Source organism: uncultured Altibacter sp. (assembly GCF_963972995.1).
Taxonomy (GTDB): Bacteria; Bacteroidota; Bacteroidia; order Flavobacteriales; family Flavobacteriaceae; genus Altibacter.
Map to the genome: position 1 here is coordinate 57,672 of NZ_CAXAXI010000007.1, position 56,907 is coordinate 114,578.

Annotated in this window: 49 protein-coding genes (1 of these 49 cut by a window edge); 32 read left to right on the plus strand and 17 right to left on the minus strand. The window is 43.1% G+C overall.

Annotated features, from left to right (window positions below; genetic code table 11):
* The 3 genes in view from AACZ11_RS04520 to AACZ11_RS04530 are tightly spaced (at most 7 nt apart) and all read left to right on the plus strand, a layout consistent with a single transcriptional unit that may run on beyond the window.
* Positions 1-557 carry the 3' portion of a carboxy terminal-processing peptidase gene (locus AACZ11_RS04520; RefSeq protein WP_290626347.1) on the plus strand. The gene continues 1,612 nt to the left of window position 1, outside the view, so only the last 557 of its 2,169 coding nucleotides appear in the window; its start codon lies beyond the left edge, outside the window; the stop codon is at positions 555-557.
* Between the two features lie 7 nt (positions 558-564).
* Positions 565-1,668: an ABC transporter permease gene (locus tag AACZ11_RS04525; protein WP_290626349.1), complete on the plus strand. Its 1,104-nt coding sequence runs from the start codon at positions 565-567 to the stop codon at positions 1,666-1,668.
* Between the two features lie 7 nt (positions 1,669-1,675).
* On the plus strand, positions 1,676-2,494 hold the full coding sequence (locus AACZ11_RS04530) for a DNA/RNA non-specific endonuclease (protein ID WP_290626350.1): 819 nt from the start codon (positions 1,676-1,678) through the stop codon (positions 2,492-2,494).
* A gap of 267 nt (positions 2,495-2,761) precedes the next feature.
* Here the strand turns inward: AACZ11_RS04530 and rodA are convergent, their stop codons facing one another.
* The 6 genes from rodA to purH all read right to left on the minus strand — a co-directional run bounded on the left by rodA (position 2,762) and on the right by purH (position 9,938).
* Positions 2,762-4,018 (minus strand): rod shape-determining protein RodA, encoded by a 1,257-nt coding sequence (rodA, locus tag AACZ11_RS04535; RefSeq protein ID WP_290626352.1) that lies wholly within the window; start codon positions 4,016-4,018, stop codon positions 2,762-2,764.
* Positions 4,018-5,886, minus strand: a complete 1,869-nt coding sequence (mrdA, locus tag AACZ11_RS04540; protein WP_339831603.1) for a penicillin-binding protein 2 — start codon at positions 5,884-5,886, stop codon at positions 4,018-4,020. Before mrdA ends, rodA begins: the two co-directional genes overlap by 1 nt.
* Complete coding sequence (locus AACZ11_RS04545) at positions 5,883-6,392, minus strand: rod shape-determining protein MreD (protein ID WP_290626359.1); 510 nt, start codon at positions 6,390-6,392, stop codon at positions 5,883-5,885. Before AACZ11_RS04545 ends, mrdA begins: the two co-directional genes overlap by 4 nt.
* On the minus strand, positions 6,379-7,209 hold the full coding sequence (mreC, locus tag AACZ11_RS04550) for a rod shape-determining protein MreC (protein ID WP_339831607.1): 831 nt from the start codon (positions 7,207-7,209) through the stop codon (positions 6,379-6,381). The genes AACZ11_RS04545 and mreC overlap by 14 nt, the downstream gene beginning before the upstream one ends.
* 102 nt (positions 7,210-7,311) lie before the next feature.
* The gene (locus tag AACZ11_RS04555; RefSeq protein WP_034260871.1) at positions 7,312-8,340 is read right to left on the minus strand and encodes a rod shape-determining protein; all 1,029 of its coding nucleotides are present in this window, start codon (positions 8,338-8,340) and stop codon (positions 7,312-7,314) included.
* Positions 8,341-8,405: 65 nt separating this feature from the next.
* Entirely contained in the window at positions 8,406-9,938 is a 1,533-nt protein-coding gene (gene purH, locus AACZ11_RS04560; RefSeq protein WP_290625015.1) for a bifunctional phosphoribosylaminoimidazolecarboxamide formyltransferase/IMP cyclohydrolase, read from the minus strand.
* A 128-nt stretch (positions 9,939-10,066) separates the two neighbouring features.
* Between purH and AACZ11_RS04565 the strand changes: the two genes are divergently transcribed.
* Positions 10,067-11,323 (plus strand): ABC transporter permease, encoded by a 1,257-nt coding sequence (locus AACZ11_RS04565; RefSeq protein ID WP_290625014.1) that lies wholly within the window; start codon positions 10,067-10,069, stop codon positions 11,321-11,323.
* 28 nt (positions 11,324-11,351) lie between these two features.
* Here AACZ11_RS04565 and AACZ11_RS04570 read toward each other — a convergent pair whose 3' ends face one another.
* Positions 11,352-11,807 carry a GAF domain-containing protein gene (locus AACZ11_RS04570; protein WP_290625013.1) on the minus strand — a complete coding sequence of 152 codons (456 nt, stop codon included), beginning with the start codon at positions 11,805-11,807 and terminating at the stop codon, positions 11,352-11,354.
* Positions 11,808-11,893: 86 nt separating this feature from the next.
* On the opposite strand from AACZ11_RS04570, the gene xrtF reads away from it, so the two are divergent.
* From xrtF to AACZ11_RS04640, 14 genes are all read left to right on the plus strand, one after another.
* Positions 11,894-12,442 (plus strand): exosortase family protein XrtF, encoded by a 549-nt coding sequence (gene xrtF / locus AACZ11_RS04575; protein WP_290625012.1) that lies wholly within the window; start codon positions 11,894-11,896, stop codon positions 12,440-12,442.
* Entirely contained in the window at positions 12,435-12,860 is a 426-nt protein-coding gene (locus tag AACZ11_RS04580; RefSeq protein WP_290625011.1) for an exosortase F system-associated protein, read from the plus strand. Before xrtF ends, AACZ11_RS04580 begins: the two co-directional genes overlap by 8 nt.
* Positions 12,861-12,901: 41 nt before the next feature.
* A complete protein-coding gene (locus AACZ11_RS04585) occupies positions 12,902-13,447 on the plus strand; it encodes a DUF3347 domain-containing protein (RefSeq protein ID WP_290625010.1) in 546 nt (181 codons plus the stop codon).
* A gap of 76 nt (positions 13,448-13,523) precedes the next feature.
* Complete coding sequence (locus tag AACZ11_RS04590; RefSeq protein WP_290625009.1) at positions 13,524-14,255, plus strand: acetolactate decarboxylase; 732 nt, start codon at positions 13,524-13,526, stop codon at positions 14,253-14,255.
* Positions 14,256-14,354: 99 nt separating this feature from the next.
* A complete protein-coding gene (locus AACZ11_RS04595; protein ID WP_290625008.1) occupies positions 14,355-14,768 on the plus strand; it encodes a hypothetical protein in 414 nt (137 codons plus the stop codon).
* A 96-nt stretch (positions 14,769-14,864) separates the two neighbouring features.
* Positions 14,865-17,360, plus strand: coding sequence for a heavy metal translocating P-type ATPase (locus tag AACZ11_RS04600; protein ID WP_290625007.1), 2,496 nt, complete (start codon positions 14,865-14,867; stop codon positions 17,358-17,360).
* Positions 17,361-17,401: 41 nt separating this feature from the next.
* On the plus strand, positions 17,402-17,881 hold the full coding sequence (locus AACZ11_RS04605) for a DUF305 domain-containing protein (protein ID WP_290625006.1): 480 nt from the start codon (positions 17,402-17,404) through the stop codon (positions 17,879-17,881).
* A 59-nt stretch (positions 17,882-17,940) separates the two neighbouring features.
* A complete protein-coding gene (locus AACZ11_RS04610; protein WP_290625005.1) occupies positions 17,941-19,659 on the plus strand; it encodes an efflux RND transporter periplasmic adaptor subunit in 1,719 nt (572 codons plus the stop codon).
* Positions 19,659-23,396 (plus strand): efflux RND transporter permease subunit, encoded by a 3,738-nt coding sequence (locus tag AACZ11_RS04615; protein WP_290625004.1) that lies wholly within the window; start codon positions 19,659-19,661, stop codon positions 23,394-23,396. The genes AACZ11_RS04610 and AACZ11_RS04615 overlap by 1 nt, the downstream gene beginning before the upstream one ends.
* On the plus strand, positions 23,393-24,619 hold the full coding sequence (locus AACZ11_RS04620; RefSeq protein WP_290625003.1) for a TolC family protein: 1,227 nt from the start codon (positions 23,393-23,395) through the stop codon (positions 24,617-24,619). The genes AACZ11_RS04615 and AACZ11_RS04620 overlap by 4 nt, the downstream gene beginning before the upstream one ends.
* Positions 24,620-24,747: 128 nt before the next feature.
* Positions 24,748-27,018 (plus strand): carboxypeptidase-like regulatory domain-containing protein, encoded by a 2,271-nt coding sequence (locus AACZ11_RS04625; protein ID WP_290625002.1) that lies wholly within the window; start codon positions 24,748-24,750, stop codon positions 27,016-27,018.
* 88 nt (positions 27,019-27,106) lie between these two features.
* A complete protein-coding gene (locus tag AACZ11_RS04630) occupies positions 27,107-27,475 on the plus strand; it encodes a heavy-metal-associated domain-containing protein (RefSeq protein WP_339831616.1) in 369 nt (122 codons plus the stop codon).
* A 146-nt stretch (positions 27,476-27,621) separates the two neighbouring features.
* Positions 27,622-27,942, plus strand: coding sequence for a four-helix bundle copper-binding protein (locus AACZ11_RS04635; RefSeq protein ID WP_290625016.1), 321 nt, complete (start codon positions 27,622-27,624; stop codon positions 27,940-27,942).
* 382 nt (positions 27,943-28,324) lie between these two features.
* Positions 28,325-28,534, plus strand: coding sequence for a hypothetical protein (locus AACZ11_RS04640; RefSeq protein WP_290625000.1), 210 nt, complete (start codon positions 28,325-28,327; stop codon positions 28,532-28,534).
* A 138-nt stretch (positions 28,535-28,672) separates the two neighbouring features.
* On the opposite strand, the gene groL is transcribed toward AACZ11_RS04640, so the two are convergent.
* The 8 genes from groL to miaB form a co-directional block, all read right to left on the minus strand.
* Positions 28,673-30,301 carry a chaperonin GroEL gene (groL, locus tag AACZ11_RS04645; RefSeq protein ID WP_290624999.1) on the minus strand — a complete coding sequence of 543 codons (1,629 nt, stop codon included), beginning with the start codon at positions 30,299-30,301 and terminating at the stop codon, positions 28,673-28,675.
* 132 nt (positions 30,302-30,433) lie between these two features.
* On the minus strand, positions 30,434-30,709 hold the full coding sequence (locus AACZ11_RS04650; RefSeq protein WP_290624998.1) for a co-chaperone GroES: 276 nt from the start codon (positions 30,707-30,709) through the stop codon (positions 30,434-30,436).
* 133 nt (positions 30,710-30,842) lie between these two features.
* The gene (locus tag AACZ11_RS04655) at positions 30,843-31,202 is read right to left on the minus strand and encodes a hypothetical protein (RefSeq protein WP_290624997.1); all 360 of its coding nucleotides are present in this window, start codon (positions 31,200-31,202) and stop codon (positions 30,843-30,845) included.
* 128 nt (positions 31,203-31,330) lie between these two features.
* Complete coding sequence (gene secG, locus AACZ11_RS04660) at positions 31,331-31,666, minus strand: preprotein translocase subunit SecG (protein WP_290624996.1); 336 nt, start codon at positions 31,664-31,666, stop codon at positions 31,331-31,333.
* Positions 31,663-32,538 (minus strand): hypothetical protein, encoded by an 876-nt coding sequence (locus AACZ11_RS04665; protein WP_290624995.1) that lies wholly within the window; start codon positions 32,536-32,538, stop codon positions 31,663-31,665. Before AACZ11_RS04665 ends, secG begins: the two co-directional genes overlap by 4 nt.
* A gap of 4 nt (positions 32,539-32,542) precedes the next feature.
* Positions 32,543-33,055, minus strand: coding sequence for an LptE family protein (locus tag AACZ11_RS04670; protein WP_290624994.1), 513 nt, complete (start codon positions 33,053-33,055; stop codon positions 32,543-32,545).
* Entirely contained in the window at positions 33,055-34,353 is a 1,299-nt protein-coding gene (locus tag AACZ11_RS04675) for a sigma-54 dependent transcriptional regulator (protein WP_290624993.1), read from the minus strand. Before AACZ11_RS04675 ends, AACZ11_RS04670 begins: the two co-directional genes overlap by 1 nt.
* Before the next feature lie 2 nt (positions 34,354-34,355).
* Entirely contained in the window at positions 34,356-35,804 is a 1,449-nt protein-coding gene (miaB, locus tag AACZ11_RS04680) for a tRNA (N6-isopentenyl adenosine(37)-C2)-methylthiotransferase MiaB (RefSeq protein ID WP_290624992.1), read from the minus strand.
* A gap of 153 nt (positions 35,805-35,957) precedes the next feature.
* Here miaB and AACZ11_RS04685 point away from each other — a divergent pair, with 153 nt between their 5' ends.
* The 8 genes from AACZ11_RS04685 to AACZ11_RS04720 all read left to right on the plus strand — a co-directional run bounded on the left by AACZ11_RS04685 (position 35,958) and on the right by AACZ11_RS04720 (position 46,367).
* Positions 35,958-36,749 (plus strand): hypothetical protein, encoded by a 792-nt coding sequence (locus tag AACZ11_RS04685; RefSeq protein ID WP_290624991.1) that lies wholly within the window; start codon positions 35,958-35,960, stop codon positions 36,747-36,749.
* Between the two features lie 98 nt (positions 36,750-36,847).
* On the plus strand, positions 36,848-39,346 hold the full coding sequence (gene topA / locus AACZ11_RS04690) for a type I DNA topoisomerase (RefSeq protein WP_290624990.1): 2,499 nt from the start codon (positions 36,848-36,850) through the stop codon (positions 39,344-39,346).
* A complete protein-coding gene (locus tag AACZ11_RS04695; protein ID WP_290624989.1) occupies positions 39,346-40,509 on the plus strand; it encodes a formimidoylglutamase in 1,164 nt (387 codons plus the stop codon). The genes topA and AACZ11_RS04695 overlap by 1 nt, the downstream gene beginning before the upstream one ends.
* Positions 40,510-40,624: 115 nt before the next feature.
* Positions 40,625-41,998, plus strand: a complete 1,374-nt coding sequence (gene gldK, locus AACZ11_RS04700) for a gliding motility lipoprotein GldK (RefSeq protein WP_339831621.1) — start codon at positions 40,625-40,627, stop codon at positions 41,996-41,998.
* Between the two features lie 70 nt (positions 41,999-42,068).
* Complete coding sequence (gene gldL / locus AACZ11_RS04705; protein WP_034260923.1) at positions 42,069-42,716, plus strand: gliding motility protein GldL; 648 nt, start codon at positions 42,069-42,071, stop codon at positions 42,714-42,716.
* Between the two features lie 42 nt (positions 42,717-42,758).
* A complete protein-coding gene (gene gldM / locus AACZ11_RS04710; protein ID WP_290625628.1) occupies positions 42,759-44,321 on the plus strand; it encodes a gliding motility protein GldM in 1,563 nt (520 codons plus the stop codon).
* An 18-nt stretch (positions 44,322-44,339) separates the two neighbouring features.
* Entirely contained in the window at positions 44,340-45,239 is a 900-nt protein-coding gene (gene gldN / locus AACZ11_RS04715) for a gliding motility protein GldN (protein ID WP_290625630.1), read from the plus strand.
* 84 nt (positions 45,240-45,323) lie between these two features.
* Positions 45,324-46,367 carry an FAD-dependent oxidoreductase gene (locus tag AACZ11_RS04720; RefSeq protein WP_290625632.1) on the plus strand — a complete coding sequence of 348 codons (1,044 nt, stop codon included), beginning with the start codon at positions 45,324-45,326 and terminating at the stop codon, positions 46,365-46,367.
* A gap of 29 nt (positions 46,368-46,396) precedes the next feature.
* Here AACZ11_RS04720 and AACZ11_RS04725 read toward each other — a convergent pair whose 3' ends face one another.
* Entirely contained in the window at positions 46,397-46,768 is a 372-nt protein-coding gene (locus AACZ11_RS04725) for a DUF983 domain-containing protein (RefSeq protein WP_290625634.1), read from the minus strand.
* Between the two features lie 89 nt (positions 46,769-46,857).
* Here AACZ11_RS04725 and AACZ11_RS04730 point away from each other — a divergent pair, with 89 nt between their 5' ends.
* From AACZ11_RS04730 to AACZ11_RS04755, 6 genes are all read left to right on the plus strand, one after another.
* Positions 46,858-48,795 carry an ABC-F family ATP-binding cassette domain-containing protein gene (locus AACZ11_RS04730; protein WP_290625636.1) on the plus strand — a complete coding sequence of 646 codons (1,938 nt, stop codon included), beginning with the start codon at positions 46,858-46,860 and terminating at the stop codon, positions 48,793-48,795.
* Between the two features lie 83 nt (positions 48,796-48,878).
* On the plus strand, positions 48,879-50,030 hold the full coding sequence (locus AACZ11_RS04735; protein ID WP_339831625.1) for an HlyD family efflux transporter periplasmic adaptor subunit: 1,152 nt from the start codon (positions 48,879-48,881) through the stop codon (positions 50,028-50,030).
* Entirely contained in the window at positions 50,031-53,219 is a 3,189-nt protein-coding gene (locus AACZ11_RS04740) for an efflux RND transporter permease subunit (RefSeq protein WP_290625638.1), read from the plus strand.
* Positions 53,206-54,522: a TolC family protein gene (locus tag AACZ11_RS04745; RefSeq protein WP_290625639.1), complete on the plus strand. Its 1,317-nt coding sequence runs from the start codon at positions 53,206-53,208 to the stop codon at positions 54,520-54,522. Before AACZ11_RS04740 ends, AACZ11_RS04745 begins: the two co-directional genes overlap by 14 nt.
* The gene (locus AACZ11_RS04750) at positions 54,522-54,704 is read left to right on the plus strand and encodes a CPXCG motif-containing cysteine-rich protein (RefSeq protein WP_290625640.1); all 183 of its coding nucleotides are present in this window, start codon (positions 54,522-54,524) and stop codon (positions 54,702-54,704) included. Before AACZ11_RS04745 ends, AACZ11_RS04750 begins: the two co-directional genes overlap by 1 nt.
* A gap of 16 nt (positions 54,705-54,720) precedes the next feature.
* Entirely contained in the window at positions 54,721-55,104 is a 384-nt protein-coding gene (locus AACZ11_RS04755; protein ID WP_290625642.1) for an STAS/SEC14 domain-containing protein, read from the plus strand.
* A 5-nt stretch (positions 55,105-55,109) separates the two neighbouring features.
* Here AACZ11_RS04755 and AACZ11_RS04760 read toward each other — a convergent pair whose 3' ends face one another.
* A complete protein-coding gene (locus AACZ11_RS04760) occupies positions 55,110-56,666 on the minus strand; it encodes a hypothetical protein (protein WP_290625644.1) in 1,557 nt (518 codons plus the stop codon).
* Positions 56,667-56,907: the final 241 nt, after the last annotated feature.

Here is a 56,907-nt window from a genome sequence, read left to right on the forward strand (position 1 = left end):
AATTCTATCGTGTCAATGGAGGCTCCACCCAATTGGAAGGAGTAAAGAGTGATGTGGTCATGCCGGATCGCTATAGCTATATAGATGTTGGAGAGCGTGATTATGACAATCCGTTACCTTACGATAAAATCGATCCCGCTAAATTCGATGCATGGGATGGATATATAGATTTTGAGGAAACCATCGAGAAAAGTAAGGCGCGAATGGCCAAAAGCGAACAGCTAGCGCTTATTGAACAGAATGCACGTTGGATCAAGACCAAGAGAGATGAGATGGAAGTAAGCTTAAATTACGACGCATACGCCGCCGAGATCGAAAAGCGTAAAGAAGAGAGTAAAAAGTTCGATACAATCGATAATTACGACAATAAGCTAAGCTATCGTTCACTACCGTATGAGATAGAACTTATGCGCCAGGACACCACCCTCCGTGAGAAAAGAAAGCGTTGGCATAAGAACTTGGCAAAGGATATCTACGTGGAAGAAGCGGTACACGTACTGGAAGACCTTAAATTGAACAACATTAAAAAAGGAAAAATGGCGAACATTAAAAATTAATTTTTTAATGAGCAGATCGACCTCTTTAACACAAATTGCGCTCCAAAAGTTTAAACGAAACTTTTGGGGCGTTTTTAGTTTCAGTTTTCTGGTGATCTGTGTTCTAACAGCTATTTTTGCGTATGCGCTGGCACCGGATGATACCGAGAATGCGAATCAGATGCATCTCTCCATACACTCCAAGCCACCCGGTTTTGAAGTACTCATGCTTACAATCCCTTCCGAAGTGGAACCACAAAGCACTTTTACTCGATTTTTCTTCGGAAGAAAAAGTGCTGCCACAGAAATTCCTATTTCAAACTACAAAATAGAGGCACAACACATTGCAATTACCGAATACGCCTTCGATGGAACACAAGGACTTCAGAAGGAATATGAACTCGCACAATTCCCTGAAGCCAATACGCCGGAGGACATTCCGAAGCAATACATAAAGACTCAAAAATTCCTTTTAGGAACCGATAAATACGGACGTGACTTATTAAGCCGGATGCTTATAGGTATACGGATCTCTTTGGCTATTGGTTTTGTGGCGGTATTTATCTCACTGGTCATAGGAATCACCTTAGGAGCCATAGCCGGATATTTTGGTGGGAAGGTAGATGCTGCCATTATGTGGATTATCAATGTAACTTGGTCAATTCCTACATTATTACTTGTTATTGCGATCACTTTGGCCCTAGGCAAAGGATTTTGGCAAGTCTTTATAGCGGTAGGTCTAACCATGTGGGTGGAAGTTGCCAGAGTCGTGCGCGGCCAAGTGATGGGTGTGAAGGAAATGCAGTATGTAACGGCAGCCAGGGCACTGGGGTACGATCATTTTAGGATTATCACAAAGCACATCCTGCCCAATGCCATGGCACCGGTGATCATCATTTCGGCGGCTAACTTTGCAGGTGCGATCCTTATAGAGAGCGGCCTTAGCTTTTTGGGAATAGGGGCGCAGCCGCCTATGCCCAGTTGGGGAGGCATTATAAAGGATCACTATGCTTATATAATTTTAGGGAAACCCTATCTTGCGATTATTCCGGGGGTTGCCATCATGAGTTTAGTAACCGCATTTATGTTGATAGGAAACGCCTTACGCGATGCGTTGGATGTAAAGAACTAGTGACTCCATGAAACGAAAATACCTTTATCCTTTACTTACAGTTCTTATCATTATTGGGTTGTATTATGCCGAAATCTATGTAAATCGTGAGAATGAAATGTATCCTGAAACAACCCTTCCGGACCGGGATATTTCAAATGCTGAATTTGACGAAAGCTTTCTTCCTGCATCCACGACCGGCGTGGTGATAGCTCATAATCATTTTACGTTGTCCTATGCCGAAACACATGAACAGGCAGAGTGGGTCGCCTATGAATTGGCAAAGTCTCATCTTTCTAAGAATGAGTATGAACGACCCGATTTTGTCGAAGACCGAAAGATAGCATCTAAATCGGCACATTGGAGCAGCTATAAAGGCTCAGGATACGATCGCGGTCATTTGTGTCCGGCAGGAGACAGGCGTTTTTCTTTTAACGCTTATTTGGAGACTTTTCTCACCAGTAATATTAGTCCGCAAGACAACGATTTCAATGGGGGTGTATGGAATAAACTGGAACAGCAAGTTCGGTATTGGGCAAAAAAATACGATGGTGTGTACGTGGTTACCGGAGGGGTGCTTAAGGAAGGGCTTCCGGCCATAGGGATTGAGAAAGTTACGGTGCCGGATGCTTTCTATAAGATCGTTGTGGATGCTTCAGGCAAGGAACTTAAAGCCATCGCCTTTCTTATTCCGAATGCACCCACAAATAACTCTTTTTACGATTTTGTCGTTAGCATTGACGAGATTGAACAGCATACCGGTATTGATTTCTTCCCAAATCTCTCCGATTCCGAAGAAGTAAAACTCGAGAAGATGATCGATACCAAAGTGTGGGGGAAACGCTAATGTTTTGGCTTACAACGCTATTATTCGCTTAAGGGAATTCAATAGCTTATATAAAGGGAATGCTTAGCATCCCGTTTTTCAATTGATCAGAATCTCTAAGATTTTAATACTACGAATAGTAATAATTGGAAGCATCCGGACTTACGAGAATAATAAGGGTTTATATGGAAACGGCTGCGCATTATTTTTTTGTATTCAATAATTTACAAAAAAAGAAATGCTTGCCACCCCGTTTGGATATGAGACACAATCTCGAAGATTATAGTGCTACGAATAATAGTAATTTGAAGCATCCAGCCTTACAAAAATAAAAAGTAGAATCGTGAACCCCCAAAGGCTGGAACCTCCATAGCTAAAAAAAGGTAGTGGTATCCCTACTGTTGGAAAAAGGCCGGTGACCATCCCAACATTTACAAAAAAGTGAAGAAATAAGATTGACGCAACGCTATAGCCGTAGACACGACTAAACTGATTTTTTTGTTTTTCAGCCAAGTAAAGAATCCTGAGAATTAGGGATACAAAAAGAAGAACGACCAAGATACTGCCTAAGAAGCCCCATTCTTCGCCTACAGTGCTAAAAATATAATCGGTTTGTTGTTCGGGTACAAAATTTCCTTTGGTTTGGGTACCTTGTGTCCATCCTTTTCCGGTCCAACCACCGCTTCCAATAGCAATCTCACTCTGATTGGTATTATAGCCAATTCCTTTTGCATCTACTTCCTTCCCCAACACAATATTGAATCGGTCCCGGTGCCGCTGTTCAAAGACATTGTTAAAAATATAGTTTACGGAAAAAGAAAAGCCGATACAAGCTCCGATAATAATGAGGTATTTAAAAAGCTTAGGTCGCTTTTTCCTATTTCGAAGAAATAAGATGCCGGCAATCAACACTACGCCCAAGATCACCCAAGTCACCCCAAACAAAAGCGTGCCGACAAAAAGTCCCGCGCCAAAAAACACTAAAAGTAAATACACGAAATGAAGTCCTTCTCGATATAAAGGAAAAACAAAAGCAGCATAGATCAAGGCGCTTCCGGGATCGGGTTGCGGTATAATAAGGATGGCGGGTAGTGCGATGATAATGAAGGTGCGCAGCTGATGTTTAAATTCTTTAATATTGGTTTGAATGTCACTTACATACTTTGCCAAAGCCAACGCAGTAGCAGCCTTAGCAAATTCGCTGGGCTGTAGGCCGAAACTCCCAAACCCATACCAAGAGGTAGCGCCATTTACATTCTTGCCAAAAATAAAGAGTCCGATGAGTGATAGCAGCGAGACAATATAAATCACACTGGAAAATCGCTCGTAGAATTTAGCTTCAATGGCTAGAATAAAAATGATGAGCAGGATACTCATCACGATAAAGAACAATTGCTTGGTGTAGATCTGACTAAAATCAAAGAATGAGCTGGCAGTATCACTTAAGGAAGCCGAATAGATATTCATCCAGCCAATCCCCACTAACACACCATAGAGTAGAATAATACTCCAATCATATTTCAGGATTCCTCTGCCGCTCGCCATTATTGATTAATTTTAAACGGCTCCCCGCTATAGGGTTTGGCGTATTCGGCTTCGAGACTGCCGTTTAATACAAAATCTTCCATATCGGTACGGGTGATTTCTCCTTTTAAGAATTTTTCAATCATAAGCCCGGCGATACGTCCTGCCCATCTCGAGCCCCAGTAACCGTTCTCTACAAATACTGCAATGGCGATCTTAGGATCATCCTTCGGTGCGAACGCGACAAAGATAGAGTGGTCGGTGAGTTGCATGCGTTTTCCGTTGACACGAATGAAATTTTCCGCAGTACCCGTTTTTCCGCAGATCTCAATGCCCGGTATTTGAATGTGGGAAGCGGTTCCTTTATTATACACATCAAACATCCCTTCAACCACTGGTTCAAAGAAACGCGGTTCAATGGTTGTATGGTGTTTTTCGGTATATACGGTAGGTATGGTATCTGTGCCACCAATATTCTTGATCACATGTGGCTTGTAATACCAACCTCTGTTCGCGATGGTCGCGGCAAAATTAGCCATTTGCATCGGGGTAAGGGATACTTCACCCTGCCCGATGGCATTTGAAATGGTCGCCGTGGCAAACCACTTATAAGTGGGATAATTGTAACTTCGGTTGTAATATTTGGCATCAGGAATATACCCGGGCCGACCGCTGGGAAGATCGTATCCCATAAATTGATCCAAACCAAAACTTGCCAAATGATCATGCCAATTATCGATCCCTTCCTGCGGCGAAGGATATTTTTCAATGGCACGTCGGTATACGGTACAGAAATAGGCATTACAAGAGTTTGCAATACCGGCAACCATCGCTAACGGACTGTAATGATGGTGACACCCCAATTTTCTCCCACGACCATAGATATAGCCCCCGTGACACGAGACAGTTTCTTTGGTGTCGATAACGCCCTCCTGTAAACCAATGAGTGCCGTAAGCGTCTTAAACGGCGAACCGGGAGGGTATTCTCCCTGAAGCCCGCGATCGAACAGTGGTTTTGCGATGGTGTCATAATACAGTTTCGTAAAATTACGGGAGCGTTCCCTGCCCACCAATAGACTAGGATCGTAATTGGGAGCCGTGACCAAAGTGAGGATCTCACCTGTAGCGGGCTCTATAGCTACGATCCCACCTCGTTTGTTTACCATGAGCGCTTCACCATACTCTTGAAGCACAGCGTCTATTGTTAAAGTAATGTCTTTACCGCGCTCGGGTAAGGTGTCGAAAACACCATCCTTGTAGGGCCCAATATCTCTATTGAAGCGATCCTTCTGAATATATTTAACCCCTTTTACACCACGCAATACTTCTTCGTACTGACGCTCCACGCCCTGCATACCTATAAGGTCTCCCATTTGGTAATAAGGATTCTTCTCAATAATACGATTGTTCACTTCGGCAATATACCCCAACACATTCGCAGAATGATCCACTTGATAATCGCGTAAGGAACGTTTCTGAATGTAAAATCCTTCATACTTGTGCATTTTTTCAGATAGATATGCATACTCTTCCTTGGTGAGTTGAGGGATCACTACCGAAGGCAATCGTGGGGAATAGATAGTAGCTTTTTCTAAGATCGATTTAAAATCTTCCTTCGTAATACGCAGGATCTCACAGAACTCCAAAGTGTCCAAAGGCTTTACATTTCTAGGAATCACCATGACATCGTATGACGGCTGATTGGAAACCAGAAGTGTGCCATTACGATCAAATATATATCCTCTTGGAGGGTAATCGTAAATAATGTTTATGGCATTGTTCTCGGATAATTTCTGAAAGGACGTATCGTAAATCTGTAAATAGAAAAGTCGACCGGCAAACACCACTCCGGTGATAAGTACAATGGAAAAAAGAAGTAGTTTTCTCATGACGACTTTCGGCTAAATAGTAACAGCAGACATAAAATGACTACGGTACTAAAAATCCCTGAAAATAAAGTAGATTTTAGGATCAATAATATATGCGAAAGGCTAAAAATTTCCAAAGAAAAGAGCAAAAAATGATGTACCAAAACCAACACCGCTATATAGGTCATTCGTTCTGTGAAGGGCACCTTATTTAATTTCACCATATTGTACTCATAGCTCACACCAAAGGCGAATTTCAAGATATACGGACGAATAAAAGCAATAAATACTGAAGCCGCCGCATGCACACCGCCCGAATCACTAAAAATATCAATGGTGAAGCCTAAAAGGAAACTAAGAAATATCAGCAACGATTTGTTGCCGTTAAGCGGAAATATTAAAATGAACAACACATACACATACGGATTCACAAACCCCAAGAAATTGATGTGGTTTAGGATCAATACCTGAAGCAGGACCAACGTAATAAACCGAAGGATGGTTATAAGGATATCACTGTTCTGCATCTTCGATCTGCTTTTCCAAAGTAATTATTTCGTCTGCACTGTTGTTCTTGATCATGTACACATGCTTCAAGTTGGTCATATCATTGAACAATTGAATGTTCAGGTCGTAATAATTGGCATCGGCTTCTATCGAGAAATCCTTAATGATACCAATAAGAATACCCTTGGGGAAAATGGTAGATTTTCCGCCAGTCACAATGGTATCGCCCACGACAACAGGAGCCAATCTGGGAACGTCGATCAATTGCACTATATTGGGGTCTTTCGTATCCCACACCAAACTCCCAAAATGTTCAGAGTTTTTAAGTTTTGCATTAATTTGGCTTTTTGTATTGAGGATCGATTGCACCGTAGCGTAATTTTGCGACACACTGTTTATGATCCCTACCAGACCTTTTGAAGAGATCACACCCATATCGATCTCAATACTGTCGCCCGCTCCTTTGTTGATTGTAATGTTATTCTTGGTTTTTGAATAGGTATTGTTGATCACCCGGGCCGAATAAAAAAGATAGGAAGAAGGGATGGTCGCACTGTCCAAAGTAGGGATGGGGGTAAGCTCCTTATAGCTTTCTACCAGTTTTCGGAGTCGGATGTTTTCATTGATCAGTTTTTCGTTCTCTTTCTGAAGTCCGAAATAATCGGTGATCTCACTTTTAACCGCATAGATGTTTCCGCTTATAACATTTGCAGAACTAACAAACTTGCTTTTATGAAAGGAATGTGTTCTAACAGTAAGTCCAACGGAGAAAATAAACAACAATCCGAACAACAGAAAATTTTTATTCCGTATAAAGAAAAAGAGGATCTGTTGCACTGTGTTATTGTTTAACTATTAGTTTACTGAAAGACCAAGGATAAGCAGCTTTTTTACGCCTAGCAAGGACACTTTTCGAGAATAACGAAAAGCCTTCCGAACTTATTTTATCAATACACTTTTGTATTTATTGATGTTCTTTAAGCAGATTCCCGTCCCTCGAACCACGGCACGTAGTGGATCTTCGGCGATGTATACCGGTAGATCGGTCTTTTGTGACAAACGTTTATCCAAACCGCGCAACATAGAACCTCCTCCGGCCAAGTAGATACCGGTATTGTAGATATCTGCCGCCAGCTCCGGTGGGGTTTGTGATAAGGTTTCCATAACGGCATCTTCTATACGAAGAATCGATTTATCAAGAGCTTTGGCAATTTCGCGATAAGAAGCCTGCACTTGTTTTGGTTTTCCGGTAAGAAGGTCACGACCCTGCACGGCCATATCTTCCGGAGGGAGTTCAAGATCTTCAGTGGCAGCACCAATTTGGATCTTTATTTTTTCAGCAGTGCGCTCTCCAACATACAGGTTGTGTTGTGTGCGCATATAGTACACTATATCGTTGGTAAAGACATCTCCTGCGATCTTTACAGATTTATCGCAGACAATACCACCTAAAGCGATTACGGCAATCTCTGTGGTTCCTCCTCCAATGTCCACAACCATATTTCCTTTGGGTTGCATGATGTCAACGCCAATACCAATAGCGGCGGCCATAGGTTCGTGGATTAGATAAACTTCTTTACCATTCACCCGTTCGGCGCTTTCTTTTACCGCACGCATCTCTACCTCTGTGATACCACTGGGAATACAAATAACCATTCGCAAGGAAGGTGTAAGCCATTTTTTCTTTAAAGCAGGAATATCCTTGATGAACATATTGATCATTTTCTCACTGGCGTCGAAATCGGCTATAACCCCATCCTTCAAGGGACGGATGGTCTTAATGTTTTCGTGCGTCTTCCCCTGCATCATGGCGGCTTCACGTCCCACGGCAATAATTTTACCGGTGGTACGGTCTCTTGCTACTATGGAAGGAGCATCCACCACCACCTTATCGTTGTGAATGATAAGCGTATTGGCAGTTCCTAAATCGATGGCTATTTCTTCTGTCAGGAAGTCAAAAAATCCCATAAGCTGTTTTGGCGGTATTGAAATTAAACGTGTTGAGTCTCAACTCCTCACAAATGTACTAAAATTTAGTGCTTAAAATGACGTGTACCTGTAAATACCATAGCCATTTTATGCGCGTTGCAATAATCAATGCTCAATGCGTCCTTGATCGAGCCTCCGGGTTGTATCACTGCTGTAATTCCGGCGTTATCAGCGATCTCGACACAATCGGGAAACGGAAAGAAGGCATCGCTGGCCATTACCGCACCTCGCAGCTCAAAATTAAATGCTTGGGCTTTATCAATGGCTTGACGCAACGCATCTACTCGTGAGGTTTGTCCCGTTCCGCTGGCACACAATTGCTTTCCTTTTACTAAAACAATGGTGTTCGATTTGGTGTGTTTGCAGATCTTGGAAGCAAACAACAAATCATCTAACTCGGTGTTGGAAGGTTTAGTATTTGTGGCATGTGTTAAATTTTCGGCAGTGTCGGTCAGATTGTCTTTATCCTGAACAAGTACGCCGTTCAAACAGGTGCGAAGCGTTGTTTCGGGAAGTTTATTTTCTTTTTGCACCAGAAGAATTCGATTCTTCTTACCCTTTAATATTCTTTCTGCTTCGGAAGTGAACGAAGGAGCAATCACTACCTCGCAAAATAAACTATGTATTTCCTCTGCTGTTGGTTCGTCAATCTCAGTATTGGAAATCAAAATACCTCCAAACGCCGAAACAGGATCGCCCGCCAACGCATCGGTATACGCTTTCAATACGGTGTCGCGTTGTGCAATTCCGCAGGCATTATTATGTTTTAAAATGGCGAATGTAGGCGCTTCACCTTTAAACTCCGACATGAGATTTACGGCCGCATCTACATCCAGTAGGTTGTTATAACTCAACTCCTTTCCGTGGAGTTTCGTAAACATGGCTTCAAAATCCCCAAAGAAGAAACCACGTTGATGCGGATTCTCTCCGTAACGTAATACTTGCGCTTTGGTCTCACTTAGTTTTAATGCCGGAATGCTATGGTCACTGTTGAAATAATTGAAGATAGCAGTATCGTAATGTGAGGAAATATTAAATGCCTTTGCGGCAAATCGCTTTCGGTCGTGCAATGAGATGCTGCCGTTGCCCTCTGATAGCAGTTGTAATAATTCGTCATAATCTTCCATGGAGGAGACACAAAGGGTATCCTTGAAGTTCTTGGCAGCTGCACGTATCAGGGAGATACCTCCAATGTCAATTTTTTCTATGATATCTTGCTCTGTAGCACCCGAAGCAACCGTCTTTTCAAAAGGGTAGAGATCCACAATTACGAGGTCCAATTGTGGGATGTTGTACTGCCCCATCTCACGTACATCGCTGTCGTTATCTTGTCTGTTTAATATACCTCCAAAGACCTTGGGATGTAGGGTTTTTACGCGTCCGCCCAAGATGGAGGGGTAATCGGTCACGTCCTCTACTGCAATCACATCAATACCTAGATCGTTTATAAATTTTTGCGTTCCTCCTGTGGAATAGATCATAACCCCTTGTTCGTTGAGTTTTTGTACAATGGGTGCAAGGCCGTCCTTGTGAAATACCGAAATTAATGCGGAAGTGATCTTCTTTGTATCAGTCATGATAGAATTTTAATGTATTGCTTGTAAAGGAAGGTGCAAAAGTACATAATTACCCAGTAATTTTGTAACATTACCTTGGAGAAAACGTCTTATCTTTATTCTATATTTCAACCGAGAAAAATCAAGCTATGTTAATCTACCTTCGCGTACTCAAAGAGAGCTTTAACTTTGCGATCAACGCACTTAAGAACAATAAATTACGTACGTTTTTATCGTTGGTGGGAGTAACTATAGGGATCTTCTCCATTATTGCGGTTCTCGCCGCAGTCGATAGCTTAAAAAAGGAAATTGAAGGGAGTATTTCATCTTTGGACAACAGTACTATTTACTTGGGTCGTTTTTCTTTCGGTCCCACCGATGTACCCAACTGGAAACGCGAACAATTTCCCGATGTGACCTATGAAGAATACCAATATTTGAAACGCACGGTACCGGATCTTTACGCAGCGTCCTATACACTCAATGTGCAGAGCGAAACTGTTAAGTATGAAGATAAGTCGGTGACTAATGTGGAGATTGGTGCCGTAACTGATGAATACTACGATATTGAAGCCCTACAGCTTTCTGAAGGGCGTTTCTTCAATGAAGCCGAGTCTGCCAGTGGATCTCCGGTACTGGTCGCCGGAGATGAGATCGCTGTTTCTTTGTTTGGTTCGGCCGAAGCAGCCATTGGCAAAAAAGTGCGACTGTACGGTCAAAAATTTACTGTAATTGGAGTCTTGAAAAAGGAAGGTAGTGGATTGTTCGGAGGGTCGAAGGATACTTCAGTCTTTCTTCCCGTGAATATGGTGCGTCGTATCTTTGGCGATAATAACAAGAATTTATTTCCTTTTATCATTATCAAGCCCGAAAAAGGGATCGATCAGGCAGAATTTGTTGCTTTGCTCACACAAAAACTTCGGATGGCGCGAGGCTTAAAACCCGATGAGATCGATAATTTCTTCGTCAATGAATTGCAGGGGTTTGCCGATTTCATCGATAACATCACAGGACAGATGAACGTTATAGGTCTAATTATTAGCGGGTTTTCACTACTTGTAGGAGGATTCGGGATAGCGAATATCATGTTTGTGAGCGTTAAGGAGCGCACCAATCTTATTGGGATACAGAAATCATTAGGAGCCAAGAACCGGTTTATTTTGTTGCAATTCTTATTTGAAGCGGTGATATTGGCGGTAATTGGCGGATTGATAGGACTGGTATTAGTCTTTTTCGTATCGCTGATCGCTTCGCAATTTACGGGAGACTTTGAGTTTATACTTTCGCCGTGGAATATGTTCCTAGGGACTGCTATTTCAGCAGGGATTGGGTTGATATCCGGCATATTGCCTGCAATTTCAGCATCGCGGTTGGATCCGGTAGAAGCGATCCGCACCGGCATGTAAAACTTTTTGTATATAAGGTTGCCAAAGTTTAGAGGATCTCTGCAACTTGTTCATTTACCCACTCAAGGAAACGCTCGTCCTCCGGCGAGAAGGGGTCGGCTATATGTGAATCGATATCGATCTGCCCCACATTCTTACCGTCTTTGAACAATGGAATAACAATTTCGGCTTTCACATACATACTACAAGCTATGTAGTTGTTCTGTGCTTTGACATCTGCTACTACAAAATTTTGATTCGATTCGGCTACTTGCCCGCAAATACCTTTGCCAAAAGGAATGACCGTATGGTCTGTGGGTTCTCCGGCAAAAGCTCTCAAATGCAAGGTGCGTTCGGCTTCATTGGCAAAATAGAATCCTACCCAATCATAATATCCAATGCTGGATTGAAGGAGCTCGCATACTTCGGTTAATCGCTGCGTAACGCTTTCAGCGTCATTGGCCAGTATGGTGGTTATTTTGGGTCGAAGGGCATCAAAAGGCATATCTTTATTTTTCAGTAAAAGTATTTCAAAACAGGCATATACACCAAGTACAAATGCTGTATTTTTGTTAAAAATAGAGAACGTCTTTGCGAACACTTTTCAGAAAATATAAAAAAGTTCTTCAATTTATAGTGCTTTTTTTAGGGTCTTACGTGGTTTTGAGTATGCTCTATTGGGGCTACCTCCACATTTTCGCAGAAACTGAGTATACTACAGACCCCGCTACTCGGTTGGTGGCCAAACAAAGCAGCGCAGTGATCCGCGGATTTGGATATGACGCCGAAGTGATCCCGAATACTACCGAACCTACCATGCGGCTTATCGTAGAAGGTGCCTACGTCGCCCGTATTGTTGAAGGCTGTAATGCGATTAGTATTGTTATTTTATTTATGGCCTTTGTGGTCGCTTTTTCTGAAACATGGAAAAAGACCCTCTTGTTCCTTTTTGCCGGAGCGGCACTGATTTATGGGATGAACGTGGTTCGGATCGTCATCTTGGCTATTGCACTTTACAAATATCCGGAGCAGAAAGAACTCTTGCACGGGGTGGTCTTTCCCGGGCTGATCTACGGTATGGTCTTTCTTCTTTGGATGGTGTGGGTACGAATGCTTTCAGTTAAAAAACGCCATGAATAAGCCCATAAAAATAATACTGATTGTGTTTTTGGTAGGGCTGCTTGTCCTCATACGCATGTTTGAGGATCAATTGTTCTACGGAGTACTGCTGGAATTTTTTAAGACCACTCACAGCACAGACCCTTTACCGTCCTACGACCTGTGGAAGCTGCTGGGAAGTATCTCGCTTCGGTATGGCATGAATACCTTATTATCCTTGGGGATACTTTGGGTTTTATTCGAGAAACGCAGCATTGTGAGACTTTCCGCTATCTTGTATGGTGTCCTTTATATCGTTGCCATGATCCTTTTTCTGTTGTTGATTTCTTTGGAAACATCCGGTGGCCACCTTATGTTATTCTATGTAAGAAGGTTTTTGATACAGCCTATCTTTCTCCTTATTTTAGTGCCTGCATTCTACTTTCAGAACCGTACATAACTCAAATTTGATATCTTTGCACCATGAAAAAAATAAATATTATGAAAAAATATATTGCCTTGCCTATCTTACTCGTAGCAATTGTTGCTGTTAGTTGTAAGAATGAAACCAAGAATGACGAGCCTGAAGTGGTTACTGTAGAAACGACCAAAGAATCCGCAACCTATGAAGCCGGAACGACACAGGCTGAATTCAACGATCCTAAAATCGCCGAAGTGTTTAATCAATACATTAACGTAAAGACTGCATTGGTCAACACCGATGCTAAAGCAGCGTCTGTTGCTGCTTCCAACCTCATGACAGCCTTCGCCAATGTTGGTGTGGAAGAAGTTGCCTTGAAGGCTGCACAGAATATTGTGGAGAGCGATGATGTGGAAGCACAGCGCACTGCTTTTGTTGCCGTAACTACCAGTGTGGAGCAATTGCTTACAAATAACCTAAAATCGGGAACGATCTATAAACAATACTGCCCTATGGCTTTTGATAACACAGGTGCTTCTTGGTTAAGCAATAGCAAGGATATATACAATCCTTATTTTGGAGACAAGATGCTTAAATGTGGTCGAATAGAGGCAGAGATCAAGTAAGCAAGCATAACATTGTTTGAGCTTGATTTTTCGCACAAACACTTATTCAGCCAATGCATCGTTATATTTTTAGATCGTGAACCGAATCGTATCCTTCGTACTTTTTTTATGTGTACTCCAAAGCTGTAACAACAAGACAGCGTCTGATAATGAGGAAGGTGTCGACACTTCGGTACAGCATTCCGGGGCTTTACATCAGCTAATGGAAGGGGATATGGAAGGTACTATCTCTTTACAGGAACTCGAAGGAAAACCCCATGTCTATGCCTTGGGAGCCATGGAGAACTTGCAGGGTGAAATACAGGTCATTGACGGCAAACCCTTGCTGAGCAGACGCACAAACGAGATGGTCACCTTAAGTGAATCCTTCGAAGCGTCAGCGGCGTTACTGGTATATGCCCAAGTACCCGAATGGCAAACGGTGGCGGTAGCCTCCATGGTGCGAAGTCAGGGACAGTTTGAGATGTTTTTGTTACAGGAGGCCAAAAAAGTTGGAATTGACGTTACGAAACCTTTTCCCTTCTTACTTACAGGAACCGTGGCCCGTCTGGACTGGCATATCGTAAATTGGGATCTCAACAACACGCAGCACACCGAGGAAAACCATCTGCAATATGGGCTCAACGGCGTACTAAGTAATGGCGATGTAGAGATCATAGGATTCTATTCTAAAGACCATCAAGGCATCTTTACGCATATGAAGGAGAAAACGCATATGCATTTTAAAACCGATAACGTGAGCTTGGCCGGGCATGTGGATCGTATTTTTTTAGGCAACGATATGATCCTAAAATTGCCAAAACAATAGCTTGATTTATATGCTAAAAGTCTGTGTAGCCGACATTAATGTATCATTTTAATATTTTTTTAAAATACCATTACATTTTTTTAAAGTATCTTTGAAGCCGTGAAAAAATTCATTTCCATAGTGTTGTCGTGTTTGCTGTTGTTAAGCAGTAGCGGGATCGCCTATTCGCAGCATTTTTGCGGTGGTTATGAAGTGATGGCAAAGTTCACCTTGGGTGAAATGTTCCTTTCCTGCGGCATGGAAATGGATTCGGGTTCTTGTGAAACTACTATGGACACGCAATCCGAAAAGCATTGCTGTGACAATGAGTATACTTCGGTTGAAACCGACGACACTTTTGCCAAGGCCTCTTTCGAAGTGACTTTTTCTTCTTATGAATTTACGGCTCCTGTTTCTGAGTTCCCACTTCAGCAAGCAGTGCTATACACAAATAATATAGACTTCTTCGCGGATTATAGTCCGCCACCCCTCGGTAAGGACATACCCGTACTTTACCAGATTTTCTTGATTTAAACCTTGTCAGTTTCTTAGATCCGGCCCTTGCTTGGATCACGATCCTATATTCTGAATATTCAGAAATGCATTTTGTGACACTGTTTAAATCAAACTATGACTCATACATATACCATCCACGGAATGACCTGCAACGGCTGTCGAAGCCATGTAGAACAAACGCTTTCTAAGGTAAAAGGCGTAACAAACGCCAGTGTTGATCTCGAAGAGGGGCAAGCTACCATCGAGATGGAAAGCCACATTCCAATAGAAAAATTTCAGGAGGCATTACAAAGAGATGGCGGAGCTTACAGCATTCACCCTCCTGGAGAAACCCCATCGTTTGTTGAAAAGCCTAAGCAACAATTTAAAGGTAAGGGCACAGGCACTTTTTATTGCCCCATGCAATGTGAAGGTGAGAAAACTTATGATCATCCGGGAGATTGTCCTGTTTGCGGGATGGACCTGGTGGAAGAGATCAACCTTACTGCTGCATCCTCTGCCGGGTATACTTGTCCCATGCATCCTGAGGTATTTCGTGATGAACCCGGAGATTGTCCCATCTGTGGTATGGATTTGGTGCCCATGCAGGCCAATGTTTCTGCGGAAGAGAAAAAATACAGGGGAATGCTTCAAAAGTTGTGGTTAGCAGCGGGTTTCACATTGCCTATTTTCCTTATTGCCATGTCTGAAATGCTCGCACAGAATCCCCTCTATGATCTGTTGGAGGTACGGTACTGGAATTGGATTCAGTTTGGTCTTTCACTTCCGGTCGTCTTTTACTCCACTTGGATGTTCTTCGAACGGGCCTATCGATCCATTAAAACTTGGAACCTGAACATGTTCACCCTTATCGGGATTGGTGCTGGAGTGGCTTGGTTGTTCAGTGTTGTTGGAATGCTGTTTCCCGATCTCTTCCCGGTTCAATTTAAGACTGAAGCGGGCACTGTTCACGTATATTTTGAAGCTGCCACGGTGATCCTTACCCTCGTTTTGCTAGGACAGGTACTGGAAGCACGTGCTCACAGTAAGACCAACAGCGCGGTTAAAAAATTATTGGAGCTCGCACCCAATAAGGCGATCCGTATCGTGCAAGGGAAGGAGGAAGTGATTGCTATCGATCAAATTCAAATGGGAGATCTGCTACGGGTAAAACCCGGGGATAAGATTCCTGTAGATGGTGTGATCACCGAAGGAGAAAGTTCCGTGGACGAATCCATGATCACAGGGGAGCCTATTCCGGTCTCGAAAGGGGAAGGCGACAAGGTTAGCTCGGGTACCATAAACGGGAAACAATCTTTTATAGTAAAAGCCGAGAAAGTGGGGAATGATACCCTGCTTTCCCAGATAATTGACATGGTGAACAAAGCGAGCAGGAGTCAGGCACCTATTCAAAAACTTGCCGACAAGATCTCCGGATATTTTGTTCCTATCGTGGTGTTGGTTTCCGTGATTACTTTTACTATATGGGCGATCTACGGTCCGGAACCAGCCTATGTATATGCCTTAGTCAATGCCATCGCTGTGCTTATCATCGCTTGTCCGTGTGCTTTGGGACTGGCCACCCCTATGTCGGTTATGGTAGGTGTAGGGAAAGGTGCCCAGAACGGAGTTCTGATCAAGAATGCAGCGGCGCTGGAGAAAATGGATACCATCGACACCCTTATCATCGATAAGACCGGAACCATCACCGAAGGAAAACCTTCGGTAGAGCGGATTGGAACTTCAGAAAATGCTTCGGAAGAAGAGGTATTAAAATACATCATCGCCGTCAACCAATTGAGTGAACATCCATTGGCCGAGGCCACGGTTCGCTTCGGAAAGGAGAAGAATGTAAAAGTTTTGAAGGTTACCGATTTTCATTCGGTTACAGGAAAAGGAGTCACCGGTGTCGTGAATGAAAGAAAGATCGCATTAGGAAACGAATCTTTGATGCAAGCAGAAAGTGTTTCTATTTCTAAAGCACTTCAGCAAGAAGTAGCCGCAGCTCAGAAAGAAGGAAAAACAGTTCCTTATTTGGCGGTAGACGGTCAAGCTACCGGCTATGTCGTAATAGGGGATAAAATAAAGGAGAGCAGCAAAAAGGCAATTCAAACCTTACAGGAGACAGGAATTGAGGTAATTATGCTTACCGGCGATAATCAGGATACCGCCAAGGCGGTCGCTTCTTACTTGAACCTTAAGGAATTCAAAGCCGAGATGTTACCACAAGATAAACTGGAAGAAGTAGAACGGTTGCAAAAGAAGGGGCACAAAGTAGCGATGGCAGGCGATGGTATCAATGATGCACCCGCTCTTGCTATGAGCAATGTAGGGATCGCGATGGGCACCGGTACCGACGTAGCCATTGAAAGTGCTGCGATCACGCTTGTAAAAGGCGATCTGCAGGGCATAGTGAAGGCGCGAAACCTTAGTGTCAAAGTCATGAGAAACATCAAGCAGAACCTCTTCTTTGCACTTATTTACAATACTATTGGCGTACCCATAGCGGCGGGAGTGCTTTTTCCGTTCTTCGGAATATTACTTTCTCCCATGATCGCAGCTTTGGCCATGAGCTTTAGCTCGGTGTCGGTAATCGCAAATGCGCTACGATTGCGTACCGAAAAGATCTAATACAACAGATTTAAATGATTAGTAACCAAAAATTCAAAACAATGGAAAATTCAAAAACACACAAGGGAAATGGCAATTATACCAAATTCATGATGATGTTAGCAGCATCTTTCATTGCTATGTACATCACAATGTACTTGAACACCTATCAATTTGATCATGTATATTTTAGTTTAACGCGCTTCTATATGACCTGTCTGGGCATTGCCGCCATGGCGGTCATTATGTTCTTCTTTATGCGAAAAATGTATACGAACAAAGCGAAGAACCGAGCCATCTTGTTAGGAAGTCTCGCCCTGTTTGTGGGAGCATTACTGCTAGTACGTGCACAAAAACCTATTGGCGACCTGCTTTGGATGAAAGCAATGATACCGCACCATTCCATAGCCATACTCACAAGTGAAAGAGCCGATATTAAGGATGCCGAGGTTCAAAAACTGGCAGACGAAATTATAAAAGCACAAGAAAAGGAGATCGCAGAAATGAAAAAGATGATCGATCGTCTTGAAAACGCCGATTAATACGGTGTGAAAATCTCGTAACCCCCGGTGGAGACCGCGTAATAAGACTCATTGTAAAAATGAAAAAATACGGTATATACATTACACTTTTAATAGTTGGAATTGTGTTGGGAGCTATTTTCTTCGGAAGTATTTTCAACAGAAATGAAGATATCAAAGGAGACGCTATTAACCATGAACATGCAACTGACGGCACTCAAATGTGGACGTGTTCTATGCATCCTCAAATTATGCAACCGGAACCGGGGGATTGTCCCATTTGTGGTATGGACCTTATTCCGGCCGAAAGTGGTGAAGATGGTTTATCGGTAGATCAATTTCGATTGACCGAGAACGCTTTAGCTTTGGCCAATATCCAGACCTTGGTGGTTGGGAATTCTAGTGAAGCAAATTCCGGCTTAAAATTGTCCGGGAAGATTATGGAGAATGAGGAAGCCAATGCAGTGCAATCCTCATATTTCAAAGGAAGGGTAGAAAAGTTATATGTCAATTTTACCGGTGAAGAGGTGAACAGGGGAGAATTATTGGCAAGGATCTACGCCCCTCAATTAGTGGCTGCACAACAAGAATTGATCACCACAGCCGCTTTAAAAGAATCTCAACCACAATTATATAAGGCAGTTCGAAATAAGTTAAAATTGTGGAAGATATCTGAAGCACAGATCAATAAGATAGAAGCTTCAGGAAAAGTACAGGAATATTTTCCGGTATATGCTACAGTATCAGGAACTGTCTCAGAAAAGATGGTATCAGAAGGAGATTACGTAGAACAAGGACAGCCTTTGTTCAAGATTGCAAACCTGAATACCGTGTGGGCAGTGTTCGATGTTTATGAAAATCAGCTGCCATTGCTAAAAGTGGGGCAAGGGATAGCGATCACGACCAATGCTTTTCCCAATGAACAGATTCAAGCGAGCATCGATTTCATCGACCCAACCCTCAACACGGGTACGCGTACGGTCCAGGCCCGTGCGGTATTATCCAACAGAAATGGTCTTTTAAAACCCGGGATGTTTGTGCGCGGTACTATAGAAAGCTTAGAGCGTTCAACGAATGAGCATTTAACTATACCCGAGAGTGCCGTGCTTTGGACAGGAGAACGATCTGTTGTGTATGTGAAACCAAATTCTTCACAACCTGTGTTTGAAATGCGAGAGGTAACCCTAGGCTTGAAGCACGGCGATAGTTATCAAGTATTGGGCGGTCTCAGCTCGGGTGAGGAGATTGTCACCAATGGTACTTTTACCGTCGATGCGGCAGCACAATTACGTGGCAAACGCTCTATGATGAATACCCTCACTAGCGAAGTTTCTGCAAGTAATATGCAAATGGAATTTACATCTTCTTTTCAAAAGGAATTTATGACAGTACTCACGGCATATTTGCATCTGAAGGACGCTTTTGTGGTATCAAATTCAACCAAAGTGAGAGAACAGGCCAGAGCAATGCATACGTTAGTGGAAGAATTGCCCATGTCAACGTTAGGGACAATGGAAGCAGCACATATTAAAACCGTTAAACGCATGTTGACAGCGATCGTAGAGAATGAAACACTTGAGAATCAACGGGACCATTTTATTGTTTTATCGGAAAACATCATAGCTATTAGCATGAGCTTCACACAGCTCCCCGATACGCTATACATCCAGAAATGTCCTATGGCAAATAGCAATAAAGGTGCTTCTTGGATAAGTGAGAGTGCGGAAATAAGAAATCCTTATTACGGGGAAGCCATGTTGACCTGTGGAAGTGTAATTGACACATTAAAAAATAATTAATGTTGAACAGAGGTATAAAGTTTTTAATTGAAAATAAGCTGGTTGCTGGCCTATTATTACTATTTATAATAGGATGGGGGATTATTACTGCCCCGTTCAATTGGGATACGGGCTTTCTGCCCAATGATCCGGTTGCTGTAGACGCCATTCCAGATATAGGTGAGAATCAACAGATTGTTTTTACAAAGTGGGAAGGGCGGTCTCCACAGGACATTGAGGACCAAATTACCTATCCATTGACCAGTGCTTTACTGGGTATACCTGGTGTGAAGACCATTCGAAGCTCTTCTATGTTCGGTTTCTCTAGTATTTATATAATTTTTGAAGAGGACATTGAATTTTACTGGAGTCGCAGTCGTATTTTAGAAAAGCTCAATTCATTACCCTCAGGTCTCCTGCCTGAAGGCATAAATCCTTCTTTGGGTCCGGATGCTACAGGGCTTGGTCAAATCTTCTGGTATACTCTCGAAGGACGTGATACAGATGGGAATGTTACCGGAGGCTGGGATCTTCAGGAATTGCGAAGCATTCAGGATTATTACGTGAAATATGCTTTGGCTTCGGCTAGTGGTGTTTCAGAAGTAGCTTCGATTGGGGGGTATGTTCAGGAGTATCAAATTGATGTCAACCCTGAACTTATGCGACAATACGGCATTTCTTTAGAAAGTGTTGTAAAGGCCGTAAAACAAAGTAATCAAGATATTGGTGCCCAAACACTAGAAATCAATAAGGCAGAATATCTGGTTCGCGGTCTAGGATATGTGCAATCGCTTGAAGATATTGAAAAGACGGTGGTGGCCTCACAAAATTTTACATCGATCACCTTGAAAGATATAGCCAGTGTTAGCTTAGGTCCTCAAACCCGAAGAGGTATTCTAGATAAAGAAGGTGCCGAGGTGGTGGGTGGGGTCGTCGTGGCTCGCTATGGTGCAAATCCGCTGGAAGTTATCACGAATGTAAAGGAGAAAATCGCTGAAATTGCCGGTGGTCTTCCTTCAAAGGAACTTAGCGATGGCCGCATTTCCCAACTCACCGTCGTTCCGTTTTACGATAGGACAGAACTAATACAGGAAACACTGGGAACGTTGAATGAAGCCCTTTCCATGGAAATACTTATTACCATTCTAGTAATTCTTGTAATGGTATTTAATCTTCGGGCTTCCGTTTTGATTTCAGGGTTACTGCCTGTGGCGGTCTTAATGGTCTTTATTAGTATGAAAATTTTCGGTGTGGACGCTAACATCGTTGCACTATCCGGGATTGCCATTGCCATAGGAACCATGGTGGATGTGGGTGTAATCCTTTCTGAAAATATCCTTCGGCATCTGGACGAGAATGAGAATGATCTTCCTGTCAATGCGGTAGTGTACAATGCCACGGCTGAGGTATCCGGCGCTATTCTAACCGCTGTTTTAACAACTATAATAAGTTTTATACCTGTTTTTACAATGATTGGTGCCGAAGGGAAACTATTCAGACCCTTAGCCTTTACAAAAACAATGGCTCTTACTGCTTCTATAGTAATCGCCTTGTTTATTATTCCCCCATTTGCGGCATATATGTTTAAAAAACGAAATGTCTCATTGAATTATCGAATTATCATAAATGGTGTATTGATAATAGTTGGTATTACAGCAGTGTTCTTCGGGTATTGGCTTGGTCTTTTGCTAATGGCGTTTGGTGTTGCAGGCATATTTTTGCAAAGAGGTATTTTATCTGAAAAAGGAGCCAATCTAACCAACATGCTTATTTCGGTAGCAGCAATTGTTATTTTGCTGGCAAGCTATTGGCGACCCTTAGGTTTAGACAAATCAATTTTTTGGAACCTTATTTTTGTGAGTATTGTCTGTTTTGGCTTGTTGGCAGTCTTTTGGGTATTCCGAAGAAATTATACGAAAATTTTACGCTGGTCACTTCAAAACAAACTACTATTTCTAAGTATCCCAACAATCATTGTAATTTTTGGAATTGTTATAATGCAAAATACGGGTAAGGAATTTATGCCGTCCCTTAATGAAGGATCTTTTTTATTGATGCCTACATCCCTTCCTCATGCTGGAATTGAAGAAAATAAGCGTGTCCTGCAACAATTGGATATGGCCGTAGCTTCAATTCCTGAAATTGAGACTGTTGTTGGAAAGGCAGGGAGGACGGAATCTGCATTAGACCCGGCGCCCTTATCCATGTATGAGAATATTATACAATACAAACCGGAGTACATGCTCAATGCTTCCGGTATACGACAACGGTATCGTGTAAATGAAGATGGACTGTATGTGCTAAAAGACGGGAGAATATTTCGGAACCCAAATACAGATGTTAAAGATATCGAACGAGCAGATACTACCCTGTCGAATACTTGGTTTGCAGTAGATCGGGACCAACTTATCCCAGATGAAATGGGAGCGTATTACCGAAATTGGCGTCCCGAGATTCAATCGCCTGACGATATATGGAATGAGATCGTACGTGTTACAAAACTTCCTGGTGTTACATCGGCGCCTAAATTACAGCCTATTGAAACGAGGTTGGTCATGTTGCAAACCGGAATGCGAGCTCCCATGGGAATTAAGGTGAAGGGTCAGGATCTAAGAGAGATTGAAGCTTTTGGTATTCAATTAGAGAAGATTTTAAAGGAGGTAGAAGGGGTGAAAGATGAAGCCGTATTTGCCGATAGAATTGTTGGAAAACCTTATTTACTTATAGATATTGATAGAGAGCGACTAGTACGCTATGGAGTGGGTGTAGAGGATGTGCAACGTGTAATACAGGTCGCAGTGGGAGGAATGCCTCTTACGCAAACCGTTGAAGGGAGAGAGCGCTATGGCATTCGTGTTCGCTATCCTAGAGAATTAAGAGATACCCCCGACGATCTTAAGAATATTTATGTGCCGGTTGCCAAAGGGGCACCTGTACCCTTGGGAGAATTAGTTACAATTAGGTATGAACAGGGGCCACAAGTAATTAAAAGCGAAGATACATTTTTGGTGGGCTATGTACTTTTTGATAAAAGGGATGCTTTTGCTGAAGTAACTGTGGTTGAGAATGCACAAGTGCTTATTCAACAAAAGATCGATGAAGGCTCGCTTGTTGTTCCCAAAGGGATTACGTATCGTTTTACGGGAACTTACGAAAATCAGCTGCGAGCAGAAAAAACACTTTCGCTGGTAGTGCCTTTATCGCTATTTATCATCTTTTTAATATTGTATTTTCAATTTCGATCGGTTTCAACCTCATTCATGGTATTTACCGGAATCGCCGTTGCTTTTGCAGGCGGATTTATCATGATTTGGTTGTACGGACAGTCTTGGTTCTTCAATTTTAATTTTCTGGGGGCAAACGTTCGCGACTTGTTTCAAATGCATCCCATCAATTTGAGTGTTGCCGTTTGGGTAGGTTTCATCGCTTTGTTTGGCATTGCAACCGATGACGGCGTAGTGATGGCGACCTATTTAACACAAACCTTTCAGAAAAATGAACCTAAAAGTACAGCAGAGATAAGAGCGTCGGTCGTTGAAGCAGGAGAAAAACGTATTCGTCCCTGTCTCATGACAACTGCTACAACACTTTTAGCCTTGCTGCCCATCCTAACCTCGACTGGCCGTGGAAGTGATATCATGATTCCTATGGCCATACCCAGTTTTGGGGGGATGTTGATTGCCCTTATCACATTGTTTGTAGTGCCCGTACTGTTTAGTTGGCGCAAGGAAGTACAGCTTAAAAAAATTAACTCATGAAAAAATTAAAACTTCTATTATTTTCTATCCTACTATTCCCTTCGGAAGGTCATACGCAAGAGCTAACTAGTTATATCCAAACAGCACTTGCAAACAACCCCGAGATTCAAGTGGTTGATATGCGATATGCACTTGCTGAAGAAAAAGTGAATGAAACGAACAGTCTCCCCAATACCGAATTGACCGCCGGATATTTTATTAGCGAACCCGAAACTCGAACAGGAGCGCAACGCGCACGGTTTTCGTTACGTCAAATGATTCCTTGGTTTGGAACCCTCACGGCAAGAGAAACTTATGCAGCTTCAATGGCCGAAGCGCAATATGTCGATATTGCAATTGCCAAACGTAAATTGGCTTTGGAAGTAGCCCAGGGGTACTATACCTTGTTTGCACTTAAAGAAAAACAACTTGTTCTTTTGGAGAACATCCGGCTTTTGCAAACTTATGAACAATTGGCACTAACATCGGTTGAAGTAGGTACTGCCTCAGCCGTAGACGTACTACGTCTTCAAATAAGACAAAATGAATTACAGCAAGAACTTGCTGTATTGCAGGAGCAAACAAAAGCTCAAGAAGCTATGTTCAATAATATGCTTCACAGAACGGAAGATAGTACGGTGGAAATCACCGATACACTATCCATACCTTCAGAAGTGATCTCAGTAGAACCAACTCAACTTGAACTGCATCCCGAGCTTTTACGGTACGATGCATTGTACGAATCTGTAGTGCAAGCTGAACAACTTAATCGAAAGGAGGCGGCTCCTAGCCTTGGTTTCGGACTCGATTATATTCCTGTTAGCAACAGATCCGATATGAACGTTTCAGAGAATGGCAAGGATATCTTAATGCCTATGCTAACGGTGTCAGTTCCAATTTTTAGTAAGAAATATACCTCTGTTTCAAAGCAAAACCAATTGCGCCAACAAGAGTTGATCGCACAAAAAGAGACGCGACAAAATGTATTGGATAATTTAGTGAGAACCGCTATTTCAAACCGAAACTCGGCCGTAATACGCTATCGTACGCAAATGCAAAACCTTGCACAGGCTAAGGATGCTGAAGAAATTCTTCTAAAGAACTATGAGACCGGTACAATCGATTTTACCGATGTTCTAGATATTCAAGAATTACAACTTATGTTTCAGAAACAAATCATAGAGAGCATAACAGACTTTCATCGGCAAACAGCCCTCATGGCCTATGTCTCACCCTCTAATTGATCTATATGTCGAATGAAAACTTTTTCTATACTTCGTATTGCCTTTCACATTTGCTTATCGAAGAATTTTATAATACCATTGCTCTTAATTTTTTGGCAAACATCATATTTTAAACCTACAACCCTAGAATGAACTATTTAAAACTCCTTATATTTATTCTTCCATCCATAATATTTTCTCAGGAATCGTTGGAAGGAACCATCCTAACCCAAACTGAGAATAATGAGACCATAGGGCTCCCCGGCGCCAACGTATACTGGTTGGATACTTCCATAGGAAGCATTACCGACTTAGACGGAACTTTCAGTATTCCTTATAGGATCGAGTATACCCAATTGGTGGTAAGTTATGTGGGATACGATACAGATACCCTAACAATCAATAATTCAGAAAATATTAGACATGTGCTACGTGCGTCCAATAATCTGAAAGAGGTGACTGTCAATACACGTAAAAAGTCAAGTTCGGTGTCTTACATTTCAGCAGAAAATATTACCAATGTAAGTAGTGATGAGCTTTTAAAAGCAGCATGTTGTAACCTCTCTGAAAGCTTTGAGACCAACCCCTCCATCGATGTCAATTTTGCCGATGCCGTTTCGGGAGCGCGCCAAATTAGAATGCTGGGCCTTACGAGTCCGTATATCTTGATCACTACAGAGAACATTCCTGCAATTCGCGGAGCCTCCCAAACGTATGGCTTGAGCTTCATTCCCGGGACGTGGGTTGAGAGCATACAGATCACGAAAGGTGCGGGAAGTGTGACAAACGGATTTGAAAGTATTGCCGGACAGATCAACACCGAGTTGCGAAAACCTTCAACCGATGATAAATTGTTTGTCAATCTCTATGGAGCCACTAACGACCGTTTTGAACTGAACACACACCTCAATACACAAGTGAGCGACAAATGGAGTACCGGGCTCTATTTGCATGGCAATGTTCGAAATAAGGAACACGACGAGAACAACGATACTTTCTTGGATATGCCAACAGGAGAGCAAATCAATGTGATGAACCGATGGCAGTATACCAATGCCGAAAAAGGCTTTGTGAGCTTTTTAAATTTTCGATATTTGGACGATGCAAAGCAGGCCGGACAGTTGGATTCTGATCACGACAGCCCCGGTGACGGTGGCGGAGGACATGGCACAACCCGCCAAGCCGTACCTGATCTTTGGCGCAGTGAGATCGATACCCGGCGGTACGATGTTTCAGCAAAGTTGGGTTATGTTAACCCGAATATTCCCTATCAAACGGCAGGGCTTCAGTTTGCTTTCAGTGAACACGAACAAGCTTCTTATTTTGGATTGAATACGTACGATATCTCGCATCGCAGTATCTATTCTAACTTTGTGTATAATTCTATTATTAGTGATTCACGTCATAAGGTTAAAACGGGAGTAAGTTATACCCACGACGATTATGAGGAGTTCGTGAACAGTGAGGTTTACAGCCGGACCGAAAATTCGGTTGGAGGATTTTTTGAATATGCTTATGACAATCTTGGCAGTCTCAATCTTACGGCAGGAATTCGTTTAGATCATCATAATTTATTAGGAACCTTTGTAACACCGCGCTTGCATGTGCGGTACACGCCTTGGGGGAAATCGGCTTTTCGGGCATCGGTGGGTCGTGGAAAACGAAGTGCGAACATCTTTGCCGAAAATCAGTCGCTTTTCGCTACGGCACGTACCATCAATATTTTGGACAGCGGCGGGGAGATTTACGGATTGGATCCTGAGATCGCATGGAACTATGGGGTTTCGTATTTGCAAGGTTTTGATCTCTTCGGAAGAAAAGCCGATATTACATTAGACTTCTACCGTACCGATTTTCAGGATCAGGTGGTGGTAGACTGGGAGAACCGAAAAGAGATTCGTTTTTATAATCTGAAGGGGGAGAGCTACGCCAACAGCTTTCAGGTAGAATTTCATATCAATGTATTAGAACGATTGGATGTGCGAAGCGCCTACAAGTATTACGATATTCAAACCGATTATATCTCGGGCAGGCTTGAAAAGCCGCTTACAGCCCGGCATCGTGTATTTGGAAATGTGGCCTACGAAACCGAAGTGCAGCCAAACGGCTCTCAATGGAAGTTCGATGCCACCTATAATTGGCTGGGAGAACAACGATTCCCTAAAACAAGTGATAATCCCTTACCGTATCAATTACCGGAGTATTCTCCTACGGTTGGTACGCTCAACGCACAAATTACAAATGTCTTAACTCCTAATTTTGAAATCTATTTTGGAGGAGAGAATATCTTGGATGTCACTCAGGAAAATCCAATTATTGCAAGTCAGGATCCCTTTGGACCAAATTTTGATACTACTTTTGTGTATGGCCCTATTTTTGGGAGTATGTATTATGCTGGCTTGCGTTATAAATTGAATTAAAAATTTTTGCTAACACCCGGCAACGATTGGTAACTAACAGAAGATGTGCGAAGGGTGCGCCGTCTTCAGAATATTAAAAATCAGAACAATGAAAAAAGTACTTTTATTAGTAACTGTACTGTTAATGACCACCACTGCTTTTGCACAGGACAAGAATGCAAGAGCTACCATTGAGGTCGACGGTATTTGTGGCATGTGTAAACAGCGTATCAAGCGAGCGTCCTTAAATACAAAGGGCGTGAAATCGGCAGTTTGGAGTGTAGAAACACATCAATTAAGTCTTATCTATGATGAGCGTAAAACCGATCTAGCTACCATTCAGCAAAACATAGCGAATGTAGGTCATGATACTCATGAGATCAAAGCAACCGAGGAAGCATACAACAGTGTACACGATTGTTGTAAATACCGTGACGAAGAGATCAAGGACGCACACGGCAAGAAAGATAATCGATAAAAGACAAAATGATCGTGAGAGCGGTATCTTAATAAGTAAGGTATCTTAAGGAAATTTTAGTATTTCTAAAGCAAATCTTATCATTCCTTTAAAAGGATATGAAGGTACCAATACGTATCTTCATGTGAATCTTAAAATAATGAATGATGAGACACGAAAAATTAATTCACGCCTTAGGAAACTGCATCAATCACTGTAATTATTGTGCCGATGCCTGTTTAGATGAACCGAATGTAAAACAAATGGTCAGCTGTATTCGTACAGACCGTGTTTGCGCCGAAGTCTGTAGCACATTGAATCAACTTTTGGCTATGGATTACAAAGAGGTAGATGATTTGGTTCGCTATTGTATTAAAGTATGTAAGGCATGTGCCGAAGAATGCGGACAGCACGATCACGACCATTGTAAGCAGTGCGCAGAAGCGTGTAAGAAATGTATTGAAGCTTGTGAAGATTTCCTGTCATAGACTAACTAAGGATACGCTTGTAGCAGCGTAAAGTAAGCTACTGAAACGATCTCGAAGCAATGAAAAAAGGAGTTGTTATGCAGCTCCTTTTTTTTACATAAAAAATGTTGTGTTTTTTAGTTAAAATTTAGCCAACAAAAAAATCATCGTATCAAAAAACAATGTACATTTACTTAGTCATTTAAATCAATATTCATTATGGCAACACCTAAGTCAAACAGCAAGCCTTCTGCAAAGAAAGCACCGGCGAAAGCTCCTGCTAAGAAGGCTCCGACTGCTTCTAAGAAGAAGTAATTCGAAGGGGGTTTATTGCGATAAACCTTTTAATCAGAAAATACCTAGTGGCCACCCTTAAACAAGGTGGTTTTTGTATTTTTATAGGATGATAAAACCCGTAACATTTTTGTACATCATTACCATAGTGGTTCTTATTGCGGCTGTGGTATGGGAATATTATATGCAGCAGTGGCTATCCTACCAACCCAATCAAGGTGCCAATGTCATGCGCGTAGATCTTTTTGTAATTTGGCCCCTTGTGATCACCTTGGTAGCGCTCTCCCTCTTTAGAATTTTCAGGAAAAACAAAAACTAACCCTTCAGGCTATAACACGCACGCTATTGGTTTTCCTACGGCGCTTATGTAAACCTATTTTAACATAAAAAAAGACCTCTGTGATAAAACAGAGGTCTTTCAAAAATAATCGTTCTATGTCAAGCCATCAGGCATTGATTACATCATGCCCGGCATTCCGCCACCCATTGGAGGCATGGACGGACTGTCTTCCTTGATATCTACCAAGGCACATTCTGTCGTCAAGATCATACCTGCCACCGAAGCTGCATTTTCCAAAGCAATGCGGGTCACTTTCTTAGGATCAATGATCCCGGCTTTCAGCATGTCCACATACTGTTCGGTTTTGGCATCGTACCCAAAGTTCTTCTTACCTTCCAGTACTTTGTTAATTACAACAGAGCCTTCACCGCCTGCATTTTCTACAATAGTGCGCAAAGGTGATTCGATGGCGCGTGCCACGATCTGGATCCCGGTAGATTCGTCGAGTGTATCTGTGGTCAATTTCTCAAGCACTTTAATAGCTCTCACCAATGCCACGCCACCTCCGGCTACAATACCTTCTTCTACAGCGGCTCTGGTAGCGTGAAGGGCATCGTCCACACGATCCTTCTTTTCTTTCATTTCTACTTCGGAAGCAGCACCTACATACAATACCGCTACACCACCGGCCAATTTAGCCAGACGTTCTTGCAACTTTTCTTTGTCGTAGTCGCTTGTGGTCGTTTCAATTTGGGCTTTGATCTGGTTGACACGTGCTTTAATGTCTCCTTTATTTCCGGCGCCGTTCACGATGGTAGTATTGTCCTTATCGATCGTGATGGTTTCGGCAGATCCCAGCATATCTACGGTAGCATTCTCAAGCGTGAATCCGCGTTCCTCAGAAATTACGGTACCTCCTGTTAAAACTGCAATATCCTCTAGCATGGCCTTTCTTCGATCACCAAATCCGGGAGCTTTCACAGCGGCAATCTTTAGGGATCCACGAAGTTTATTTACGACCAAGGTCGCCAGCGCTTCTCCATCAACGTCTTCGGCGATAATCAATAATGACTTCCCTTGCTGTGCCACTGGCTCCAGCACAGGAAGAAGATCTTTCATAGAAGATATCTTCTTGTCGTACAACAAGATCATTGGATTCTCAAGTTCTGTTTGCATTTTGTCACTGTCGGTGACAAAATAAGGTGACAAATATCCGCGATCAAACTGCATTCCTTCGACCACATCAACATAGGTCTCTGTTCCTTTAGCTTCTTCTACGGTGATCACCCCTTCTTTTCCTACTTTTCCAAAAGCTTTTGCGATCAATTCACCGATTACATCGTCGTTATTGGCCGAGATAGCCGCAACCTGCTTTATCTTATCGCTGGAATTTCCTACTTGGGTAGCCTGTTTTTCCAGGTCCTTGGTGATTGCTTCCACAGCCTTATCAATGCCGCGCTTCAGATCCATAGGGTTCGCTCCTGCAGCAACGTTCTTCAAACCTTCTTTTACAATGGCTTGTGCCAACACGGTTGCAGTGGTAGTACCGTCACCTGCAAGATCGTTGGTCTTGGAAGCCACTTCTTTAACCATCTGGGCGCCCATATTTTCAAGGGCATCCTCTAATTCTATTTCTTTGGCAACAGTCACACCATCCTTGGTCACCTGCGGTGCTCCAAAGGATTTACTAATGATCACGTTGCGCCCCTTAGGACCCAATGTTACTTTTACTGCATTTGCCAATGCGTCCACACCACGCTTAATACTATCGCGTGCTTCTACATCAAATTTTATATCTTTTGCCATTTCTGTTTTGGTTTATGCTTCAAGCCCTGAGCTTTCAGCCGAATTAAACTATGTTTTTTATGAAATATTGATTTTTATGGAAAATTAAGCAGTCTTTACAATAGAAGGCAGACCGCTTAACGTTGACTGACATTAGATAATTGCCAGAATATCATCCTCTCTCATGATGAGATAGTCCTTGCCGTCAAATTTTAACTCACTGCCGGAGTATTTGCCATAAAGGACAACATCACCAACCTTCACAGTCATCTTGTGATCTTCCTTGCCCTTGCCTACGGCTACTACTTTTCCTTGTTGTGGTTTTTCTTTAGCAGAATCCGGAATGTAAATACCGGACGCGGTCTTGGTTTCAGCTTCTTGTGGTTGCACCAAAACTCTGTCTGAAAGTGGTTGAATTTTTAACGCCATTTTTCGTATAATTTTTAGTTGTTAATTCTTCTAATTGTTTGTGCTGTTAACAGGCAGAAACTATGCCATGACAAAAAACTGACACCTTTGCGATAGCAAAATGTCAGCTTGTCAGAGGTCGGTCAAAAATTGCTTAATTAGGGAATGCCGGTGAGATTGGGATTTCCGGTCCATCCCATGTGAATATACCAATGGTTATGATAGCGACAACACTTATGCTAAGAATCGATACAATGGTATTGAAATAGGAGAATTTTCTGCTTTTGATTTCAATGATGTCGGATAAAGGTACACTCATGGTTTGACCGTTCTTTTTCAAGAGCACATGAGTGTCGTCCATAGATACATAACGAGCTCGTTTCTTCCCTGTTTCTTTAAGGACAAACTCATATTTATCATTCGCTTCGGCGTTGGAAATCTCAATGGGTGTCTTATAGGTATAACAACCTGAACAAAGAAGAAGGAGAACAAAACTCAACGCAATACTTTTCATATAAAATTGCTTTTAAAAAAAACCATCCCGGGGAGTTCTATACAATAGAGTGTTAAAGATAAGAAATTAATTAAAACAAAAATGCCTGCTCGATTAAAAGCAGGCATTTAGATAATTTGTTCAATAGATTATTCAGTTGGATCTTCTGTCGTACTGCCGGCATTAGGATCTACCGGGATGGTATTCTCAATAGCGCCTTCATCGAACACATCGGTTGCAGGAGCTGTATCGCTCATAATTGGGATGTTCGATAACAGGATTAGTGCCAATAACAAGGTGGCTAAGGTCCAGGTACTCTTGTCTAAGAAGTCTGTGGTCTTCTTGACACCGCCCAATTGCTGTGTGCCACCACCTCCAAAAGAAGAGGATAGACCACCGCCTTTTGGATTCTGTACCATGATGACTACCACCAGTAAAAAGGCTACGAAAATTATTAGGATCAAAAATATGGTAAACGTACTCATTGTTCTTCAGTATTAATCAATTTCTTTATTGCCCGAATTTGGTCTGCAAAGAAACCACTTTTTTCGGGATATTTCAAAATTAAAATTTTATATGCCTGAATGGCCTTTACATAGTTCTTTTGTTGCATGTATACCTTGGCCAAAGTCTCGGTCATTAGGGCATCTGCAGCTTGTGTAAAGGGTTCTGCCAGATCTTTTCGCGAAACAGCTTCGGAAGCAGGTTTCAGTTTTGGGTTTTGCTGAATGAATTTCTCGATAAGCTCGAACTTTCGTTCTTTTTCCAATACGGTTTCTTTAGCCGTATCTCCTTCCGAAGAACGATCAATAGGTTGTGCTTTGGTCAATTTTAACCATTCGGAAAACGAATGGGTGTCCTCCTTTTTAAACTCCAAGGGAGCATTTGTTGCTTCAACGATCTCCTCGGTTTCCGAAGGTGTTTCAACGATCTCTTGTATGGATTCTAACTTGCGCTGAAACAGATTGGGGTTCAAAATGGCTTCTGCCTTTTTTAGTTCCTCCTTCATTTGACGGTTCAGCGCCAAACTTATCTGTTCGGAAACATCCTCACTTTCTACATCCATGCTTAGCACATGTTCGTCATGTTGTTGTATGGCTTGCGAGATCTCATTTTGGATGAATTTATCTGAGGTAATATACTCGAACAGGATATCCCGATCGGTAGTATAGGCAGCCGTAACTTTAAGCGCTTCGTTGTACAGAAAACTGTTGTTGTTCTTCAATCCTTTTAATTGAAGGGCACGCGCGCTTTGAAAATAAGGATAGCGTTGGATCACGATTTCCAATTCCTTGAGATCCTCTTTTTTGAGATCTTGCGGATGCGCTAACAGATATGTGTATTTTTTCGTGTTCAAAAACTTACCAATTCGCGAGTGATTTATTAAAAATGTCTTGTGTAATGCGCTCAAAGATCTCGGCAATGGCATCATCGAGACGGGCTCCAGTTAACAAAGCCCCGCCGGGGTAATCGAAGTAGAAAGAGAATCGTTGTTCGAAATCCTTTTCAACATCATTTGTATTGTAAAAGCGAACATTCACGGCGATGGTCAAGCGGTTCTGTGCGGCCGTGCTCTGTGAGGTCGCGGTAATAGGCGCAATATAATACTCAACGATCTCCCCTTCATACACCAAGTCGCCGTTGGAGGTGACCAGGTCCAAACTGGTTTGGTTCAACAATAAGTCTTGTAGGTTTTGAGTAAAATCCCTCGCGATCCCCGGTTCTACCTGTGCGGCTGTATTTTGAAAATAATTAACCTGAAAGGTCTTGGTCTGTGAATAATCGATATCCGCTCCTGTTAGTGAATAGTATTTACAACTTTGAAGCGGCAGCACAAAGAAACATAGAATAAAAACGAGTTGTAACAGCTTCATTACAGGTTGTATTGTTTGATTTTTCGGTAGAGCGTGCGTTCAGATATGCCAAGTTCGTCGGCGGCATCTTTACGTTTTCCTCCGTATTTCTCCAAGGACTTCTTGATGAGTTCTAATTCTTTTTCCTGAAGGGACAGATTTTCTTCTTCTTCAATCTCTTCGGCGAAATCGTAATTCCCCTTTTTTGCTCTATTCTGTGCCCCGTCGAATGCTTCAGAACCCGATGAAGGGATGCTTAGCACTTCTACGTCTTGGGAGGCAGCTTCTTCCTCATCGACAATAGCAGCAAGTTGTTCCTCATTATTGGTGTCTTCAGAATAGATCTTATTAATAAGCGATGATTGTTCTTCTTTTACTTTTGAAACGTTGCCGCTCTTCATTAGCTCTAAAGTTAATTTCTTCAGATCGTTCACATCGCGTTGCATATCGAACAGGACTTTATATAAGATCTCACGTTCACTGCTAAAATCGCTGTGTTCTTTTTTTGAATGGATTACAGCGGGTAGATTGCTTCCAACATCAGGAAGGTAGTGCTTTAAGGTGTTGTAAGAAATATCCCTGTCCTGCTCCAACACCGAGATCTGTTCGGCTACGTTGCGCAACTGACGAATGTTACCGCCCCAGCGATATTGCAACAACAAGGCTACCGCATCGTCTTCCAGACGAATGGTAGGCATTTTATATTTTTGGGCAAAATCTGAAGCGAATTTTCGAAACAATAAATGAATGTCCTCACTTCGTTTTCGTAGCGGTGGGAGGCCGATCTCCACCGTACTTAGTCGGTAATAGAGGTCTTCTCTGAATTTTCCTTTATCGATCGCTTCGTTCATATTCACATTGGTGGCCGCCACGATACGAACATCGGTCTTCTGAGTCTTGGAAGATCCTACTTTTAAAAATTCACCATTTTCCAAAACACGTAATAAGCGTACCTGTGTAGGCAGTGGAAGTTCGCCTACCTCATCCAGAAAGATCGTGCCTCCGTCGGCCACTTCAAAATATCCGCTTCGTGTGGCAGTGGCTCCTGTAAAAGCACCTTTTTCGTGACCAAACAACTCACTGTCTATCGTGCCTTCGGGGATCGCACCACAATTCACGGCTATGTATTTGCCGTGTTTACGGTGGGATAGGGAATGAATGATCTTGGGAATGCTTTCCTTGCCTACACCGCTCTCACCTGTCACCAGCACCGAAATATCAGTTGGTGCCACCTGAATGGCCTTTTCCACGGCGCGATTGAGTTTAGGATCGTTTCCTATAATGCCAAAGCGTTGTTTTACTGCCTGTACACTTTCCATACCTAGTTATTATCTGAGTAGCCCACAGCGGTTCCTATAAGGGTTGCGGTGGTGCAATCTTCTATATATACATTCACAAAATCTCCTACCTTGTAGTGTTCCTTCGGAAAGACGGCTACCGTATTTTGAGGGGTTCTTCCGCTCCATTGAAGGTCACTTTTTTTAGATTCTTTTTCTATCAATACCTCTACGGTCTTTCCTACAAATTGTTGCGTGCGGTACGCCGAATGTTGTTGCTGAAGGTCTACGATCTCGGTAAGACGACGCTTTTTGGTTTCCAAAGGAACATCATCTTCCAATTTACGTGCGGCTAAGGTTCCGGGTCTTTCAGAATACATAAACATAAAACCGAAATCGTATTTTACATACTCCATAAGAGATAAGGTTGCTTTGTGGTCTTCTTCCGTTTCGGTAGGGAACCCGGTGATCATATCCTGTGAGATCGCACAATCAGGAAGGATCTCCCGAATACGGTCTATAAGATGCATGTATTCCTCACGGGTGTGTTGGCGATTCATTTCCTTTAAAATACGGGAGCTTCCGCTTTGTACCGGTAGATGGATGTAGTTACAAATATTTTGGTATTTCGACATACTGTGCAGTACATCTTCGGTCATATCTTGCGGATTGCTCGTTGAAAACCGAATTCGCATATGCGGTTGTGCTTGAGCGACCATTTCCAATAGTTCAGCAAAACCGGTAGCTGTTGCTTTTTGCATGTCGGTCGCATTCTTATAATCTTTCTTAAGTCCGCCCCCGTACCACAGATAGCTATCCACATTCTGCCCCAAAAGTGTGATCTCCTTGTATCCTTTTTCGGCCAGATCGTTCACTTCGGCAAGAATGCTTTGTGGGTCTCGGCTTCGTTCGCGTCCTCGGGTAAAGGGTACGACACAAAATGTACACATATTGTCGCAGCCACGGGTAATACTCACAAAAGCAGTAACACCATTTCCTCCCAGACGTACCGGAGCGATATCTCCGTAGGTTTCATCTTTAGATAAGATAACATTTACCGCGTCACGTCCTTCTTCTACTTCCTGCAATAAATTTGGAAGATCTTTGTAGGCATCGGGCCCTACCACCATGTCTACAATCTTCTCTTCATCCAGGAACTTTTCCTTTAATCGTTCGGCCATACAGCCCAGAACTCCCACTTTCATCTTAGGGTTGATACGTTTAACGGCATTGTATTTTTCCAGACGCTTGCGTACGGTTTGTTCGGCCTTGTCACGAATCGAACAGGTATTTACCAAGACCAGATCTGCATCTTCCAACCGATTGGTGGTATTGAAACCCTCGTTGGCCAAAATAGAGGCTACGATCTCGCTGTCGCTAAAATTCATTTGACAGCCATAGCTCTCAATGAATAGCTTACGACGATTCTCGGGCCGTGGTTCTAAAATAAGCGATTCGCCTTGCTGGGATTCATCAATGATTTTCTCTTTCATAGGTCTCTTCAGATACGATAATTTTTAAGGGTTGACAATTATAACGCCACCTTTCCAATTTGCATTGGCAAAGATACAATTAAATTGATGTTTGTGACAAATTGGCAGATTTCTTTTTTGTAAATTTAAAGCATCATTTTCAGCCAACCGACTATGGAACATCCTATTTTTTCTAAAATTGAACATGCCAATAAACCCGATTTTGGTGATATCCTCTCAAAAAGCTTCGAACTTTTTAAAAAGGTGTGGGAACAGGCATTGTATCATGCGCTCGTTAGTATGGTAGTCGTCATTCCAATGATCCTTCTTATCTATATACCATATATAGCCTTTATCTTTTATTTAGGTGGCTTCGATAGTTATCATTCGTACGATTCTTACGCATACTATAATGAACCCGATATTACGCCGTACATCCCTGTCCTTATATTATATGTTATTGCGATTTTTATTCTCATCTTTTTAGTGCAAGCTGTGGTGTATGGCATTACCGCCCACTTTATACGTGTTCTGAAAAAAGCAGATATGGGAACCACAGAGAATGTGGGAGGTTATTTCGACCTAATTAGAGGTAATTTCAAAAAACTACTACTGCTCTCCTTGGCAACCTTCGGAATAGCATTTGCCGCAGTTCTTGCATGCTATTTACCTATTTTTTATGTCATGGTTCCGCTACAACTTGTAGTGGTGTTCTTTGCGTTTCATCCGGAATTGTCCGTTTCTGAGATCATCAAAGCAAGTTTTAAACTAGGGAACAAATTCTGGTTGACTATCTTCGGATTGATGATCGTCGCCGGATTGATCGCCCAATTGGGGATCCTGCTGTGTATTGTGGGTGTTTTTGTGACTGCGTTTTTTGTACACATCCCGATGTACTTTATTTATAAAGACACCGTAGGGTTGAGTCTTGTAACCGACAGAAATACGACCCCAACCGGACTCTAAAACCGGCATCATAAAGGAGCTCTTAAACCCCTTATTTTTAGGGGTACTTCCGTTGTATTAAAAAAAATAGATACTTTTGTACCCCAAACAACGTGAATATGGCAAAGAATTTAGTGATTGTTGAGTCGCCTGCAAAAGCAAAAACCATTGAAAAATTTTTAGGTAAAGATTTCAAGGTTACGTCCAGCTTTGGACATATTGCCGATCTGCCCTCAAAAGAACTGGGTGTAGATGTGGATGGCGATTTTACACCTAAATATATAGTCTCCAGTGATAAGAAAGGCCTAGTGAAGGAACTCAAGGCACTTGCAAAAAAAGCCGATATGGTTTGGTTGGCGAGTGATGAGGACCGTGAAGGGGAAGCCATCGCTTGGCACTTGGCCGAAACGTTAGACCTCAAGGACGATAAGACCAAACGAATTGTCTTTCATGAGATCACCAAATCGGCTATTTTAAAAGCCATTGAGAATCCGCGCCAGATCGATTACAATCTGGTGAATGCACAACAGGCGCGACGTATTTTAGATCGCTTAGTAGGTTATGAACTTTCTCCGGTCCTTTGGCGTAAGGTAAAAGGAGGTCTCTCCGCGGGACGCGTCCAGTCGGTAGCAGTTCGGCTTATCGTAGAGCGCGAACGTGAGATCGAAGCCTTTACACCTGTGGCTTCCTACCGTGTGGATGCTGAGTTCACTACTTCGGAAGGAATTAGCTTCAAGGCAAAACTTCCTAAGAATTTTGACACCGAGGCGGAAGCACGTGAATTCCTTCGGAAGAATTTGGGCGCTTCGTATCAAATTTCAGAATTGGTCAAAAAGCCGGCAAAGAAATCTCCGGCGCCACCCTTTACTACATCAACCCTTCAGCAGGAAGCAGCGCGTAAATTATATTTTTCAGTAGGAAAGACCATGACCATCGCCCAAAGGCTCTACGAGGCCGGTTTGATCACCTATATGCGTACCGATAGCGTGAACTTGTCCAACGAGGCCAAAAACGCAGCACAAAAAGAAATCGAAACGTCATACGGTAGTAAATACAGCCATCCCCGAAACTTTAAAGGAAAATCGAAGGGTGCTCAAGAAGCACACGAAGCGATTCGTCCTACCGACATGTCACAACATACCATACAAGGAGATTACGACCAAGCGCGCTTGTACGATCTAATTTGGAAGCGCACCTTGGCTTCTCAGATGAGCGATGCACAATTGGAACGTACCAATGTGAAGATCGCTATTTCGGGTTCAGAAAAGGTCGCCGAACATTTTGCGGCCAATGGAGAGATGATCAAATTTGACGGTTTTCTGAAAGTTTACTTGGAAGGCACCGATTTTGAAGAAGAAGAGCAGGAGGGGATGTTACCTAATCTTAGTAAGGGGGAGCGCTTGGAGAATCAGTACATTACGGCTACCCAGCGATATACAAGACCGCCGTATCGTTATACAGAAGCGTCGTTGGTAAAACAATTAGAGGAACTTGGTATTGGCCGCCCCTCCACCTATGCACCCACTATATCTACCATTATCAACCGAAACTATGTTGAAAAGGGTACAGTAGAAGGGACAGAGCGCAACTACATACAGCTTACCCTTCAAAAAGATACTGTCAAGGAAAAAGAACTTACCGAGACTGTAGGGAGTGATAAAGGAAAATTGGTTCCTACAGACATTGGATTGATCGTGAATGACTTTTTAGTAGATCACTTTAAGAATATCTTGGACTACAACTTCACGGCCAAAGTAGAACAGGATTTTGATGATATAGCCGAAGGAAAAGAGGAGTGGAAACAAATGCTGAAGGATTTCTACGGAAAATTTCATCCCAAGGTTGAAGATGTGCAAGAGAATGCCGATCGTGAAAGTGGTGAGCGTATCTTAGGTGAAGACCCCGAATCGGGTCGTCCGGTATTGGTGCGACTCGGTAAGTTTGGGCCCATGGCTCAGATTGGTGCTCCCGACGATGACGAGAAAAAGTTTGCAAGTTTGCGTCCCGACCAACAATTACACTTGGTTACTTTTGAAGAGGTTATGGACCTGTTCAAATTACCGAAGACTCTCGGGGTATACGAAGGAGAGGAAGTTGAAGTGAATAATGGTCGCTTTGGACCTTATGTGCGCTTCGGAAAAAAATTCATTTCGCTGCCTAAGGATGTCGATCCGTTGGATGTGGACATGGCCTTAGCGAAAGAGCTTATCGAAGAGAAGAAAAAGGCAGATGCACCTATATATATGTATGAAGGATTACCGGTTCAGAAAGGTACCGGTCGCTTCGGCCCATTTATCAAGTGGAACAATATGTTCATTAACGTAAACAAGAAGTATGACTTCGATAATCTTTCCGAAGAGGATATCGAACAGCTCATTGAAGATAAAAAGCAAAAGGAGATCGATAAGCTTATTCAGGAATGGCCCGATGAAGGAATTCGTCTTGAAAAAGCCCGTTGGGGTCGTTTTAACTTGATCAAGGGAAAGACCAAGGTAGAATTGCCCAAATCCACAAAAGCCGAAGCCATGTCACTGGAAGAAGCTCAGGCATTGCTGGAAAAGAAAGCACCTAAGAAGAAAGCAAGCCGTAAAAAGAAAACGACCACCAAGAAAAACTAATGATTGAATTTTTGACCCCCGTGTCTAAGTCGGTGCTCGCTCACAGAGAAATATTGCCAACCGGCGTATTAGGAAAACAAATTGAAGTGCATACCGAGCAAGGAACGCTGCCTTCACTCTCGCAGGTGAAGTTTGCACTATTGGGAGTTAAGGAGAATCGTAACGACATCAATTTTTTAGGGGGAGAACCAAGTTTCGATGCCTTTCGGAAGGCATTTTACGCATTGTATCCGGGTAACTGGAATCATAAGATCATTGATATAGGTGATATCGAAAGAGGAGAAACCGTGCAAGATACCTACTTTGCTATGCGTACGGTTATTGAAGCGCTTCTTCGAAAAAAGATCATACCACTTATCTTGGGGGGAAGTCAAGACCTGGTCTACGGCCAGTACCGCGCTTATGATGATGTTGGAACCATGGTGAATCTAGTGAATGTAGATTGCAACTTCGATCTGGGAGATGCCGAGAAGCCAATTTCAAATATTTCGTACGTCGGGAAGATCATTGTAGACAAGCCGTATAACCTTTTTAACTATAGTGTTTTGGGGTATCAGTCGTATTTTAATCCCCCGGCAGAGATCGCCCTTATGGAGAAATTGTACTTTGATGCTTACCGCTTGGGTGAAGTAACGGCCGATATTACCTTGGTGGAACCGATTATGCGAAACACCAATATTGTAGCTTTGGATGTAGCTGCAATAAAAAGTGCCGAATTGAGTTATAAGAACAACGCAAGCCCCAACGGATTTGACGGGCGTGAGATCTGTGCGATCGCCCGGTATGCAGGTATAAGTAATAAGGTGAGCTCTTTTGGAGTTTATGAATTGACCGATTATAAGAATGCTGAAAGTGCGGCGATGTTGATCGCTCAGATATTTTGGTACTTTATAGAGGGTGTCAATTTTAGAGTAGCTGATGAAGACTTCAGTAAAAACGAATTATTTACAACATATAAGGTACCTGTTGACGACGAAGTGCTGATCTTTAAGAAAAGCAATAAGACGGGTCGGTGGTGGATAGAATTACCTTTTATTTCAAATGTTAATAATAAATTAAAAAGTAGAACGTTATTACCTTGCACTTATGGCGAATATTTGGGTGCAACAAATCAGGAGATTCCTGAAAGGTGGTTGAAAGCCCGCCGAAAGAATGAAGTATAACCAAACGAACTAAGTAAAAAAGAGCTTTAAGGGATTTTTAAGAAAATTGTTGTTTTTTTAAAATTTTATAGATAGGTTTACGCCCTTGAATCTCGAAAATTTAACCTAAACACCTATGAAGAAGTTTATTGCATTAACTGCGATTGTAGCCTTTTTGTTTAGTTGTAACTCTGGCGATAGAGGAGAACTAGTTGGAGCAAAAGGTAAAAAATGGTATCCCGAAAAGCCGTACGGAATGACACTTATCCCTGGTGGGTCTTTCATCATGGGTAAATCCGACGACGACTTTGTGGCGGTAAATGATGCCCCTACAAAGACCGTAACGGTTCGTTCCTTCTACATGGATGAGACCGAGATTACCAATGCAGAATACCGTCAGTTTGTAAATTGGGTACGGGATTCTACTGTAAGACTGCGTTTAGCGATCCTTGCCGATGAGGTAGGAGCTACGCCCGGCGATGGTGGAATTGGAGAATTTGCCTTTGTCGATCAAGAGAACGAAGAAATGACTCCCTACGACCAATATATGTATGATAACTATTATGGAATGGGTGAGGACTTCTATGCCGGTAGAAAAATCAATAATGATGTTGATCTTATTTGGGATACTGCAGAGTACCCGGATGAATACTACAGCGAAGTGATGGATACCATGTATATCCCTGCAGAAGAGGCATATAACGGGCAGCGCACCATTGATGTAGATAAATTGAAGTTCCAGTATACGTACATGGATATTCAAGCCGCGGCAAGAGATAAAAGCAAGAGACGAAAGGATTTTATAAAGAAGGAAGAAGTAAAGATCTACCCCGATACTACAGTTTGGATCAAAGATTTCAATTACTCTTATAATGAGCCGATGCACAATGATTACTTTTGGCATGAGGCATATGGCGATTACCCCGTTGTTGGTGTTAACTGGAAACAGGCCAAAGCATTTTGTGCATGGAGAACCTTGTATAAAAATGCCTATCAGAAATCAAGAGACAGAAACCATGTGAATTCTTTCCGTCTTCCGGGAGAAGCCGAGTGGGAGTATGCGGCACGTGGCGGACTGGAATCTGCGACCTTCCCATGGGGAGGACCTTATGCTAAGAACGACAGAGGTTGTTTCTTGGCGAACTTTAAACCTTTGCGTGGAGACTATGCGGCAGATCAAGCGTTATATACCGTAGAAGCAGACGCCTACGAGCCTAATGATTATAATCTCTACAACATGGCAGGAAACGTAAGCGAATGGGTAGCCTCTTCATACGACCCGGCTTCCTACGAATATACTTCAACCATGAATCCCAACGTAAACGACGAAGATAACATGCGTAAGGTAGTTCGTGGCGGATCATGGAAAGATGTTGCTTATTTCCTACAGGTAAGCACCCGTGATTACGAGTATGCAGATTCTGCACGAAGCTATATTGGCTTTAGAACAGTTCAGGACTACATGGGAACTGATGTTACTTTAAACGAAAATTTAGGAGACGCTAGATAAGCCCCCCTCCATTATACATGATTGAACAACTAAATCTTAACTACACTTAACTAAACTAAACTATTGTATTATGGCACAATCAAGATCATCTAAGAAGTTATTTAATATGGCCTATGGCCTTGGAGCATCTATTGTAATTTTAGGAGCTCTTTTTAAGATCCTTCACTGGGAATTAGGTCCTTTGAACGGAGGATTATTGTTGGCGATTGGTTTGATTACAGAAGCGATTATTTTCGCTATCTCTGCTTTTGAACCTGTTGAAGACGATTTGGACTGGTCGTTGGTATACCCCGAATTGGCAGGTGGTATGGCTTCAGACAAGAAAAAACAACAACCGCAAGATGCAGACGGATTACTTTCTAAGAAATTAGATGAAATGCTGAAAGAAGCACGTATCGATTCAGAATTAATGAATAGCCTGAGTGATAGCATTCGTTCTTTCGAAGGAGCTGCAAAAGGAATGGCACCTACTGCCGAAGCAATGAGCTCTACCAAGAAATACAGCGAAGAAATGGCTCTAGCCGCTGCGCAAATGGAATCGTTGAACAGCTTGTATAAGGTTCAGGTAGAATCTACCAGCCGTCAAACTGAAGTAAATGAGCGTGTTGCAGAGAATGCGGAACAACTTAAACAACAAATGGAACATTTGGCAACCAACCTGTCATCGTTGAACGGTGTCTACGGTGGTATGCTTTCTGCAATGACCAATAGAAACTAAGCGTAGTTTTTCACTAACTATTAATCTTTAAAAAGAAGTAAAATGGCAGGAGGAAAACTATCCCCAAGACAGAAGATGATTAACCTGATGTATCTGGTTTTCATCGCTATGTTGGCATTGAACATGTCCAAAGAAGTATTATCGGCATTCGGATTGTTGAACGAACGTTTAACAGAATCCAATGTCGCTACACAGGCCCGTAACAACGCATTTATGGAAAGCTTGGCCACGAAAGCGTCAGAGCAACCCGATCAATACGGAGCGGTAAAAGAGAAGGCAGATCGTATTAGTGAACTATCCAATGAGTTCTATGGATATATCGGCACCATAAAGGACGATATGTTGAAAACCGTAAAACCGGAAGAACTGGAAGATTACGAAGTTCAGGACAAGCCAGATCATTTAGATCAAAAATTCTTTCAGGGTGATAAATTATCACCTGCAGGACAGGAGTTTGTTGCTAAGATCGATGCCTACCGCGAAGGTGTGTTAGGTGTTATTGGTGACGAACCTCGTTTTCAAAGCATTGCGAACGATGTGAAATCTAAATTTGAGACTCAACCGGAAACCCGTAGAGACGGTGTTGAAGTGCCATGGTTGAACTATCATTTTGAAGGATTCCCATTAGTAGCATCGCGTACAAAACTTACGCAAATGCAAAACGATGTTCAAACAGTAGAGAGTGAGATATTATCTACAATGCTGGCAGGTCAACAAGCTGCTGCGCTTTCTTTTACGCAATATAACACCCTCTTGGAGACATCTAAAACTGCATACTATGCAGGTGAAGAATTTGACGGCGGAATTGTTTTGGGACGTAAAGACCCTAACACCAAGCCAAACCGAGTAGAGCTTACTTTAGACGGAAGACCACTTACCCAGGATCAATATTCCATTCAAAATGGTAAAGTGATGCTGAACATCAGCGCCGGAAGTCCGGGAGATCACAAGATCGAAGGGAATTTGATCTTTACGGAAGATGGTAAGGATACCGAAATCCCGGTGAATCTAGGATTTTCTACAATCTCAAAACCAAATTCAGCTGTTATTGCTGCAGATAAAATGAACGTAGTGTATCGTGGCGTGGACAACCCAATGACGGTTTCCATCCCTGGTATTCCTGATAATAAGGTGAATGCCACAGCTCCAGGACTTAGCAAAGTGTCCGGTAGTAAATATGTTATGCGTCCGGGAGCAGGAAGAACAGTAACGATCACTGCTAGTGGTACTTTGCCTGACGGCACCGGTGTAAGAACACCTGCTGAATTCCGTATCAAGGACATTCCTGCACCTGTAGGAGCAATCCGTGGAGAAACCGGGATTGTGCGTATGCAACGTCAAGGACTTGAGATCTCAACGATTTCGGCTGTGCTGGAAGACTTCGATTTTGATGTGAACTTAAACGTTACCGGGTTTAGCTTTAAAGTATCGGGGCAACCTACGGTTCGTGTAAACGGAACTAAGCTGGATGCTGCTGCTAAAGGTGCCCTGCGTAGAGCAGGACGCGGCGATGCAGTCCAAATATTTGATATTAATGCGAAAGTACAGGGTAGTAATGTGGTGTTGAAGAAAACATCGCCTGTAATTATCGAATTGACAAACTAGAATTAAAACCTAAGTTGTATGAATGTTAAAAATGTTGTTTTATGTGTTTTTGTACTGTTGTTGAGTTTCTCTGCTACAGCACAGCTTAACATCTTAAATGCAAAGACTCCTGAAGAGATAGGCAAAAAGACCGAAGCACAAATTGCCTATGATAATGATGAACCGTTACCTTACGGGTATACGGATGAGCGTGATGTGTTATGGTCTAGAACAACATGGGAAATCATCGATCTTGACGAAAGAGTGAACTTTCCATTGTATTACCCTATTGATACCAACAACATTGGTTCCGAAAGAAGATCATTGTACGATGTGTTGGTAAAGGCTATTAAAAATGGAGAGATCGAACATGTATATGCCGATTCTTACTTTACTGAAAAGCGTACCTTAAAAGATATTGAAGCGTCATTGGTATACAGTGATACGACAGATCTTGGTATCGAACAGTTAAACGCCGAAGGTACCGTGGACGAGCAGTATATTAGAAAGTTCAATCTGGATGCAGGCGATATCGAAGAGTGGCGTGTACGCGGGTACTGGTACCTTGACAAGCGCCAAGGTGAATTGAAATACCGTTTATTGGGTATTTGTCCTGTAGCGAACGAAGCGCGTTCAAAGGCATTTCCAGATGACAACATCGACAGTAAAGTGGAATTGTTCTGGGTATGGTTTCCGGGGGCTCGCAAAGTGCTTCATGAAGCGAAAGCCTTTAACCGTAAGAATACATCACAACCTATTTCATACGACCATCTACTGAATTCTCGTCGCTTTCACGGCGTGATCTATAAGGAAGACAACGTACAGGGTGACCGAAGCGTTTCCGATTATATTAGTGATAATGCATTAATGCAATTATTGGAGTCTGATCGAATCAAAGAACAGATCCGAAACCTTGAAATGGATATGTGGAACTACTAGAGTTCATTTAACATAATTAAAAACCCTTCCTTTCTTAAGACTGTGAAGGGTTTTTTTATACCCTAAACACAGTATCTTTGCCGTGTGAAACAAATAGAATATCTAGTAGTTGGTCTCGGAATCGCCGGGGTCTCATTTTGTGAACAGCTGCGAAAGCATAACAAGTCCTTCGTGGTCTTCAATGGGGGAGAACAGGCTTCTACCGCAGTTTCGGGAGGGGTGTTCAATCCCGTCGTTCTCAAACGATTTACTGCTGCCTGGGAAGCAAAAGCGCATCTTGAGTATGCAATTCCATTCTACCACGAATTGGCCCGACTACTGCAAATTCAAGTTATACATACGCTGCCGGTATATCGAATTCTCAAGAATACCGAGGAGCAGAATAATTGGTCGGTGGCCAGCGATAAACGCGAACTATCATCGTTTTTATCCTCGGAATTGGAAACCAATACAAACCCCGAAATTAACGCTCCGTACGGCTTCGGAAAGGTAATTGTTTCCGGAAGGATCTACCCTTCTCAATTGCTTCAGAAGTATGCCGAATATCTCGCTATGCATCGGCAATACCACGCTGAAGCATTCGATTACCAAGAGCTCACTATTTCCGAAGCATCAATTCGTTACAAGGAATACAGCGCTAAAAGAATTATTTTTGCAGAAGGAGCTGCTGCACGGTTCAATCCCTTTTTTCCGAAGGATTTAATACGCCCCAACAAAGGAGAATACTTGGTGATCAAGGCCCCGAATTTACAGCTTTCTAACTTGCTTAAAGGTGGAATGTTCGTCATTCCCTTAGGCGATGACCTTTATAAAGTGGGTGCAACATACGACCGTGAGGATACAACTTTGGAACCCACCGACAGTGCAAGACAAGAGATACTTCACAAATTAAAAGATATGATCCGCTGTGCCTTTGAGATCGTGGATCAAATAGCAGGCCTGCGTCCAACCACACCGGACAGACGGCCTTTGTTAGGGACACATCAACAATATGAGCAGATCGCTTTCTTTAACGGACTTGGAACCAGAGGGATTCTAATGGCGCCAAAATTGGCGTCGTACTTGTTCGATCATCTGGAGCATGGAGAAACACTTCCTAAAGAGGTACGCCTGGATCGATTCTCGTGATCTGTTAGAAGAATAGATAGGGGTACGGGTTACACCTTCTGCCTATCGAACTTAAAAAAGAAGTTGATCCAGATGTTACGGGACAATCGAAGGATCACCGGCAACAATACAATCAATGTTCCTACAATTACTAAGAAGGTAGTAAAACGGTCGAGTCCAATAAAAAAATAGGCAATAATAAAGGCAGCGACTGCTATAGCCACTCCCACGGCATAACTTACGTACATCGCTCCGTAGAAAAACGACGGCTCTATCTTGAACTTGGTCCCACAGTGCGGGCAGCGTTCGTGCATTTTTAAGGTGTCGGAGAGTACATACGGATTACTGTTCACATACATTTTGCCGGTATGACATACGGGACAGGTGCCTGTGAAGATACTGTAGAGTTTGGTGCCTTTCATAATATTTCGCCAAGATGACGGCAACGGTTTTTTTTGCAGTACAAAATTAAGCATCTTTGCAAAAATTTTAGGTTACAATTGTTACATAAATGCTGAACGTTCACAACTTATCGGTTTCCTTTCAAGGGGATTATCTCTTCGAAAAGATCACTTTTCAGCTAACACCGGGCGATCGCGTTGGGTTAGTTGGTAAAAATGGAGCAGGAAAGTCTACCTTGCTCAAGATCATTGCCAATGAACAAGAATACGACAGTGGCTCTATTGCAACCGATAAAGAGATCTCTATAGGTTTTCTAAAGCAGGATATCGATTTTACCGTGGGCAGAACTGTGCTGGAGGAATCGTATCAGGCATTTACAGAGATAAAGCGACTTGAAGCCCAACTGGAGGATATCAATACGCAGTTGGCAGAACGCACCGATTATGAGAGTGACGGCTACCATCAATTAATGGTAGATCTCAACGATGTGCAACATCAGTACGAGATCCACGGAGGATACAACTATCAAGGAGAGACAGAACGAATCTTGCAGGGGCTTGGATTTCAACGAAAGGATTTCAACAAACGCACTGAAACCTTTTCCGGAGGATGGCGAATGCGTATTGAATTGGCAAAGTTATTACTTCAGAACAACGATATTTTATTACTCGATGAACCGACTAACCACTTAGATATCGAGTCCATATTATGGTTAGAGGATTTTTTGAAGGGGTATCCCGGGGTAGTTGTGGTGGTTTCTCACGACAAGATGTTCTTGGACAACGTGACCAACCGAACCATTGAAATTTCTTTAGGTAAGATCTACGATTACAACAAGCCGTATTCGAAGTATCTCATTCAAAGAGCCGAACTACGGGAGCAGCAATTGGCATCTCAAAAGAATCAGCAAAAGCAGATCGAACAAACCGAAAAGCTTATCGAGAAGTTTCGTGCGAAGGCCAGTAAAGCGACGATGGCACAATCGCTTATCAAGAAGTTGGATAAGATAGATCGCATAGAAGTGGATGAAGATGACAACAGTGTGATGTCACTGCATTTTCCGGTATCGGTTACCCCCGGAAAAGTAGTGATCGACGCTGAATCGATTTCAAAGAAATACGGTGAGAAAGAAGTACTCCGCAATATCGATCTCATGGTAGAGCGCGACAGTAAGATCGCTTTTGTTGGGCAGAATGGTCAGGGGAAGTCTACCTTAGCTAAGATTATTGTAGGTGAGATCGAGCACGGTGGGAAGTTAAAACTGGGCCACAACGTACAGATAGCCTATTTTGCTCAAAACCAAGCAGAATATCTTGACGGAAGCAAGACCGTGTTGGATACTATGATCGATGCGGCCAATGAAAAGAACCGGAGTAAGGTTCGGGATATTTTGGGTGCTTTCTTATTTCGGGGTGATGAGGTTGATAAATACGTACGGGTATTAAGTGGAGGAGAACGCAACCGACTCGCACTGGCCAAGTTGCTACTGCAGCCCTTCAACGTTCTGGTCATGGATGAACCTACCAACCACCTAGATATCAAATCGAAGAACGTGTTAAAGGATGCACTTAATAAATTTGAAGGGACGCTCCTATTGGTCTCTCACGACAGGGATTTCCTGCAAGGTCTCAGTAATAAGGTATATGAGTTTAAGGACCACAAGATCAAGGAATATCTTGGGGATATTGATTTTTTCTTAGAACAACGGAATCTTCAGAATTTACGAGAAGCTGAAAAACGTACGGTTGAAAAGAAGGAACGAACCTCCGGTAGTACGGGTAATACTGCTTCCGAAGCATCGGGTAAACAATCGTATGAAGAGCAAAAGAAGCTAAAATCGCTTACCAACAAACTAAGCAAAATAGAAGCAGATATCAGCAAGTTGGAAAAGGAGATCAAAGCCATCGATGTGGAGCTCTCGATCAATTACGACGCAACGATCGCCAAACCGAATTTCTTTAACGAATATCAAAAGAAGAAAAAGCAGTTAAGTGAACTTATGACCGACTGGGAAAAGGTAACGGTCAAGCTTGAAACCTTGGCATAAACGCCTGTTTATTTAAGATAGTTTTAACGCTTAGTGAAGCGAGGGGTGTTATTTTTGAAAGATGCAACTTTCAATACTTCAGCGTGCGTAAAATCATACTCTTTATCATCGGACTTGTACTAATCCTGGGCGCTTTTTTTGCCGCCAAATGGATTATCGATAGTAATGTCAAGGAACAGCCCCGAGCAGAGAAGATCGTTAAAACAGTATTCACAGAGACCGTTAACAATCAGTTGGTTCCTGTAGTTATTCCTACGAACGGTATTCTCACTGCCAAGAATCGTCTTGAGCTTTTTGCCGAAGTGCAGGGGGTGTTTAAGAACAGTGCACATCCGTTTAAAACGGGTCAGGAGTACCGCCGCGGACAAACCCTAATTCGTATCGATGCAGCCGAGTTTTACGCCTCATTACAAGCGTCAAAAAGTGATTTTTACAATCTCATCACCTCGCTCATGCCGGATCTTAGATTGGATTATCCGGAGGCTTTTCCCAAATGGGAACAGTACCTCAATACATTCGACCTCAACAAAGCTACACCGCCCCTTCCTGAGACTACTTCAGAGAATGTGAAGTACTTTGTCACAGGGCGAGGAGTGTACACGGCCTATTACAACCTGAAGAACTTAGAACAAAGACTTGGCAAATATTCGATCACGGCACCTTTCAACGGCGTACTGACCGAAGCGTTGGTGACCGAAGGCACCTTGGTACGCCCGGGGCAACAATTAGGGGAGTTTATCGACACCTCAGTCTTTGAAGTAGAACTTGCCATACAAAAGAATTTCAGCGACCTACTAGCCGTGGGGGAAAAAGTGGCACTTTCTACGCCCGATGGGACGGCTACGTTCACGGGGAAAGTTGCCCGTATCAATGGTAAGATCGATCAGGCGACACAAACCATAAAGGTTTTTGTGGAGGTGAGAGCGGAAGGACTCAAGGAAGGCATGTATCTTGAAGCGCAATTGGAAGCCCAAGAGGTAGAAAATGCCTATGAGATCTCCAGAAAGCTATTGGTAGACGAATCGAATGTTTATTTCGTGCGGGACAGTATTCTTGAGATCATGCCGGTAGAGCCTGTGTATTTCTCTCCAAATCAGGTGATCGTTAAAGGAATTCCCGATGGGACAGAGATCTTGTCAAGGCCTATCCCGGGTGCGTATGTGGGAATGCTGGTAAAGAGAGGGGAAAATACGCCTTCCAATCCAACAGAACAAACGGGAAAAACACAAAACTAGATGCGTAAGCTCATAAGTTATTTCATTCGGTATGAGGTTGCTGTCAATGTAGTGATCTTAGCCTTCTTGATCTTTGGGGTCATTGGTATTCTCAAATTAAAATCCTCCTTCTTTCCCTTACAGGAAGCTGAAATTATTTCCATTAGTATTTCGTATCCCGGAGCGGCACCACAAGAGATCGAGGAAGGGGTGGTCTTAAAGATTGAAGATAATTTAAAGGGTCTTATCGGCGTAGAAAGGGTGACATCGGTGTCGCGTGAGAACGGTGGAAATATTACGGTAGAGATTGATAGCGATGAGGATATCGATGTAATGCTTTCTGAAGTGAAAAATGCCGTGGATCGTGTGCCAAACTTCCCCACGGGAATGGAGCCGCTGGTCGTGGCGAAGCAGGAACGTATCAGGCAGACCATAGATTTTGCAATTAGTGGTGATAACATTCAGCTGGAAGCACTCAAGGAAATAGGGCGCATGGTGGAGAATGATCTGCGGGTCATGGATGGTATCTCACAGATCAATGTATCGGGTTACCCTGAAGAGGAGATCGAGATTGCAGTGCGGGAGAATGATTTACTGGCATACGATCTTACCTTTGCTGAAGTTGCCGATGCGGTGGCACAAGCCAATATCCTTACCACGGGAGGAAATATTAAAACAGAGGCCGAAGATTATTTGATTCGTGCCAATAATCGGTCTTATTACGGCACGGAATTGAACAACCTGGTGGTGCGTTCGCGTAACGACGGTACCGTGGTCAGACTTCAGGACGTTGCTACTGTAAAGGATCGGTTTTCAGAAACGCCTAACGCTTCCTATTTCAATGGAAATGTGGCAGTCAATATCGAGATCACGAACACCAATAGCGAAGACCTTATTTCTACGGCCGAACAGGTGAATCGGTACATTAAAGAATTCAATGAAAAGTATTCAGGTGTCAAGATCGATGTGGTAAGTGATTCCTCCATCCGACTCAAACAACGGACCAATCTCCTGCTCGAGAACGGAGCCATAGGGATTCTTTTAGTGCTATTGTTCCTTTCCTTCTTTCTGAATACCCGCCTCGCATTTTGGGTAGCCTTCGGGCTTCCCATCGCCTTTTTGGGAATGTTCGTTTTTGCGGCCCAATTCAATGTCACCATCAATGTACTTTCACTCTTCGGAATGATCATCGTTATTGGTATTTTGGTGGACGACGGTATTGTGATCGCCGAAAATATCTATCAGCATTACGAAAGCGGCAAATCCCGTGTGCAAGCGGCCATTGACGGCACCTTGGAAGTGGTACCTCCCATTATGGCAGCGATCATTACCACGGTTCTGGCTTTTTCCACCTTCTTGTTTCTCGAAGGTCGTATAGGAGAATTTTTTAGTGAGGTTTCGGTAATCGTTATTCTTACGCTGGTGGTTTCCCTTATTGAAGCTTTTATCATCCTTCCGTCTCACATTGCCCATTCTAAGGCGTTAGTGGCTATGTCTTCTTCGGAAGAGAAAAAAGTCAAGGGCATTGAGAAGCTCTTCCTTCAACTCCGTAAATTCAATGAACTGGGCGACCGGATCATGCGGTATATGCGGGATAATCTATACAGTCCTGTACTGCGTTTTGCCCTTAGACAACGCTTTATTACCTTTTCGATCTTACTGGCGTTAATGATCCTTACCGTGGGAAGTATGATGGGAGGTATTATTCGAACGGCCTTCTTCCCAAATATTGCCAGCGACCGGGTGAGCATTGACCTCCTCATGCCGGAGGGAACCAACCCTAAGATCACCGATTCGATCATTACCCTGGTGGAAGCAGCGGCTTGGCGCGTCAATGAAGATTATACGGCACGACAGACCGATAACAAGCAAGTAGTAGAGAATATCATCAAACGGGTAGGGCCGGGGAATAACAAAGCCTCGCTGCAAGTAAACTTATTGCCGGGAGAGGAACGGGATTTCTCTTCACCGGAGATCACAAGTTCCATTCGTGAGGAAGTAGGGCCCGTATATGGTGTGGAGCGACTTACCTTCGGGTCGGGTGGAAATTTTGGCGGAAACCCTGTCTCTATTTCTCTGCTCGGAAACAACACTCAAGAACTAAAGGCAGCCAAAACCGAATTGCGACTGGCGTTAGAGAATATATCACAACTGGCAGACGTGACCGATACCGATCCTGAAGGAATCAAGGAGATCAATATTCAGTTGAATGAAACGGCCTATGCACTGGGTCTCAACCTTCGGGAAGTGATGAGTCAGGTGCGGGCGGCGTTCTTCGGTCTTCAGGCACAGCGATTTCAACGGGGTCAGGATGAGATACGGGTGTGGGTGCGTTACAGCAGGACAAACCGCGAGTCGATCAACGACCTGGACGATATGCGTATCGTCACACCGGCCGGACAACGGGTTCCCTTTTCGGAGATTGCCAGTTATGAGATCAAACGCGGTGAGGAGTCTATTAGTCACTTGAACGGAAAACGTGAGATCCAGGTAAATGCCGACCTCAAAGATGAGAAGGACAGTCCAACCGAGATCTTGCTGAACATTGAGAACAACATCATGCCGGATATCCTGTCGAAATATCCAACGGTAAGCGTATTGTATGAAGGACAGAACCGGGAAGCGAACAAACTAACGGAGTCGGCTTGGACCACCGTACCTATCGTTATATTCCTGATCTATGTGGTGATCGCGTTTACCTTCAGAAGCTATAGCCAGCCGCTCCTTCTGTTGCTTATGATACCTTTCAGCTTTATTGCTGTAGGATGGGGGCACTGGTTCCATGATTTCCCCATCAATATCCTTTCGGCTTTAGGGATCATTGCGCTTATTGGAATCATGGTGAACGACGGGCTGGTGCTCATTGGAAAGTTCAATACCTTCCTGAAACAAGGGATGAGCTTCGACGATGCGCTTTATGAGGCAGGAAGGGTACGTTTTAGAGCGATCTTCCTTACATCGCTGACTACCATTGCGGGTATTGCACCACTGCTGCTTGAAAAGAGCCGTCAAGCTCAATTCCTGATACCTATGGCCATTTCCATTGCCTACGGTATAGCCATTGCAACCGTCCTTACCCTGGTGATCTTGCCAATGCTGCTCTCATTCACCAACAGTGTAAAGACCGGAACCTTATGGCTTAAAACAGGAAAGAAGGTCACCAAAGAAGAAGTAGAACGCGCTATAAAGGAAGATAATGAGGTACATTAAACTATGGATCTTTTTAGGATGCTTCGGAAACCTGCTCGCGCAGGAGGCACCCTTGTTAACAAAGCAAGAGGCCGTAGCCGAAATGCTGGAAGGCAATTTTGGGATCGCTGTTGCCAGAAACAACGTAACGCTATCAGATAATAACCAAGGCATCCTCAATTCGGGGTTTCTTCCATCCCTTACCGGGAATGCCGGGGCGACGTATAATGTAGAAGACCAGACGGCGACCTTTCAGGATGGAACGACGCGGGAAGTGATCGATGCGGAAACGACACGCTATAATGCATCGCTTAATTTGAACTATACCTTGTTCGACGGATTGGGTCGCTGGTACGATTACAAACGCTTAAAGGAGGAATACAACCTAAGTGAATTGCAGGCACGCGAGACCATAGAAACGACCATGCTTCAGTTGTTTACTGTCTATTTTGAAGTAGCCCGTCTTACCGAGAACGTTACGGTTTTACAACAAACCTTTCAGAATACAAAAAAACGACTGACACGAGCCGGCTATGCGTTTGAATACGGACAGGTGAACAAGCTCGAGGTGTTGAACGCCGAAGTCGATATCGTGACGGACAGCATCAACCTTATGAATGCCCGTCAGCAGCTGGCCAATGCGAAACGCGACCTCAACGTGGTCACCAACAGTGCGCTCGACCGACGTTTTTCGGTAGATACCACCATCGTCTTTACGAATCCGCTGGTGGTTGAGACCTTTTTACAATCGGCAGACACCAATAATGTACGCTTGCTTCAGGCACGGCAAAACATAGCTATTAGTAATTATAACTATAAGGCGAGCAAGTCGATTTTCCTTCCTTCGGTAGGGCTTACGGGATCCTATGGGTGGAACGAGGGGAACTTTCCGGCGACGAACTTCTTGGCGAACAATACTTCCACAGGGTATTCGGCAGGGGTAAGTTTGAGCTGGAGCCTGTTCGACGGGGGTAGCGGCATCACTTCGGTGAAGAATGCGAAGCTGCAGATCGCAAATCGGGAACTGGAGCAACAACGGTTGGTTCTAGAGGTAAAGCGGGATATCGCTAACGCCCAAGGGAATTATGAGAATCGGTTGGCGATCTACCGCCTTCAGGAACAGAATGTGGTTACGGCGCTAAATAACTTCGAGCGGTCCAACGAGCGCTATAAACTGGGACAGATCACTTCTCTGGAATTGCGACAGTCACAGATCAATCTGTTGAATGCCCAAACCAACAAGAATCTGGCGAAATACGAAGCAAAACTGGCCGAACTGGAATTGCTGCAACTCACGGGGCAGCTCCTCAATATCGAATTATAATGGAAGAGCATTTCTTTCAATGTCCGTACTGCTGGGAACAGATCTCCATGTTGCTCGACACCTCCGTGCGGGAACAGACCTACATTGAAGATTGCGAGATTTGCTGCAATCCCATTGAGATTCACGCAGTCTTTCAAGAGGCTGAACTTCAATCTTTTGACGCAGGCAGTATCGAACAATAATTTTTTCTGTATCTTTATGGAACTCCCTCTAAATGATACAGCTATGTTATCCAGTTTCAGTTTTTCTGAAGATACGGTCGGCTTTTTATTGGAAGGAACTTTCGGTGAAGAGACCGTTCAGCAGTTACATGACCAAATTCGTGAGAAACTGCAAGTGTACGATACAATTAATCTATACTTGGAAGATAGTAGAATTGAGACCTTTTCGCTCACTGCCGTAATCGAGAACCTTTTCTTTAAATTGGAGCATAAAGGGCAGTTCAACAAAGTAGCGTTAGTAAGTGACCGAAAATGGATCCACTTGTGCGGAAAAATTGAAAAAATGCTGGCGGATATCAATGTCAAGAGTTTTGTAAGTGAGGACAGAATGGAAGCCATCACTTGGATCGCCGAGCGATAATACGATTATAATCCTCCCGTAACCGTGCTTTTTAAACCTTTCTCTACATTAAGCCATATATAATTAAAAAAGGACTTGTGCTTCACACGGGAGACTTCCCCTTCGCCGGTACGATAGTTCTTCCCGTCATCATTGCTGTTCTTCTTAATGATAAGGTTTGCCACAGCCGATTTCAACCATTTTCGGTCTTTGCCGTCGTCGTTAAGGAAGTTGATCTTAAATTCGTCGTACTGCATACGCATATCGATCTGTGAATAGGTATCGTCACCCGAAATGGTAAAATAGGTCTGCTCAATGGTACCCTCCAGGTTCGCTCTTAGGTTCTCACGGGTAAACTTATTGAGTTCTGTGGCGTTTAGCCTTCCCAGATCTCCTTTAAAGACAAAGCGATTTTCGGGGTCGTTGACGTCAAAGGACCAATCGACATGGACAGGGGCATCTTTCATAAAGACGGCGTCAATGTCCAATGCAGTTTTGGTTCCTTCGGAATAGGTATTACCAAGGTTGGCGATGGTCGCATCGAGCGCCGTAAAGGTGATGGTACCGCCGTTGGTGCCCTGGGTTACCTTTTCGGTATAACGGATGCTTCCGTTCTTTATTGAGGTTGTGTCAATACTGAGCTGAAAGGGCAGCTTCCGAAGCATTTCACTGTATAAGGGCTTTCTGCTCAAATCATCGGCGATGAGTTTGTTGCGGTAGATGTCCAGCTGCGGACGCGACAGCAGTAACCGGTTGCTGTTTACAAAGAGCTCACGGTTGGTAAAGCCGAAATCGATGGCATCGATAGCCAGCGAATCAATGGTCAGATCGAAATGGTCCCGCTCCTTATCGAGCATTTGGGCATGTTCATCTCGGGTATACTTGGTGGCGAGTTTTAGTTGTGTAAAGACGGCCCGATTCTTTTTTAGCTTAAAGTGGCGGGTGGTGGCAGTTTCATACGGACTCACCTTCGCAAAGATAGAATCGGCTTTGGCGTCGTAATCGCCAAATTCCAGGGGGAGTCGTTTGCGAAGCGTGTTTTGGTCTATCAGAATGTCATCGATCTCTATGGTTAGGTCATTGGCAAAAAGCAGGGTGTTCGCCTCACTGTCGTCGTAGAGCGTGAGTTGGGTATGGTCAATACTCAGTTCGTCAATGCGAATGGGTTTGTTGATATTGAGGACCGGACCGCGGCTGCTGTCTTTGGGTGCGCGATACAGATGGGTGTAGTAGGTAATTACCGGATAGAATATTTTGATATCCTCAATGTGGATCTCGTTGTTGACGATATAATCCCAATAGCTGATGTCTTCGATAATAAGTTCTTTTACCGTGATCTCAGAATGGACGGAGGCTGTATCGGCGTTTTGGATCTGAAGGGATACGTCCTTAAAGGTGATGGTCCCGTCGAACAGATCGAGCGACAGACTTTTAAAATCAGATTGGTAGTGCGGGGGTAGGTTCTTTGTTACAAAGGTTTCCACTTTGTTCTTTAGGAAGGTATTGATGGCAATTTTTCCCAAAACGATGAGGATTCCTGCTGAAAAGAGGACGATAAGAAAGATTCGTAGTGATTTCGACATAATTAAAAATAAGAAAGGAAGGGTAGCTGACGAAAACTTTATGAGTTTCTGTTAAATTTTCGATGTGGTTTCCTTGGAATCTCTAAAATGTATTGTATCTTTGCCATCCACATCGCGGGCTTAGCCCAGATAGGAATCTCGTCGGGCTCATAACCCGAAGGTCTCTAGACCAAGTGAGAAAAACATACATCGCGGGATAGAGCAGTAGGTAGCTCGTCGGGCTCATAACCCGAAGGTCACT

What these genes read in the sequence shown, in the direction of transcription:
- miaB (WP_290624992.1), bottom strand. Translation starts at nt 35,804, where the DNA reads ATGAAAGAGAAAATCATTGATGAATCCCAGCAAGGCGAATCGCTTATT.
- AACZ11_RS04605 (WP_290625006.1), top strand. Translation starts at nt 17,402, where the DNA reads ATGGAAAATTCAAAAACACACAAGGGAAATGGCAATTATACCAAATTC.
- gldL (WP_034260923.1), top strand. Translation starts at nt 42,069, where the DNA reads ATGGCACAATCAAGATCATCTAAGAAGTTATTTAATATGGCCTATGGC.
- AACZ11_RS04640 (WP_290625000.1), top strand. Translation starts at nt 28,325, where the DNA reads ATGATAAAACCCGTAACATTTTTGTACATCATTACCATAGTGGTTCTT.
- AACZ11_RS04580 (WP_290625011.1), top strand. Translation starts at nt 12,435, where the DNA reads ATGAATAAGCCCATAAAAATAATACTGATTGTGTTTTTGGTAGGGCTG.
- AACZ11_RS04730 (WP_290625636.1), top strand. Translation starts at nt 46,858, where the DNA reads ATGCTGAACGTTCACAACTTATCGGTTTCCTTTCAAGGGGATTATCTC.
- rodA (WP_290626352.1), bottom strand. Translation starts at nt 4,018, where the DNA reads ATGGCGAGCGGCAGAGGAATCCTGAAATATGATTGGAGTATTATTCTA.
- AACZ11_RS04615 (WP_290625004.1), top strand. Translation starts at nt 19,659, where the DNA reads ATGTTGAACAGAGGTATAAAGTTTTTAATTGAAAATAAGCTGGTTGCT.
- gldM (WP_290625628.1), top strand. Translation starts at nt 42,759, where the DNA reads ATGGCAGGAGGAAAACTATCCCCAAGACAGAAGATGATTAACCTGATG.
- AACZ11_RS04555 (WP_034260871.1), bottom strand. Translation starts at nt 8,340, where the DNA reads ATGGGATTTTTTGACTTCCTGACAGAAGAAATAGCCATCGATTTAGGA.
- AACZ11_RS04650 (WP_290624998.1), bottom strand. Translation starts at nt 30,709, where the DNA reads ATGGCGTTAAAAATTCAACCACTTTCAGACAGAGTTTTGGTGCAACCA.
- AACZ11_RS04670 (WP_290624994.1), bottom strand. Translation starts at nt 33,055, where the DNA reads ATGAAGCTGTTACAACTCGTTTTTATTCTATGTTTCTTTGTGCTGCCG.
- AACZ11_RS04655 (WP_290624997.1), bottom strand. Translation starts at nt 31,202, where the DNA reads ATGAAAAGTATTGCGTTGAGTTTTGTTCTCCTTCTTCTTTGTTCAGGT.
- AACZ11_RS04745 (WP_290625639.1), top strand. Translation starts at nt 53,206, where the DNA reads ATGAGGTACATTAAACTATGGATCTTTTTAGGATGCTTCGGAAACCTG.
- AACZ11_RS04585 (WP_290625010.1), top strand. Translation starts at nt 12,902, where the DNA reads ATGAAAAAATATATTGCCTTGCCTATCTTACTCGTAGCAATTGTTGCT.
- AACZ11_RS04620 (WP_290625003.1), top strand. Translation starts at nt 23,393, where the DNA reads ATGAAAAAATTAAAACTTCTATTATTTTCTATCCTACTATTCCCTTCG.
- AACZ11_RS04600 (WP_290625007.1), top strand. Translation starts at nt 14,865, where the DNA reads ATGACTCATACATATACCATCCACGGAATGACCTGCAACGGCTGTCGA.
- AACZ11_RS04740 (WP_290625638.1), top strand. Translation starts at nt 50,031, where the DNA reads ATGCGTAAGCTCATAAGTTATTTCATTCGGTATGAGGTTGCTGTCAAT.
- topA (WP_290624990.1), top strand. Translation starts at nt 36,848, where the DNA reads ATGGCAAAGAATTTAGTGATTGTTGAGTCGCCTGCAAAAGCAAAAACC.
- AACZ11_RS04695 (WP_290624989.1), top strand. Translation starts at nt 39,346, where the DNA reads ATGATTGAATTTTTGACCCCCGTGTCTAAGTCGGTGCTCGCTCACAGA.
- AACZ11_RS04530 (WP_290626350.1), top strand. Translation starts at nt 1,676, where the DNA reads ATGAAACGAAAATACCTTTATCCTTTACTTACAGTTCTTATCATTATT.
- AACZ11_RS04755 (WP_290625642.1), top strand. Translation starts at nt 54,721, where the DNA reads ATGGAACTCCCTCTAAATGATACAGCTATGTTATCCAGTTTCAGTTTT.
- AACZ11_RS04685 (WP_290624991.1), top strand. Translation starts at nt 35,958, where the DNA reads ATGGAACATCCTATTTTTTCTAAAATTGAACATGCCAATAAACCCGAT.
- AACZ11_RS04635 (WP_290625016.1), top strand. Translation starts at nt 27,622, where the DNA reads ATGAGACACGAAAAATTAATTCACGCCTTAGGAAACTGCATCAATCAC.
- AACZ11_RS04525 (WP_290626349.1), top strand. Translation starts at nt 565, where the DNA reads ATGAGCAGATCGACCTCTTTAACACAAATTGCGCTCCAAAAGTTTAAA.
- AACZ11_RS04675 (WP_290624993.1), bottom strand. Translation starts at nt 34,353, where the DNA reads ATGGAAAGTGTACAGGCAGTAAAACAACGCTTTGGCATTATAGGAAAC.
- secG (WP_290624996.1), bottom strand. Translation starts at nt 31,666, where the DNA reads ATGAGTACGTTTACCATATTTTTGATCCTAATAATTTTCGTAGCCTTT.
- AACZ11_RS04565 (WP_290625014.1), top strand. Translation starts at nt 10,067, where the DNA reads ATGTTAATCTACCTTCGCGTACTCAAAGAGAGCTTTAACTTTGCGATC.
- groL (WP_290624999.1), bottom strand. Translation starts at nt 30,301, where the DNA reads ATGGCAAAAGATATAAAATTTGATGTAGAAGCACGCGATAGTATTAAG.
- mrdA (WP_339831603.1), bottom strand. Translation starts at nt 5,886, where the DNA reads ATGAGAAAACTACTTCTTTTTTCCATTGTACTTATCACCGGAGTGGTG.
- purH (WP_290625015.1), bottom strand. Translation starts at nt 9,938, where the DNA reads ATGACTGATACAAAGAAGATCACTTCCGCATTAATTTCGGTATTTCAC.
- AACZ11_RS04725 (WP_290625634.1), bottom strand. Translation starts at nt 46,768, where the DNA reads ATGAAAGGCACCAAACTCTACAGTATCTTCACAGGCACCTGTCCCGTA.
- AACZ11_RS04760 (WP_290625644.1), bottom strand. Translation starts at nt 56,666, where the DNA reads ATGTCGAAATCACTACGAATCTTTCTTATCGTCCTCTTTTCAGCAGGA.
- gldN (WP_290625630.1), top strand. Translation starts at nt 44,340, where the DNA reads ATGAATGTTAAAAATGTTGTTTTATGTGTTTTTGTACTGTTGTTGAGT.
- gldK (WP_339831621.1), top strand. Translation starts at nt 40,625, where the DNA reads ATGAAGAAGTTTATTGCATTAACTGCGATTGTAGCCTTTTTGTTTAGT.
- AACZ11_RS04630 (WP_339831616.1), top strand. Translation starts at nt 27,107, where the DNA reads ATGAAAAAAGTACTTTTATTAGTAACTGTACTGTTAATGACCACCACT.
- AACZ11_RS04545 (WP_290626359.1), bottom strand. Translation starts at nt 6,392, where the DNA reads ATGCAGAACAGTGATATCCTTATAACCATCCTTCGGTTTATTACGTTG.
- AACZ11_RS04625 (WP_290625002.1), top strand. Translation starts at nt 24,748, where the DNA reads ATGAACTATTTAAAACTCCTTATATTTATTCTTCCATCCATAATATTT.
- AACZ11_RS04610 (WP_290625005.1), top strand. Translation starts at nt 17,941, where the DNA reads ATGAAAAAATACGGTATATACATTACACTTTTAATAGTTGGAATTGTG.
- AACZ11_RS04750 (WP_290625640.1), top strand. Translation starts at nt 54,522, where the DNA reads ATGGAAGAGCATTTCTTTCAATGTCCGTACTGCTGGGAACAGATCTCC.
- AACZ11_RS04570 (WP_290625013.1), bottom strand. Translation starts at nt 11,807, where the DNA reads ATGCCTTTTGATGCCCTTCGACCCAAAATAACCACCATACTGGCCAAT.